This window comes from Pseudalkalibacillus hwajinpoensis (assembly GCF_015234585.1).
In the GTDB taxonomy this organism is placed as follows: Bacteria; Bacillota; Bacilli; order Bacillales; family Guptibacillaceae; genus Guptibacillus; species Guptibacillus hwajinpoensis_B.
In genome coordinates, this window is the sequence record NZ_JADFCM010000001.1 from 1038088 (window position 1) to 1095758 (window position 57671).

Consider the following 57671-nt stretch of genomic DNA (forward strand, 5'->3'; position numbering starts at 1 on the left):
TTCTTGTTCGTAAAGAGAATTTAACTCTTTCATCGCATCACTTAAACTAGCCGCTGCGGCAACCGTTATATTGGCTGTTTCTTCTTTGCTTGATTGACATCCTGCAATGGAGAACACCATAAAGGTAAGAAGTAGTAAATGCTTCATATGTAAGATCCTTTCATCTGCTAATCTTCCATCTATTATAACGAAACTTCCTCTATTTGTACGGTAAGAAGACATAGAAAAATTGGATCACTTTTTGATTTATCGCAAAGTGATCCAATTCAAATGTGGGATAGAATCGTTAGAAAAAGAGTTTTGGTTTAGGTTGTTTTGTATTACTTCGCACAAAAGGATTTTTAGTTGAAGAATCACATTTCGAATCGAATGGATACTCAATTGCCTGCTTGTATGGCGGAGGTGCTAATTTAGCGTGATGACTTTCTCGGTATGGTACATCAATTGTTTGCCCACGAACATTATCTTGACTTTCCAACTCAGCAGCGACGATGGAACCTATTTGTTTTCCGAGGCGAAGTCCTTCTTCATTATCAACTGGGAAGTGCACTCCAGCATAGAGTCGTGAGTCAGCGCACTCTTTCGCGAGTTCTCTTAATCGTTCTTGCTCTGCAGGAAAGAAATAAGAAAGGATTTCTGCTGTAGCTGCTCCTACCGTTGCATGTCCTGATGGATAGGTGGGATGTCTTGGCATACAGAGCAGCGATTTGAAATCGTGATCCAGTTGATTTGGTCTTGCAACATTCCAACGGTATTTTAAATACCAGGCAGTTGTAAAAGCATCATTCATGCCGGTTGCTACGCCTGCAAGAATTCTTGCTGCTCGAGGTGCTGTTACGTTGTACGTATCAATTAACTTATCAATAATCGGAGTCCATTGTTTACTGGCTACACCTGTCCCCCAATATTCAGCTAAAGTGGCTTGCTTCGGATTAAGGTCTTTCTGTGCATGTTTGACCTTTTTTAACTCACTGTCCCAATCGATCGATGCTGGTGGCTTGATGTCCAGTCGAAAGGGTCTTCCGCTTAATGTGGTAAAACGCCCTGGTGGTTTATTACGTATATAATAATCTGACCATGATCCAGCGTAAGGTTCTTCTGGATTATGAGGCGGCTCGTTTTCACCTGCATACGGAAGCTCTGACCATTTTTTATAATTCTCTGCCATAGCTAGTTCCTCCTTCAATCACTACTCCCTATAGTAAATGCGAGGCAGTTAAGAGGGGTGCTAAACTAAAAGGCATATTCTAGAAGATAACGTGTTAACGAACCATGCCGTTTCTTATCGCATAAACTGCAGCCTGAGTTCGATCATTGACACCGAGTTTCCCCAAAATATTACTTACATGTGTTTTCACTGTTTTTAATCCAATGTATAGTTCTTCGGCAATTTGATTATTTGTTTTTCCTTCGCCTATTAATAGCAGAACTTCTTTTTCGCGTTTCGTTAGATCATCATGCAAAGACTTCTTTTGATTTGAGCGTAATTGGTTCATCATTTTTTGAGCGACCTTCTGTTCGATTACGCTTTCATCCTGAACAGCCTTACGAATGGTCGAGATAATTTCATCAGCAGAAGCTGTTTTTAGAAGATAGCTAAAGGCACCTGCTTCAATCGCAGGAAACACCTGCTCATCATCATAGAAACTCGTGATGATAATAATCTTTGTATTTGGCCTCACGGTCATGATTTCTTTTGTTGCCTCAATGCCCGACATCTCTGGCATTATAAGGTCCATTAAGATCACATCAGGATTCATTTCATTCACTAGAGTGACAGCTTCCTTGCCATTAGAAGCTTCGCCTACGATTTGAAAATCTGGTTCTGTCAGAAGATAAGCTTTCAATCCCTTTCGCACCATATCGTGGTCATCTACAATCATCATCTTAATCTCTGCCATCGTTCAAACCCTCCAACGGCACACGTACTTCAACCAGGGTTCCTTCATCAGCGCGAGAAGAGATGCGGAACTGTCCGCCGATTTCATCGCATCGCTCCTGCATAGAACCTAGTCCGTATGCTCCTTTTTTGTTCTCATTCATTTCAAACCCTTTTCCATTATCTTTAATATGTAATATAAACTGGTTCTTCTTAAGTTTAACTGTAATTCGAATCACAGATGCTTCGGCATGCCGGAGAGCATTCCCGAGGCTTTCTTGAACGATTCGGAATAAATTCTCATCAATACCACTAGAAAGCTCCGGAAGATCATCAAGTGTGACGTGAAAGGTAACTCCAGATTTTCTTTCTAACTCATCGACAAGCTTCCTCACTCCTTCGCTTAATGAATCTTCAGATAGGTGAATCGGGCGGAGGTGGAGAAGAAGGGCTCGCATTTCAACTTGTGCTTTACTTGCGAGGTCTGCGACATCCAACATTTGTGATTTAGCCGTTTCAATATCTCGATCCATCATCTTTATGGAAGCAGAGGACATCATATTTAACGCGAAAAGCTGTTGACTGACAGCATCATGAAGGTCTCTTGCAAGTCGTTGACGTTCCTCGATAATAGCTGCTCCTCTTGCTTTCTCAGCTAAGTCAGCTTTTTGGTTAACTAAATTCTGTAGAGAGGTTACTTGCTTCTGCAGCTTGTCGGCCAGTTCGTTTAATTCACTACTAATCCGACCAATTTCATCTTTGTCTGTCATTTTCATTTTTTCAGTGAACTTGCCTCTCGAAAGAATGATGATTTGGGTGGAGATATCTTCAAGTCGATTTCTGATGGAGAGCGTATCTTTATAGCTGAAATAGCTTCCTAACAGAACCACAAGAACCATGACTAAAAGCGGTGATAATAAACTGAATAGCACAGATACGGCATTAGGCTGGAAAAACAGTGCAATTTGGATAACTAGGAAATAAAGTACCCCAGTAAATAAAGCAGTATATAGAAGTGACTTGAATAATTTCCATCTGAGCGTTGATTTATTCACAGCTATGGCACCTTTCTCTAAATCCGATCAACTCGTAAATCAAGTACGGAGAAGTCAAGATAGAATACGATTCGTTGGAGAGCGTCATCGAAATCGTCTGTTTTGTAAGTTAAGGCGTGACCCTTTCCGACGTTGTCCTGGTTATGCTGATCAATTGTAGCCGAAAGTACATGGGCTGTGCCGTCAATTTTAAATGGGATATCATCTGGGAAAATAATATTAATATCACCAACAAATCCTGACAGCGTAATGACGGTTTCTTCCTCTGGGATAAGTGTCGTTGAAAAATCGAAGTTATAATCGCACACAAAACTCCAATCATTCATCGTATGAACCTGCCAATTTGGCTTATTATAGGAATGGTCTTTCACGAGACTGAATCCCTGGCTTTTTCGATATCTCCCTAGGAATTTAAAGCCAATCATTACGAATATAAGCGGCCATAGTTTCCAAATACTCCAGAAACTAAAGTCGATTAATTCGAAACGATCAAGGATCAGAAGTAGTCCAAAGGTGAGTAGTAGCACACCGGTTGTCCATTTCTTCCTTCTCGTTGAAGGTAATAGGGCATCAAAAAAGTACTTTCCACCGAGCAGAAACAACAAGAAGGGATAAAAATAGACAATTGCCTCCGTCATTTCCATGGAAATAATGCCGATATTTATAAGAAGAAGAAAGATTCCGAGAGCAACGAAAAAAATCGCGGCGAGGAATCGTCCAGTTTGTATACGTTTCATCTAATCTCCTCAATTCATTCTGTCACCTATACATGAACATATTTGACAGTTGATAGCTTGTTTCCTGCAATAACACTGGATTGTCACTTGAAGTAACTAGGATCTGGAAGAATATATTTCCTTTTAGGGAAATAGTGTGGTGTAATGGTTTGTTTTGATACTAGTTTCCAAATTCGATCCCGGTTACAATAGTGAAATATTAATAAGTGTTATCATTTTGTCTCTATCTAGAGTGTATAGGAATATGTGAGTGAATTGGAGTTTCTTACGGTTGAACTTTTCTCAGTCTTAAGGCTGAATTTTCATGTTAAAATGGAATCGTTTAGTGGAAAGTATGAAAGAAGAGAAGGATGAAGCGTTTCGAACTCGAATAGATGTAAGAAGAGTATGGTTCATAATGAGAGAGGGAATAAGATGAAACAAAAGCGCATGTTTAAACTGGCCGTTGCTGGATGTGTTCTAGGCATTATCGCAGCAGTGCTCTCAAGGTTTAATGTGATACCTCTAATTCAAGTCAAAGATATTTCGTTTTTAACTGCTTTTATTTTTCCGGCGTTTGCTGTACTAGGTTGTTATTTTGTGAAAACAAGACCTATTGTAGGAGGGTTTAGTCTCCTCGTTTCAGCAGCAGGAGGAATTATTTTTCTATCGATTTTTTATATTATCCCAGCAGCTTTTCTCGTAACGTCAGGTTTTTTAAGTATTCTACTAAAGGAAGAACCACAATTAGTCGCAAACAAATAACCGTACTACGAGGTGCGGTTTTTGTTATTTTTGTAAGAACTGGTGAATGGCTTGTGACACTTCCACAGGCCTTTCTTCTGGGATAAGGTGTCCAGTATGAGAGAGGGTAAGAAGATCTGCGTCAGGCAGGTCTTTTTTCATGCGTTCACCTACGCGTATAGGTACAAGATGGTCGTCGGTTCCCCAAATTAAGAGGGTAGGGAAATTAATTTTATTTAATGTGCTCGTAGATAAATCCTCTTCTCGATCTCGTATGAGGCGAGAAAGCGCAAGAAAGAAACCTTTTTCATTAAAACTCGATGTGTAGCCGTCGATGACTTCTTGCGTGAGTAGCTTATGGTCATAAACGAGATGTTCAAAATTCTTTCTTAAATTAATGGCACTCATTGATAAGCTAAGGCAAAGTGGAAAAAAAGGGAGATAAGAGCATAATCGAATAGCTAATGAAGAAGATTTAATATAGCTTGAGCTACATAGGAGAATAAGCTTTTCAATTCTTTCTGGGTGCTGAATACACGCGCGAAGAGCAATTTGTCCGCCCATTGAATGTCCAATCAAGATAGCTTTTGAAATCTGCATTCGTTCAAGAAGTCGATTTGTAAGAGCAGCATACTCATGAAGCGAATAATGGATATCACAGTTCTTTTCGCTCTCGCCGAAGCCTGGTAAATCAAAGCACAATAAGTGATAGTTCTTTTTAAGAAGGGGAAGAAGCTTACGAAAACTAAAGGAAGAAGAAAGGAAGCCATGAATGAAGACAAGTGTATGGACATGAGGGTTAGTATGTTTGTAATACTCATATGCTAACGTCACGTTGTCGATTTGTATCCGTTCCTTACTCGGGATAGACATGGTTTCATCACCTCTCCTCCATTCGCTATTTAAAGTTTGGCTTACTTAGTCATACTTTATCCTACTCTTATAAAGTTGAAGGGCCGAATGAGAAGACAAAAAAAGAGACGAGGCGTTGGCCTCGTCTTCAAAAGGGGGAATATAGATAGCTTACTACTCCTGTTATTCCCACTTTAGAAAAAGAATATACATATAAATGAAATTAATATGAAAGTAAAGATGTAACGAGGACAATTGTAATGGCAGCTGGGACAAAGTAACGAATTAAACCATACCAGAGTGGGAAGACGACCCGCCCTATTTTAGAAGACATCATTACTTCGTCCGCTAATATTTCTTTCTTCATTTTCCGAGAAACGAAAATAGAGATAAGAAGAGCACCGATAGGCATTAATAAGTTACTTGCCAGAAAGTCCATCGTATCAAATATTGTTCTGCCAAATATGGAAATGTCTCCAAGGACACCAAATGACAAAGCGGAAGGAATCCCGAGTAAGAATACGCAGAATCCTGCGATCCAGGAAACTTTCTTACGATTTTCTTTACCATGCGTCACTGTAGAAACAATGATTTCCATCAAAGAAAATGCTGATGTTAACGTTGCAAAGAGCAAAAGCGCTAGAAAAACTGTGAAAAACAAACCGCCAAACGTCATTTGATTAAAAACAGCAGGAAGAACAGTGAAAATAAGTCCAGGTCCTTCTGTGGGTTCAAATCCAAATGCAAAAACAGCAGGGAAGATGGCAAGTCCAGCTAGAAATGAGATTAACACGTTCAGGCTAACGACTGATACTACTGATCCTGTTAAATCAGCTTTTCTATCAAGATAAGAGCTGTACGTAACCATTAAGGAGATCCCGACGCTGAGCGCAAAGAAAGATTGGCCAAGGGCATCAAGAACACCTTCTGCTGATAGCATAGAGAAATCAGGCTTTAAAAAGAAGGAGACCCCTTCCATTGCGCCATCAAGAGAAAGCGAACGCACAACAAGCACAAGAAAAAGAATAAAGAGAGCTGGCATCATATAACGGCTTGCTGTTTCGATCCCTTTTTGAATCCCAAACTGCACAATGGCTACTGTTATCGCTAAGAATAGAGCCTGTGTTAGGAGAGCGGTTGCAGGACTTCCAATGACTTCTCCAAACAACTCTTCGTAACGGCTATTTTGAAGTCCTGTAAGTGAACCAGAGAAGCTTCTTGTTAAGTACGTAATCACCCATCCTCCAATGACACTATAGAAGGAAAGAATAATGAAAGAGGCGATAACGCCCAGATAACCAAGCCATTTCCAGCTTGCTTTCCCGGAAATTGATTCATAAGAAGAAACGGCATTTTGTTGTGAGTGCCTCCCAACAACAAATTCCGCAAGAAGCATTGGAGCGCCGACTAAAACAGTGAAAAGAAGAAAAACAAGGAAAAATGCTGCTCCACCGTTTGTACCCGCCATATATGGAAATTTCCACAGTGCACCAAGCCCGATAGCTGATCCAGCTGAAGCCAAAATAAATCCGAATCTTGACGACCATTGATCATTTGATTTCATCTTGTCACCTCATACAATATAGTAAGTCCAATTGAATGGCATTTTATCACTATAGCGAGCGGAAAGAATTCAGTCAATATTAAATATTCATGTATTTATTTACCACACGCTATAAACCTTGTTATTACTGAAGTACCAGCCATTCCCTCTGTTTATTTTAATTTGAAAGTAAATGCTTTATAATACATTCTTGTCTTGCTATTCCTTCAATAGAAAGGTATGATTTGTAGAAAAGGCTAGTATGATGTTTTGTCTAGATTAGAAATCTATGTTATACTAGTAAAGTTGAAAAAATTTGTTAGGAGTGTTTTCATGGCAGAGCAATATAACGTCGGTGATATCGTTGAAGGGAAGGTAACTGGTATTAAGCCTTTTGGTGCTTTCGTTGCAATTGACGACCAAAAGCAAGGACTAGTTCACATTTCTGAAATCTCTCACGGGTACGTAAAAAATATCGAAGATCAACTTACTGTAGGAGACGAAGTTAAGGTGAAAATCCTTAACATTGAAGAAGGTTCCGGTAAAATCTCTCTTTCAATCCGTGCTACTCAGCCTAAACCTGAGCGTCCGGAAAGAAAGCCTCGCCCGGCAGCACCGAGCGGCGGAAACAAGAAACCACAACAAACTTCTTCTCCACAAGGCTTCAACACGCTTGAAGATAAGCTAAAAGACTGGTTGAAAGAATCTAACGACCGTCAAGCTCAATTGAACAAGCGTCTGAAGAAGTAAGAATGACGAAAGAAGGCAGCCGCGGCTGCCTTCTTTTTTTTTATGTTGTTGCGCGATCAGGGTCATGTGAAAGCTCTTCTGTCGGCTTGAAAAGTAGTGTTAGGCAATATAGTCCACTTAGCCCGACTAGGCCATAGACAATTCGAGCAAGTGCAGCATTTTGTCCACCGAATATAGCCGCGACAAGGTCAAATTGGAAAAATCCAATGAGACCCCAGTTGACTGCTCCGATGATCACTAACGCAAGAGCAAATCGTTGTAATGTGCTCATAAGAATACCTCCTTTTATTAGGAAACATAATGATTCTTTTATAAGATGATTAAAACTTCACCAAATTATACATACCGACTCCACATAATTCCTATAAGCAGATTGCTTTATTTTAATAATTGATTGAGGCATAATAAAATGGAACTTCCATCAAAGCTGTTTATTTCTGATGGTTAGTTGAACGAATCAGACCTTTTGGTGGTAATTTACTTTCACCTAAACTTCTTGCATTGCTAAAGATAAAAGGTGAGTTTTTATAGCGCCTAAAGGCGAAGTTAAACATGGTTTGAATTAAAGGAGGACATAACATTGAATAATTTCACTTTCCAAAATCCAACAAAATTGATCTTCGGTAAAGGGCAGCTAGAAGCGCTCAAAACTGAAGTGCCACAATACGGAAAAAGAGTCCTCGTTGTTTATGGCGGAGGAAGCATCAAGAAAAACGGTGTTTACGATAGCGTAATGAACACACTAAAAGAAATCGGTGCTGAAGTATTTGAACTTAGCGGCGTTGAACCAAACCCGCGCCTAACAACTGTTCATAAAGGTGTCGATATTTGTAAAGAAAACAACGTTGATTTCATCCTAGCAGTAGGTGGCGGTAGTGTTATTGACTGCACAAAAGCGATTTCTGCAGGTGCTAAATATGATGGAGACGCTTGGGACTTCGTAACGAAGAAAGCATTTCCTGAAGCAGCTCTTCCATTCGGTACAGTCCTGACGCTAGCAGCAACTGGTTCAGAAATGAACCCAGGTTCTGTTATCACAAACTGGGATACACAAGAGAAATACGGTTGGGGACATCCACTTGTACACCCGAAATTCTCTATTCTAGATCCTGAGAACACGTATACAGTGCCAAAAAACCATACAGTTTACGGCATGGTGGACATGATGTCTCACGTACTTGAACAGTATCTTCACCCTGAATCAAATACAGAGCTTCAAGAAAACATGCAGTTCTCTGTACTTGAAACAGTGATGAACACAGCTCCAAAACTTCTTGAAGATATGCAAAACTACGACCACCGTGCAACAATCATGTTGAGCGGTACAGTAGCGCTAAACCAATCTCTACAGATGGGTGTTCGCGGTGACTGGGCTTCTCATAACATTGAACACGCAGTATCAGCTGTTTATGATATTCCACACGCTGGTGGACTTGCAATTCTCTTCCCGAACTTGATGAGACATAATCTTGACGTGAACGTTGATAAGTTCAAGCGTCTTGCTGTCAAAGTTCTTGGCGTAAGCGAAGAAGGTAAATCAGATCGCGATGTTGCGCTTGAAGGTATCGACAAGCTAAGTGCGTTCTGGAGCAGCCTTGGTGCACCAAACCGTCTTGCTGATTACGACATTGACGATAGCCAGCTTGATCTTATCGCTGACCGTGCGATGGCTAATGGGGCGTTTGGTAATTTCAAATCCCTTGAGCGCGACGACGTGATGGCGATTTTGAAGGCTTCTCTATAAGGTGAAATGATAGGACCGTTCCGTTTTGGAGCGGTTCTTTTTGTTATGCTTTTTAGCTAGGGATGATTTTTGACCCATTTACGCTGTGTTCGGCAGCCCCGGTTAGAGCAAATGAATTTGCTCACCGGGGCTGCCGAACACAGCGACCTTTAAGCTCCGCTTAAAGGCGATTGAAACTCAGGTTTCAATCGAATGTGTCAAAAATCGAGCGAAGAAATTTGTCCTCTGAAGTGAATAAGGACACAAGGTCAAACGAGTTTAGAAAGAAATCTTTCCAGGTAATCGCTTACATGGATCGGTGTTCTTGATTTCAAATGGGTCTTGGGCTAAAGTAAAACGTGAGTGAAGAACAAAAAATGATAATTGGAGGCTAATTATGACTTCAAAAGTAAGTTTTGATTATTCAAAAGCATTGTCGTTTGTTGGCGAACATGAAGTAACATACATGGCGGATGCAGTGAAGGCTGCACACGATGCGCTACATAATGGAACGGGGGCTGGCAATGATTTTCTTGGCTGGTTAACGCTTCCGCATGATTATGATAAAGAAGAATTCTCACGCATTCAGAAATCTGCTGAGAAAATCAAATCAGATTCTGACGTGCTTCTTGTCGTTGGTATTGGTGGTTCTTATTTAGGTGCTCGTGCAGCAATCGAAATGCTGAACCATTCTTTCTATAACGTGCTAACAAAAGAAGAGCGCAAAACACCACAAGTTTTCTTCGTAGGTAATAACATTAGCTCAACTTACGTGCAGGATCTCTTTAGCGTACTTGAAGGCAAAGACGTGTCCGTTAACGTCATTTCAAAATCAGGTACAACGACAGAGCCCGCAATCGCGTTCCGTATTTTCCGTAAATTCCTTGAAGAAAAATATGGCGTAGAAGAAGCGCGTCGTCGCATCTATGCAACAACAGACAAGTCAAAAGGTGCGCTTAAAACACTTGCTGACGAAGAAGGATACGAAAGCTTCGTGATTCCTGATGATGTTGGTGGACGTTATTCTGTTCTTACAGCTGTTGGACTTCTTCCAATCGCAGCAAGCGGTATCTCCATTGAAGAGATGATGAAAGGTGCTCAAGACGCGCAAGATGACTTGAACACATCTGACATCGCTTCAAACGAAGCTTATCAGTATGCAGCGGTTCGAAATGCTCTTTACAACAAAGGCAAGAACATCGAGCTTCTAGTGAACTATGAGCCATCTCTACACTACTTCTCTGAGTGGTGGAAACAGCTCTTTGGCGAAAGTGAAGGTAAAGACAACAAAGGTCTTTATCCAGCATCCGTTGATTTCTCAACTGATCTTCACTCGATGGGACAATACGTTCAAGACGGCCGTCGTAGCCTGTTTGAAACAGTATTGAACGTTGGGAAAGCGCGTCATGAGATCACAATCGAAGAAGACGACAAGAACCTAGACAAGCTGAACTACCTTGCTGGTGAAACAATGGACTTTGTTAACCAGAAAGCATTCGAAGGTACAATGCTTGCTCATACAGATGGTGACGTTCCGAACTTGATCGTGAATATCCCTGAAATGACGCCTTACCACTTCGGTTACCTTGCTTATTTCTTTGAAAAAGCATGTGCCGTTTCCGGTTACCTACTTGGCGTGAATCCGTTCGATCAGCCAGGAGTAGAAGCATACAAAACAAACATGTTTGCGCTTCTTGGTAAACCAGGATTCGAAAAAGAAAAAGCTGAGCTTGAGGATCGCCTTAAGACTAACGAATAGAACGAACTAAGGAGAGCGCAGCGGCGCTCTCTTTTTTTTATCTAGCTCCAGCGTCACCCGCTCGAGGTCTTAAGTCAAGCCTCATTGTGGCAAAAAGCGCCACATTGAGGCTCGTCTTAAGCTTGTCGTGGGTGAACGAGGCGCTTGCGCTTTTTTTATCATGAAAATCCTCTGTTTGGACACGATAAGCGTAGACAATGCAAACAGGGAGGAAATACACATGATTCCAATGAATTCGGAGCTTGAAGGGAAAACGATTGAACTTAGCATTATGGAAGACAAGCTTCGTCAACTAGGCTATAGCTACGGAGGCGGATGGGAGTATGATCACGGTTATTTTGATTACAAAATCGATGACGAAGACGGCTATCTTTTTCTACGCGTACCGATCAAAGCTGTGAAAAAAGAGCTTGATGCGGATGGCGCCATTGTCAAAATCGGCCAGCCGTTCATGCTCTCTCATATGTACCAGGCAGGAGTTGATCCTGAAGGCAATATTGGGAACATCTCAGCGTCGTTTAATCAGTTCCAAGAGCCCACAAATAAAGATGCTGAAATCGATGAAGAATGGCTGAAATACGGAGAGCGATACGTGAAAGAACTAGACGCTGCGCTCTCATCTTATGTGTGAATCACGAGTAAGAGATCATCAGATGCAATAAGAAATGAAGGGGAGGGGTTCATGACGAGCTCACTCCCTCTTTTTACACCGATCATCAGGATATCTTTTTCATTTAGTTGCTGTGCTACATCACAAAAGGACTTCTCACTAAACGACTCAGCACTCATGAAATCAAGCTGATTAGGCTTTAAATGCGTTAGCATCTCAAGCAAAGTGGTCGAAATCCCGTGAGAGAAAACGCTATTCGTCATAACTGTACTGAGTAGGTGGGCACTTTCGATTACCTCATTCGCACCAGCTCGCTCAGCATTCACAATTTGCTCAGGCGAAAGAATTTCCACAATTGTATACACCGAAGGGTTGATCCCTTTTACAGTTAGAAGGGTAAGAATCGTTTGCATATCCACTTCTATTTCACTTTTATACTGATCCGCTGTGATAAGAACGGTATGCGCATCGCTAATCTTCGCCTTTCGCAATGTGCTGTCCTCACCAGGGTTTCCACGAATGAAATGAATACCTTCTTTTTGAAGTGGGTTTTCCGTAAGCGAATGATCAATGAGCACGATGGATCGTTCAGGCTGATTGGATAACAGTGCTTTGATCGTATGTCTGCTGCGCGAATTCCAACCAACCACAACTACATGATTGGCTCGCTCGTAACTTCGCTCTCCACGGCCAAGCGCCCCCTGCGTCATCACAAAGGAAGAAGCAAGCTTCGCCATATAAAACGTCATAAAGCCAGCGCCAAACATAATAAACACCATCGCAAAAGCTTTCCCTCTAACCGTCTCAGGTGATGTATCACCGTACCCAATCGTGGAAGCCGTCACGATCGCAAACCACACCCCATCGAAAACGGTCGGAAACATTTCCGGCTCCACCAGATGCATGATAAAGCCCATCGTTATAAGAATCAGCACAATCAGTGCACCTAGTTGTAATACAGGCGGATAGCGGGATATATAATAAACTAAGTCACGTAATCTCAAAGTATAACGCTCCTTTCTCCACATCCATTATGCCCATCAATCACTGGAAAAAAACGACACGTGTGTGATCAATCGCAACAGGGTAAAGAAAGGGTATGACAGTTTAAAAAAGGGTGAAGAAACATGAGAGCACTATCATCATTCCTCGTATCGCTCGTACGCCTGATCTTCGGCATCATCGAAGCGATCCTCGGAATTCGCATATTGCTGAAACTATTCAGCGCAAATCCGACAGCTCCATTCGTACAGTGGATTTATGACTTTTCAGCACCGCTGTTATATCCATTCCGAAACATCTTTCCAACTACAGAATTCGCCGGACAGTATGTCGTTGAATTCTCTGCGGTGTTCGCACTGATTGTGTATAGTATTGTGGCGTCATTGATCGTACGGTTTGTGGCAATGGGGTTAACGAGTAGGGAGAGAAGATAAGAGAGGAGAAACGCTGGGGCAGCGTTTCTTTTGCTGTTTGTAAGATGTTTATTATGTAATTGAACACAAAGAAACCCTCTTGCATCCGCAAGAGGGTTTTATTGTGAAGCAGAGCGAGATCGAACTGCTGAGCTATTTCACCTGCCCAAATTTCTAAAAGCGTAATTTTCTTGATTTAAGTCAATGAAAGTCTTCCTCAGACGAAATACAATAGATTTAACATCAAAGTCGAGGAGGTTCTTATATGGAATCAAAAGCAACAACTAATCAAAACATGCAGCAAAAAGCAGCAGTCTTTTCAGCAATTGCATTACTTATCATGACATTTGCTGCATTTTTTTCTCAAGGGTATGTGCATAGCTCATTAGTCATTGAGGGAGATGCAGCAACGACATTAAAAAATATCCAAGCATCTCAAGTCTTGTTTCGTCTTGAGGTACTTGGATGGCTCCTCATTATCATAATGGATTTAATTGCATCATGGGGCTTTTATGTGTTCTTGAAGCCGTTCCATCCTGCTTATGCATTATTCGCCGGCTGGCTTCGTTTCCTTTACACAGCCATTCTAGCCACTGCGGTTACAAATCTTGTAATAACCAATAGTGTTGTTCAAAATTCAGAGTTAGGTACGTCATCGCGCGTGGCACAGCAAGCGATGGATTCCATCACAGCTTTTGAAGCAATTTGGTCATTTGGATTAATCATTTTTGGCCTTCATCTGATCGCGGTGGGCCTGGTAGCAATGAATACAAAAAAGATACCAAAGGTGATTAGTATCCTTGTTATTATAGCAGGCTTTAGCTACTCGATTATTCATTTCATGTACAATTTTGTCCCACAAATTGAAAACGTTATTGGGCTACTAGAATTAATTCTGATGGCTCCCATGGTCATCGGTGAATTAGGTTTTGGGATCTGGTTATTGGTGAAAGGAAGAAAAGTAACGATGGACTAATCAACAATCCTGAGATTAGCTACCGACCTTTTCTTAATACGACTTAAAGATTCTGGCTTGATTCCCAGGTAGCTTGCTAGTTGGTACTGAGGAACCCGGTCAATTAAATCTGGTCTTTTTTTCAACAAGTTATGATAACGCTCTTCTGGCGTCGAAGAAATGAATGATGAGAAATCATCCCTCATCGCACCCAGGTCTTCTTCAATCATTTTGCGAGTCAGTTCTTCTAATACCGGATGCATGTCGTAAGTTTCCTGCTCAGTCGATAAATTACCAACAATAAGCGTACAGTCTTCCAAGCAGCTAAGAGAGTATGGAGAAATTTTGTCGGGAGTATGCTGATTAAAGATCGTGACACTTTGTTCTTCCGTATAGAAATTGAACGTATTCTCATTTCCATTTTTATCGACACCGTAAAGCCGTACACATCCTTTTAAAACAAAATAGCATTTGTCAGGAACTTCACCTTGATGTAAAAGGACCGTTCCTTTCTTAAACGAAGCAACAGGAACATCGATTGTTAGTTTTCTTAATTCGGATTCACTGAGATCCGAAAACCGTTTCATATATTGGATAAGGATATCTTTCATGAATTCATCTCCCTTATCAAAATTGTATATATCTTTTAGTATAGCATCACTAAACAGGTAGAGGTAAGGCGGTTTAAAACAGCTTATTCAACCAACATTGCAGGTTGAATAAAGAAAAATGAACATGATGTTTATATTTATAAGTATACTTAATGAACGAAGCTAAATATTGGAGGAGATTTGTTTGGACCTATTTTTATTTATATCCGTAATCGTTGGGATGACGTTTATCTTTTTATATTTTGTAATGAATTTTGACTTGAAAAAGAAGAAGTTAGAGGTAGAGGAAAAGAAACTGGAGTTGGAAAAAAGGAAGTTGGAATTAAAAGAAGAAGCAGGGGAAGTAGAAGAAAAGTTTTAGAATGAGTAAAAGCCCCTCAAAATATTTTGTGTACATTATACTTTATATACATTGGTATTATGTTGAGGGGCTTTTGATATAGAGGCTGCCATTTCGAAATGAGATTTATGTACTTTCGCATATTTCAAAAAATAAGTTGCCCTCACAATAAAAGCTATGATAAAATGAATCTTGTCGACAGGAAATCGCTGTCATAATACGGGGCATTAGCTCAGCTGGGAGAGCGCTACACTGGCAGTGTAGAGGTCAGCGGTTCGAGCCCGCTATGCTCCATCTTGGAAACCCTTGTGTATCAAGGGTTTTTCTCATGTGTGCGTTTTTGTATACACACCACAATTATTAGTTTGTTGACGATTTGTTGACCAAATTTTTATTTGGTGCATATTTATCAAATTGACTCGCAGTTTGCGTAGCTCTTTTCTTAGAAATATGTCCATAGATATCTGAAGTGATTTTCGAACTTGAATGACGAGCACGTTTCTGAATGGCTGGTAAATTCACGTTGTCTTCTTCCATTAAAAGAGCGACCATGCTATGGCGTAAGTCATGAAGACGAATTTTTTTCAATTTGTATTTCTCAACTATCCGACTCCATTTTGTTGTAGGCGTTGTAAAGTAGAGGGGACTTCCTAATCCTTTATGAAAAAGATACTGATGATCGCTTCCTTCCCAATATTCTGCTGCGCTTTCTTTTTCATTAAGCCACTCATCTTTATACTCTTTTAACAACTCCATGTACCATTCAGGCATGACGACTGATGCTTTAGAGGATTTCGTCTTAGGGTCTTTTATAATAGGTTGACCGTTTTCGCTACCTACAATGTTATTTATAATTTCTATTTCATTAGTATCAAATAAGATGTTAGACCACTCAAGGGCTGTTAATTCTCCTCGTCTAAATCCACCAAATAAAGCTCCTAAAAAATATACACGCCACATCAGTGATTCCTGGTTCAAAGCTTCAAATACTTCTCCAAGATCTTCACTAGTGTAATACCTCATTTCTCTTTGTTTGACTGCTGGCTTTTTAACGCCAGTCATCGGATTATCTTTAATAATACGCCACTCGTATGCTCTGTTAAATACATTACAAAGCGCATCATAAAACTTTCGAATAGAATCAGGCGAGAGTTTACCTGGTCGGCCATCTTTTCTTTCATTCTCGGCGGTTGCTTTATCATCTAAAAACCGGATGATTTGAATGGTTTTAATATCCCCAATTCTTCTAGTTCCAAATACGGGGAGGATGTGACTTCGTAGAGAACTCATATAGTTCTTAACAACAGTGGGGGATAGCTCTTTAATTGCGTAACGCTTGTACCATTCCTGAACAAAATCACTAAACAAGTTTTTGTTAGGAGCGATGTATTCACCAGCTTCGATTTCAATCTGGAATTTTGCCAACTCCTGTTGTAAGAAATTTTCTAATTTGCGTTTCGTTTTTAATAAAGGTTGATCAGTGATCCGTATTGTCTTAGTGCGTTTTTTACGCTTGCCTTTAGCATCATATCCTGCTTCTACCACCAACAGAAAAGAATTCTCTCCTCGTCTTTGATAACTTCCCATATAAAATACCTCCTACTAAAACTTTAATAGAACAGAGTAATATAATTGGTACTTTGGGTTGTATAATTTTCTTCCCTATTTGAAAACTTGTTACCTAGTTCGCAATAAAATTTGAAGCATATTTTCCAATCTTGCATGACTGCCTTAGCATTCATCATTTGTAAGTCATTTTTAATTCATTATTAACGTTGTAGCTTAAGCTACAATATGAAAATTTAATTTTCTAAAGCATTGTTGTAAGGTGACAAATTTATGGGTTTTTCCTTCTCAATATCATTATACGAACAAAAGTTCTTGGTATCAATGAATAAATACAATTTCATGGAATCTAAGATGTAAAAGGAAAAGTCAAGGGTGTTAAGTTAAAGGCATATTAGAAAATCAATTTTCACAGCCAATATTGTGACCAAGGAAGGGTTTTAAACGGTGTATATTTAATTTCTAAGTTATTCAGAATAAGGGGTTTTAATGGAGTAAGCCCAAGATTTAAAAAGGCATCACCTCAATCCTACGTGGATCAAGGTGATGCCTTTTAAATCGATGTACTATTTATTCATCATTTCCAATGCATTTCCTTATACATATTAAGACTTTGCGCTAGGTACAGATCAGATCAACTTATTTTTTCTTAAATAAAATAATTAAATTTTTTCTTTTTATGAAAAAAGACGCTTCTAGTGGATAAAAAACGCCGAAAAGTTTGTTACAAATCACAGGTTTAGCAAAAACGTTTCTTTATTTCTGCTCCCAACTGTCTTCTCAGGTGATTACTATTTCTAGTTTTTCTGTGTCTGCTTTAACGGGGAAATTCCTAAGTTTAAATGTGCCATTTTTGATAACTTCATCACTCTTCATTTGTGGAGCTAAACCATACATTATATAGCTGCCCTTCTGGTTCCTAAACACATTCAAATTCACATTGTAACCCTTGTTTTCTTTATTTGTGACTTTGAGGCTGTATAATTCGAATTTTTCTGGTTCTAATAATTCTTTTTTCCAGTGATCGGTTTCTTTTACAGTAGGTACTTCGAATTCCGCTTTTTTACTACATGTTCTTTATAAAGGGGACTTTTCTTGAGTTTGTCTTAAATATGAACCACGCACTCAGAAATAGTGATCTATAAGTTTTTTAAATTGAATTGTATTAGTGGACTCTAAAGGAAAATCGTTGAGAAATTTAGTTGGAGTAAGAAAACAACCTCTAGGAACATTTGTTCTGTTATAATGAAAAAAAGAGATTCACCTAAATATATGTTTCATTTTTGAAAAAATGTTAAAATTATCTTATCTGCCAAATTGGAGGCGGTAGTATTGAAAAGTCCGTTGTGGTATCGTCTGGCATTACTTTTATCGGCCTATTTTCCATTGTTTTTGATATTTATTATCAAATTTGTTGACCATCAGTCGTTTTACAATTCTATTAAGAACTGGGACTTCAAATGGACAAAAGCTTCAGAAGTTGTTAACCTAACGACCTCATTCATTTTCGTGCTTTCATGTATTTGTTGTTTCTATATTATTTTCGAAATTTTCAGAACGAAAAAAAGGAGTATTGGACAAATCAATCTTCTTATAAAAAATGTCCAATCAAGAGATAAAGACATTCTTGTTTATTTAACTGCCTATGTTTTACCTTTAGTGAGCTTAGGTACTAAGACGATCCAGGATGTAATTGTTTTTCTTCTTCTTATCGTACTGATACTGTGGTTATCATTGAGATCGGATTTACTTTATATAAATCCATTAATTGCTTTGCTTGGAATAAGGATTTATGAGGTGGAAACTTCCATGGGAAACTCAATTATGTTCTCGACAAGTAAACAATTCGAGAAAAATAAGGGCAAGCAAATTATTTGTTATCGCTTGGAAGGTAAGAGTGTGCTGATTGATGGAACGAGAGAGGGAGGATGAGCAAGTGCTCGAAGAATTGACAGAATTTAATAGACAGTTTCAAACTTTGCAAGACACTTCCGAAAATGGCTTTCGCCTCTTTATTGTAGGATCGCAGCTTAGAGAGGGTACAGCAACTAGATATGAGGATTGCCCACCAGAAGAAATGATTATTGATCGCTCTATTCAGAATTGGGTGTTAAGCGGTACACAAGATGTTATGAATGAAGTGTTAAATTATGAAGTGGTAAATATTCAAGAAGTGGATGAATCAGGGGAATCCATCAGACGATACATTGAATTACATGAATTGAGCTTATTAAACCAATGGAAAGATACAATTGCAAACAACGAAACAGAAACAAACGCTCGAAGGCAAATAAACAACGATCATTTTAAACCGAAAGCCTTAATCGCTAGTTTCCAATATAATGGACGAACGCTTTACTTTTTAAAGGCTATTTCTGAACGAGTATTGCTGAAAACTCAAACCATATTAGGGTTTGATGTTGGTAGAGAATGTTATGAGTTGGATGAAGGTCATAATCAAAAATTGTTTTTGGATGATCGATGGGACGCAATTATCTTCGATTCTAACGTCATCATGTATAACGAAAGTAAAATACTGTCTCTTTTTAAGTACTATGAGAAATTTAGAGAAGCTGCCGAACAAGTCCTGACGCAGATTGATGGACTTGATATACTGTCAGAAGACGCGGATTTGCAGAGTTTAATCGGTTATCAAGTCACCTGGCAGAAAAAACTAGCACGCGCAGCACAATATTCATTTGATAATATTCGGAGAGAACGAATTGAATCTTTAATAAATGATAATATGATTCCTTTATCCCTTAATGTGGAGGGTAGAATCGAGTGTACAACGAAAGAGGAAGCGAAAGTCGTGATTGATATTATTCTTGATAATTATGTTACTTCTTTAATAACAGATGAAAATTATAAAGCGCTAAACAAATCGAGGATGTAATTGTGAGGTTAATAGAGCACAAAGACTCGCAGGTTCACCTAAAGGAGGAAAAGCTTCTAAGCCTCTTAAAATACCAGATTAATGTACTTATTAAATAACTTGAAACTGACAATATTAATCACAAAAAACGCACTGTATTTAATCCAGAGCGTTTTTTGTGATTAATTGAGTTGGGTTGACTAGTGATTATATAAATGAAATTATCCATTACTCTATTAAAATATGAGCTCATGTCTGTTTCGTGTTGTATCCATTTCATTATCTAATTAAAGCGACTCCGATAGATACGCATCCGCTTATTGTATAAGAGTAATGGCGAGTGCTATGATTACGTGAATTGAGGACCTGATGTAATGTTACTAATCATATTTTGAGTTTTGAAAAATGAACCTAGGAGGAATCTCATTGGTTTTAGGGATAGGAAAATGCCATTGATCTTTTAGAGGGTTATAAAGAGACACTCCAAAGAATCTGGCTATATGAAAATCTTTTGTATTATGTGTAACGATATCTATCTGTTCATTGATAGCATCAACCGCAATTTTGGAATCAGCTAGGTCTGGAAATTTAGGCTTAAATGACACTAAAAATGACTTGTGAACTGACAGTAGTTTCAACACGTCATTTTTTTGCTTTTTTCCAAATGACTACCTTAACAATTTTTTGAGAAAAAAAAGAAGGTTGGAAATTTTATGGTAAAATCAGAATATAAGAAACAGTAGCTCTTCAATTAAAGGGCAGGTTTCTTGAAGACTCAGCTTCGAGATAAATATATACTTGCGGTTACTAAAGCTGTTTTTTTAACGCAACTAAAAAGTTTCTTATAATGACAAGCAACCATATGGTTGTGTATAATTAATATATGAATTGGGATAAAGACGCTATATTCAAAGCACTTAGTGACTCTACTCGGCGGCTAATACTAGACGAGCTATCCGAACGCAACGAGCTCACACTGTATGAACTTACTGCACGCCTCATTATGAAGCACGATCTCTCCATTTCGCGACAAGCGATTGCGAAACATCTTTCTTCTTTGGAAGCTGCTGGACTCGTAGAAACTGAAAGAAAGGGGAAGTATAAAGTAGTTAAATTCAACAGCGAACCACTTAAAAATCTCCTGAAAGGATGGGTAGAATAGTTAGATGTGAAAATTTTAACGATATTTTTGATAAGTCAACTGGATGTCAATAAAGAACACCAACTTTAAATATAAATGGAGGCAAGAATATTATGAAAATCATTGTTAATAGTATATTTGTTGAAGATCAAGAGAAAGCACTGGAATTTTATACAAATACTCTAGGGTTTGTAAAAAATCATGACGTTCCTGTAGGGGAATTTAGATGGTTAACTCTTGTATCTCCCGATGAACAAGGTGGTACCGAGCTCTTACTCGAACCCAATGACCACCCTGCAGCCAAAGAGTATCAACATAAGATATTTGCTGATGGTATACCCGCGACAATGTTTGGTGTTGCAGACATTCATAAAGAATACAAACGACTGTTAGACTATGGCGTGAAGTTTACTATGGAACCTACAGAAATGGGCGTAGTAACAATGGCTGTCTTCGACGATACATGTGGCAATCTTATTCAGATAGCCCAGCAGTAGCTTCACGATAAAATAATCTATTTCTTACTATTATAAATATAGTATTGTTTAAAGATTGGGTGGTGGAGAAGTGAATAACCAAATGAAATTGTCATTTGAAAAGTCCAAAACAGGTAATAAAGATGAGCGTTTTGAAGCTTATCAAAACATTTTAAATGAAACCGACCGAAGGGTGGAATGGGCTTATGAAGTCTGGGATCAATTAATAGAGGACCTAACTCATAAAGATAACCACCAACGCTCTCGTGCAGCACAATATTTATCAAATCTAGCTAAAAGTGATCCAGAGATGAGAATTATGAATGACTTTCCTAAGCTATGGGAGGTAACAAATGATAAAAAGTTTGTTACAGCTAGGCATAGCCTTCAATCTATTTGGAAAGTGGCGATTGCTGGTAAACCCCAAATGGATATGGTTATGGAATATATGGTTAACCGTTTTAAAAATGGAACAGATGAAAAAAATTTCACTCTAATTCGTAACGACATCCTTCAGAATATGAAAAATATTTATGACTACTATAATGATGAAGCAATAAAACACACCGCATTAGAATTAATAAATACTGTGGAAGAAAAAAAGTACAAAAAAAAATATATGGATATATGGAAGTAGTGTTATCATTTCAAGAATATGGCTGAAGACATAATCGTCTTCAGCCATTAAGTATTTTTTATGTAAATCATAATTCAAGAGCCAAGGAATCAAGCATGACCATAGGGAAATTTTAAGTACAAAATAATGTTTTCCGTTTTTTTATTAGAACATTGTTAGTTGTGAATGGGGCGATTATTCAAAAAGTATAGTCGCCATTTCTTAAGAATTGGGGAGGGTAATAAAATGAAATTCGGTAGAGTAATATTTGATTTTCATAGAACGCTAAATGAAAAGGTAGAATCTATAACTCCTGCTTTAAGAAAATTTGACGAATTTTTTAGAAGTGTTAATTTTGAGGCATTAACAGAAAATATGAATATAGCACTTGAAAGTTTTGAAAAAGGTGTTTGTAAATACAAAAGCTAATAGTGAAATTAGTATACCCCCCTGATGAAAATTTGCAGGCTATTTTAACAATAGATATTTATAATGACTATTTAGAAAATGGGGAGGACTATATAAGAGAAAAAATTGATGGTTAAATGATATCTCATTATGACGATAATGAGATAAGTAATATATTGTTAAGATGGGAAGAAAACGAACTATTAAAACCGAGACTACCAATACTTAGAGACGGCATGAAATGCCATAAACAACTAATGTACACTGCTTCAATACCCACAATTCTTCCACAGTTAGAAGGTACTGTTGCTAGTGGATTCAATCATTTAGATTATATTTTATGAAACAGCATCAATTAAAGAAGTACCTAGAGGAAGCCTTACTACGTGATGAGAAGGATCTATCTTTTGATGATGCATTACACAATTACTACACTACCATTATTTTAAAAAGTTTTGGCCACAACCAACACATTGAAGTACAACCAAGTAGACATGCAATATTGCATGGTGGGGACTATAATTACGCTACAAAAACTAACTCAATTAAAATAATACTTATGATGGATTATTTGGCTGAAGTAATGGAGAACATTTATCAAGAAAAAACAAGAAAAGTAAGTGCGGAAGATGAAGAAAGAAGGAATTAATAATGTCCCTGATTGTTTGGGGGACGGAAATTCTCTGTAAGTTATGGTTACCAGGAGCTTTCAGTTTTTATTCTCGTGCTCTTATTTAGGTTTTGGTTCAAAACTAACTTTAACAAAAGGTTTATTGAATAAAAAATCTAAAAATCATTAAAACCGCATTATTCTTAGGGGAAGACCATTAATATTTCGAATTCAAATGTTCCGTTAAAATCGGAGCTTTAATAGATCAATACTTACAAAGTCCATAAAGGAGGAATGAAGATGATTCGAGGCTTTCGGTGTGTGCCATGGTCATGGGTGAACAGATTGTCTAATCATGAGATTAACGTAAAACTTAATCATTTAAAAATTGATCTGTTTTCTACTCAACTACTATGTAAACAAAGAATGCAGCCCTATAGAATGGAGAGATAACGTGATTAAGTTAAGTAAGGTTAATGAAGTGGAATTCAAGGAGTATTTGGATTTTATGATTCCTGATCATGCTAATGAAATTACAAAAAACTTCAATTTAACAATTGAGCAAGCTTTAGAGGAATCAGAAATGATGATCAACGATATGTTTAAGGATGGCTTAGCCACTGAGGGACAATGTCTCTATAATATTATAAAAGCTAACTCAAATGAAAAAGTGGGACTTCTTTGGTACAGTGTCATTCCAGAAATTAATTCAGCCTACTTGTATCACATTTTAATTGATGAACATCATAGAGGAAAAGGATTTGGAACTAAGACTATTGAGATGCTACAAGACAAGCTTAGAGAACGTGGTGTGAATTCAATAGGATTAAGTGTGTTTGGGAAGAATGATGGAGCTTATAGATTGTACAAGAAAATGGGATATTCAAATACGAGAATATCAATGGAGAAAACTCTTTAAGACCTAATTAATTTAGAGTAAGCCATCTGTTATGAAAGTTCTTTTGTCATGAGAAAGATCTTGATTTATTCCATAAAAATTGGAGCTTTAATGGAGGAGAACCATTATGATTAGTGAGCAGACTGGCTGTCTGCTCTGGAGATTACTCTACTTCATCCCATTCTGGGTTCCATACAATCTCCCACAAGTGACCATCTGGATCTTGGAAGTGACCAGAGTAACCTCCCCAGAATGTATCGTGAGCAGGGTCAGTAATTAAAGCACCTGCATTTTTAGCTTTGTCCATAACCATATCCACTTCGGCTTTACTATTTACATTGTGGCCGAGAGTAAACTCAGTAGGACTTGGACTATGAACGTCTACCTTGGTTTCATGTGCAATATCTTTGCGATTCCAGATAGCGAGTTTTAGACCTAGTTGTAAATCAAAGAAAGCTACAGCACCATGGTCGAACTCTTCACCAACTATTCCATCAGTTGGAAACCCTAGTCCATCTCGATAAAAGTGTAACGATTCTTTTAGGTTATCTACACCAATGGTGATTACAGACACTCTGGGCTTCATAAATTCACCTCCTATTAATTATGAACTGATTCTATCACACTGATTTGAATTTATCTAAATCTTATCAAGAAGTTTAAATGTAAAATATCTTGACATTGAATCTTCAACAATCTCGGAGCTTATCTGTAATAAGATAGGCTTCTTTTTAATTAAATGGCTATGTTAAAGTTTAATGTGATACTTAACAAAAAATAGGAACTTCCATTTTTGTGGAAGTTCCTCTGTGGTATATTTTGCTTGTTAACTAAAGCAATAGGTTAATTAAGTTGGATATCATTTTCTCTCAATCACTGAAGATATCCTTCATTTCATTTTTTTCTTTTTTTAATCGTTGAAAATGCCTTTCTATCCGTCTTGCTATAAAAGGCAGAAATATAACTATTAACATAAGCCAAAGCATAAAAGTCCACCTTTATTTAAGAATTTCCCAGTCAAACTCCCCTAATCCTTCCGTTCGAGGAAAAAAGAAATGTTAGATATTGAACTTACTTAATCTAAGTGTATCATAAGTTTTTGTACGAAATTTACCATCTTCCAGTATCTCGGAGCATATCTCAAAATAGATATGTTCTTTTTTTTGTATAAGAGATGGATTTATCAGAACTATTTTGAAATAATTGGTATTGGAAGAATGAATAAATGGAGGGATATATTTTGAAAGTTGAATTTACAGGTCATGAATTAAACCCAGGACACGACATGAAGAAATTATCGATAATGACGGCACAATGCCTAGTAGAGGAAATGCAAGATGGAGTCGAGGAGCAGAGAAAGATTCAAATCACTACATCAAATTCCTTAATCATTGCAGATAAACTAAATACCGCAGAGCCAAATGAGAGCAAGATGACGTTACTTGATAAGGCGCTATTGAAATCTGAGGATACTATGTTCCCTTTAATAAATGAAGGCAGCGTGACAAACTTTAACGGGATGCTTGTTTTGAGTAATGTAAAGATTGTCCCATTTGCTAACCCTGACAATGTCATTGAGTATGATAGTTATGCTCTTTATACTGATCATATTATGGGGTTCGGTCTAACAGAGTAGTGGAAGAAGAAGTTTTGTTTTACTTCTTCCAAAAAATCGGAGCGATTACCTAATAAAAAGTAAACACTCTATGTAAATTTAGACAGAGTACTCGAAAGGGTTGTGTACTCTTCAATCATTTCTTATTATACTTTTTATTTGTGTAAAATACCTGCCAATAACTCCCTAAAGTAGTAGTCGTAAATATTAAAACTTTAAATGAAGAGCTGAAGTCCAAAAATTGATCAAACACCATAAGTAATAAGTAAACCATAATAGGCACTCCTATTATTTTTAAAACCAACATTCCATTCATAGTATCACTCCTATATACGATTCTTACCTTTTAGGTAAAAAACCCAAACTTGATGTGATTCCAAATTTGAACTTTTTATTGAATCTTAAATCTTATTTGACTGCAAAATGAATTATCTTGATTTCGAGTCTTCTACATAATTTCGGAGCTTATCTGTAATAAGATGGGCTCTTTTTTTGGGAAAAAGATGGATTTATTAGCATCGTTTTGAAATAATTGGTATAAAGTATGTTAACTAAGATTAGATGCTAAAAAAACTACTGTATTGCTTTAGGAGGACTTTTATTTGAATACCAAAAAACTAGATTTGATTATCTTATTAACCCTTACCGTTGCAGTTCCGGTGTGTACAATTCTACCGTACCTTGAAATAATTCCTAACTTTTTACTATTCTTCATCTTGCCGGTTGGAATTATCTTTTGCCTCATAGGAGTAATGGCTTCTGTTCTAAGGATACAAACCAGTGGTTGGAAACAATCATAACTAATATCAATGTCCCTTAAACTCGGAGCGATGCCGTAAGGAGGAATATAATGTTTAAGACTAAAAAAATGAACTTAATTTATGGTTTATTGTTAATAATCTTATCACTAAGATCACTAGGATATATTTTAAAAGCTGAATATGGTTTGTTAGGTTTACATATTATCGTTTTTTCTTTATGTCTACCTGGAGGTATTTATTACATCTATTTAACTTTATTAAATAAAGAACGAAATTCGTAATCTCGGAGCTTATCTGTAACAAGATAGGCTCCTTTTATTTGAAATTAAGGGTTGAGTTGTTGGCATTATTTTGAAATAATTGGTATTAAGAAGGTTGCAGGATTATGTAATTTGGATTCGGAGGTTATTATTATCAATGCAATTAGAGAGCTCTTTTCTTCTAAGTGGTTTGGTTATCCTTTGATTTTTGGATTGCTTTTTGGGGAGTATTCACAATATGGGGTGATTAAGATCGTTTTATCTACTATTCTGGTCGCATTAATAATTTCTATGTTGGCCTACAATTATAAGCACAACAGCTTATATAATTTAGTTAAGAAAAAATTCTAAGTAGATAGTTGTAATCTTAAGAAGTAATAACCGTTTTCATATTCAACAATCTCGGAGCGATTGCGGTAAAGGTTAATCGCTCTCCTCCTCTTTTTACTAATCATAATAGGGAAGTATTTAATGACGTTCAAAATTCTTCATTTCTATTTCCTGCATTTAATTAAACTCAAGGTAGGTATCGATATGAGCATAGTTGATGGTGAGTATAAAATCGCTATTAATGGTATTAACCATTGGATAAAAATTGATGGAGCAAATAATAATACAATACCATTAATTCTTGTACACGGTGGACCAGGAGGAAATCATTATTCATTCGAACGAATAGTTGGACCGTTACTCTCGAAAAGTAGAACCATTGTTTATTATGAGCAACGGGGATGTGGCAGAAGTGATGCACCAAGCTCTCTAAGTGAATATACGATCGACTATTTAGTAGAAGATTTTAAAGGTTTACTAAAATGGTTAGGAACCAGAAAAGTGGATTTGTTAGGGTATTCTTTCGGAGGAGAACTCGCTCTGGAATTTGCTTACGCATTTAAAGATGAAATTAATAAAGTTGTTTTATCAGCTCCAAGTTTATTAGAGACTGATATACAAAAAATGGTCCAAATAGCGGGTATCCTTTCTGTAGCCGATGAAACAGTTTATAGCATTTTTAAAAGTTTTCAAGATAAAGGACTTACTGTTGATGAAACATACAATAAGCTGTGGGATGTTATTGATAGTAGAACAGTCGATTTATTATTGTTTGAAAATCAGGAAATAGCTCAATTGAATCGTAATTTGTGGGAAGAAAGCAAACTAATTAATTCCGGTTTGATGTTAGAAGCTTTAACTACAAACCCGTCGCCGTCTCCATTAATACATCGTTTGAAAGAAATACCAAACCAAACTTTACTCATTACAGGGATTTTTGATCGTAATACTGGTCTGAGTATATCTAAGATCATACATAGTAAGTTAAAGTGCAGTCAGTGGGAGTTATTTAATAAAAGTGCACATTTTCCTGATTTAGAAGAAACCAATAAATTCGTGAACTCTGTCATAAACTTTTTAGATACTTAGATATTCAATCTTCCACAATCTCGGAGCTTATCTGTAATAGGTAGGCTCTTTTCTGTAGAAAAAGGATGGATTTATTAGAATTATTTTGAAATAATTGGTATATTGAGCGGTGAATTTGAAAAAACGTCCTATATTGGAAGGGGTGAGTTGATAAGTGGACATAAGAAAACCAAGTGAGGTAGAAATTGAAAAGATAATAGCACTTTCTCCACAGGCTATATTTGAGGGAACTTTAGGTGAATCTGAACCAACGATTGAAAAAGCAAAACAACTAGTAGAATCTCTTTTGAAAAAGGGAAGTTATTATTTAATATCAACTGAAAATGATGTAATAACGGGTTGGATTCTTTTAGGAGGAAGTAAAGACCAGTTTTCAGATATAAAACTAGGATTTATTTATGAATTATTTGTGATAGAGGAATGCAGAGGTAAAGGTATTTCAAAACAATTGATTAGAACTGGTGTTGAACAATTGAAACAAGAAGGATACTCCGAAATTCGTTTAAGCGCTTTTGATGGAAATCAAGCAATTAAGATATATGAAAATCTAGGCTTTAAAAACAGAACAATTTCTATGAGTATTTCATTATAGATAATACTCTTCCATTATCTCGGAGCGCTGGTTCAATATTATGATACATAATTTTAGGAATATAAATATAAGAAGGAGATCTTCTAATGAATAAACGAATTAAAGAGGGTATTATCTCTGCACTCGTTTTTGCAGTCGTTGCTATTCTCTTTGGATATTTCATATACGGAGAAATAAAATGGACAGTCGTAATAGGACTAATGATAGGCGGTTTTATTTCTTGGTACTTTATTATTCCTAAGATAAGTAAGCAAGGGGATGGAGAAAAATAGTGTATATATCTTGTTTTCGAGTCTTCCGCAAACTCGGAGCAATTCTGTAATATCATACATAACACCGCAAACGTTGAAGAACCATCTTCATTGAACGGGCGTAATTCCGCACTCAGGAATTACGTCTTTTCTTTCAAGATAACGTTGAGTAAGTGGTTGAGTTTTGAAATAATTGGATTTATCCAATAGGTCATATTAGTTAAAGACTCAGTTGCGAGATAGTTTGAATTGTGAAACGAATTTTTCATTCAAACGTATTTAAAAGGTGAAGGTAATAAGTTACTAAATTAGAATTTATCGAGAGGATGGATACTTATTATTGGCGATAAGTTTACTTGCAAAAATTGTGGAAGAGAAGTTGAAAAAGATGAGAAGATGGCAATTATTGTTACACCAAAAAATGCAAATGGATGGGCTCTTTTAAAAGCCTGGGGTCCTGAACAAATTATATATTGTTCAAGATGCTTTAGTGAATTGGAATAAATATAGGTAACTGTTTCTGCGAGAGTCTTGAAAACAAGAGTTAAACGAAACGGGTGTTTGTGCAATAAAAAGCAAGCGTCCAATGTAGGATTGTGAAGTTATGCTTATTGAAAGGATTAGTTTATGAAAAGTAAGGATTACAGCAAACGAAATATCATTCAGTGGATTGCATTTGGGATTGTAATGTTTTCTATGGTTTTAAGAGTAGTTTTATTTCTATCAGGAATAGCCCGGGAATTAGAATACAGTACAATTAATGCCATAACTTGGACAGGGCTTACGATTGGTATTATTTTATTATTGGTTTCTTACTTGTTTCCAAAAGAGACCTAAACTATCACTACGTTTTTCAACTAAATCGGAGCAAGAATTGAATATTGAGAAGGTAGGCCATAATTCAATTTAAGGAGCATAAATGGTCATTAGATTTATAAGAGTTATAAGTATTTTTTTCGTTCTTTACTTCGTATCAGCTTGGGCTTTACATAGAAAAGACATCAATTCATTTAAGAGAGTATAATGATATGTATTAAAATAAGGAGTTAAAAATGGATATATTCAAATTATTTGAAATTTGGGTTAATCATCCAAAAGAAGGAAGTGGTAGAAGTAACTTAGACTATACAGATGAATGTTGGAAAGAGTTATTACAAGATATTCGTAATTGGAAGAACAGTGAAATTAGATATGAAAATGAGGTTGCAAAATACCTACTATATACAGGGGAAATAAGAAGAATTCATTTAGGCCATGATGAAGTGAATTATAATAATCATTATGTTTCATGGACATCAGCTGAAAAATTAGAAGATATATATTGGTTCAATACAAGAAGTGCTCATACAATAATTACAGCAGAAGCAACAAAAGATAATCCAGGAATTAGTGTTAAAGGATTTATAGATGTTGTGAAACTTGAAATTAAGAATTTCGAATTAAACTCACCGGCTATCAGAGCGGAACAAGAAGTGATTTTCCCTTTACAAGAAAAATCAATATTAAGCATTGAAAAAATAAAAAAAGAGATGGGAAATGACATTAAACCCCTATGAACAGAAGGATTTTTTGACGTTTTTAATTTTTTAATCATATGTAAATGAGTAAGAGAAAAAACCACTATTTATCTATTGGATAGTACAACGATAAAGTTCAATTGGCATGTGATTAAAGTGCTTGACCCTGAGGGGCAGGCACTTTTCTCTTAGAAAGAGAAACATTTATTTCTAAAGCTAAAAATAATTCTTTAAAAGACAACGATCTAATTTAAAATGACACTTCATTCATTGAAGGAACCGTTGGCGAATGGTTCATTTAATTGAGTTCTCCTTTCTAATAACAACCAAAAGAAGAAAAATTAGTGAAAATAATAGTGAAAGTTCCGTCCGCAAGGTATTGGAAAAGTAGTCAACAAACCCAATCTAAAAGTGTTGGCTCAAGCATTAATGGATTTTATCATGAAAAATGACACTAGAACATTCCACAAAACTTGGAGTGCCTTTTTATTGTAAAATAGTAGCCTAATTTGTTTCTTTTTGTAATAATTGGAATAATGACATTGGTAGAGATTGGAGTATTGATAATTGATAAGCAAACGGACAATCCACACTTTTTACGACTTATTAACCGGCTATGGAACACTCGCAACCATTCAAAAGCTCTTTGAATGTGAATATATTTTTGAAACTGAAAATCATGTCTCCACTTTAAATGGGCAAAGACGTTCACTTGCTGACTCTTATGTTGCTTCACTTGATTTAAAAAATCCTAGTGACTTACGGAAATTGTTAAACGTAATAGAAATGTTTTATCTCGAAAATGAAGAAAGTGAACACTTCCAAAATGATACAACTTGGAAGCAATTTGTAAAGTTGTTGGAACGTGACGGTTATGCTTTTGTAAATGGCAAGGTTCAATATGAAAACACTACATATATCCCACAAGAGCTTGAGAATTTCACTGTGGAATATAATATTGAACATGTTGAAAATGATTGGAATAGAGCTTTAAGTCAAGCAAAGACTGATCCAGAAGACGCAATCACTGCAACCAGAGCAATGGTTGAAAGTACATTGAAATGGATACTTGACGACATTGGTGAAGAATATAAAGAAACGGACAATTTGAGCCAATTATACAAGAAGGTTGCTCAATTGCTAAACTTGTCTCCAGACCAACATGGAGCAGAGATTTTCAAGCAAATACTAGGTTCAATAAATGGAGTTGTAACTGGACTGGGAGCTTTGAGAAATGCTTATGGAGACTCACACGGCAAAGGAAAAGTATATTATAAACCAAGCGAACGACACGCAAAATTTGCAATTAATTTAAGTGGAACACTTTGCATTTATCTTTTGGAAACATACATGGTTAGTAGAAAGGCTCCTTCGATTTAAATGAGCAAAATAAGGTGGGGAATTTATGCCAGCAAAAGACGAGCATTTAGCTCTTAGTTCTGGAATTGGACACTAGTAGGATTGGCTGTTTCAAATTTTGGAGATTATAGTTCACAAGCATTTTCTTATTTCTGCAATCTAAATGTACTGATCATGTCTTTATGTTCCTACAATTTCTTTCGTTATTATTCTATTCAAACTAACCTGCTTCTTTAGTTATAACATCCAAAATAATTACTGGTAAGAATACTGAGGGTTACCTAAAAAATCAGATTGCTTAAATAAGAAGTCAAGCAGATCTTAAATATCAAGCAGGGATGTTGTCACTTCAAGAAGAATATTCTAATTTGAGCTTTTAATAAGGGGGAGAAATCTAATTGGCCAATGAAAAAAATTTAATGAAGATTAATAAGGTTTTGGATAAACTTGGTGTAGAAGACGCTAAAGAAATAGTTGATATCGAAAAGTTCGAAGGATTAATAGAGAATTTATCTAAGCTACCTGCGGAAGCTTTAGAAAGTTTGGTTAGTAAAATTCCAAACTTTACGGAGCTATCTAAGATGTATCTCGATAATTTAAATCATTCATATGATAAATTAATGGAGGATCTAATAGAGGAAAAAAAGAATCTTTATACGATGTTACAAAAAGAAGATTTGTCGGATAGTGACAAGGCTTGGATGATGAGTGAAATTAAGGACATAAGAAGGACTATGCTTATAAAGGATACATTATATAATATTCAAAATAATAAAGTATTTAAAGTAGGTGCAACAGCTCTTTCTATTGCAGTGGTAGCAGTTGCAGGTAATAAGATGAAGAAATAAATATCCAAAAACGCTCAATAGAGTGTTTTTTTATTTTGGAGAAAACAGGAATGTTAAATACATTAAAGAGATTACTAATTAAAATTTATTAGCTTCAATATCAACATTAGCTTTAACATAGCCAAAAATAAGAACTACTGTAAAACGAAAAGGGAGAAATACATTAATGAATTTGTGATAAAATGGAAAATAACGATTGGAAGGAGAGGAAATGAATGAGTGTATGGTTGTTCCGTGCCGGGAGGCATGGAGAGTACGAAAATAAGTTTTTGCAGGATAAGCGAGTGTATTTAACCTGGGATGATTTAAATACAGATTTATCGACGATCAACGAAAAGGAAGAACTTTATCAGACACTCATAACGCTATATAACCTTGAAAAAGAAAAAACGGCGGTTAACTGGGCTTCACAAATCTGGCCAATTGCTCACCGTATGAAAATTGGAGACTGGGTTGTTCTCCCCTCAAAGATGAACAGAACGATACATATTGGAGAGATTACTAGTGAGTATAAATACGAAGAGTCAAATGGAAGCCCTTATTACCACTATCGTGATGTGAAGTGGTTTGCGACGGATATTCCGCGGGATTCCTTTGAACAAGACTTGCTGTATTCATTTGGTGCCTTTATGACAGTTTGTAAAATCAGACGAAACGATGCAGAGAAAAGAATACGTGAGATGTATCGAAACAACTGGAGTGTCAAAAAAGATAAAACGATTGCAGATCTGGTTGACGAAAATGAAGAACAGGTTACTTTTGATTTAGATGAGTATATTTATGACCAGATATCTAAGCGTATAATTCAGCGATTTAAAGGTCACAACATGGAGACGTTAATAGAAGAATTGCTTAAGGCTAAGGGATTTACCACTTATCGAAGCCCGGAAGGTGCAGACCATGGTGTTGATATCTTAGCAGCCTCTGATACGCTCGGGTTCGGCCATCCAAGAATTTGTGTACAGGTGAAAACATCAGATACACCACTTGACCGACCTACATTAGACCAGTTAATTGGTACGATGAGTAACTTTAGTGCAGATTTTGGTTTACTGGTTTCATGGAGTGGCTTTAAAAATTCTGTGATGAGAGAAGTCCCAAAGCAATTCTTTAAAGTACGCTTATGGGATTCGAAAACAGTAATTAATGAGATTTTCAAAAATTATCAGCATTTAAGTGACGAAATTAAAAAGGAGATTCCCATCAAGAGAGTCTGGATGTTAGATGAGGACGATGGTTAAAAATAAAATAGATTTGAAGTTTAATTGTGAATATTAAACCTTTGAAAAAGTATACCATCATTTGGGTTAAGGCGGTAATATATGCAAAGTAAATTCTCCGTATAAGAATAGTAATCAGGTTATCGATAACAAGGTCATCCAAGCAGTATGCTTAATTCATATTATATATGTGGAACATAAGCTATTATTCCCTAAATTTATGAGCGATTCTTGTATTTATTCCATAAAAGTCGGACAATATCGCTGAATAAAGCAGAAGTTTTTAGTCAATTTTCAGATATATAATTTATTTGAGAGTCTAGATTGGAGAGGAAAGAATAGAAGTATGAAATCTACTGGTATAGTAAGAAAAGTTGATGAGTTAGGACGAATTGTCGTACCGATTGAACTAAGAAGAATGTTAGATGTGAAAGAAAAAGATCCACTTGAAATTTTCGTTAATGAGGATCAAATTATACTGCAAAAATACAGTTCTAAATTGGCATGTGTCATCACTGGAGAAATTAGTGAAAATAATAAAACGTATGGAAATGGATCAGTTGTTTTAAGTACTGAAGGAGCAAAAATACTGTTAAATGAGATTCAATCCTCTTTAAGTGAGGAGTAAAAGAAAGGTGAACCTGTCTCTATTTTTAGAGGAGGAGAATTTTGAATCACTTTAAAATATTTTTCAAAAACTTAGGCTTCATAGTGCTGTTTTTCACACTAATATTTCTTTTATTTCTATTGGATAGTCTATTGAAACTGGGAGTGACTAGCCAAGGCTTTGATATCTATCTAGTTTTGATTATATTCTTAATGCTCTTGATTGGTTTCCCATCATTAAGAAAGGATTTTTTTTATCACTTCTCCTCTGTAAAAAATTATGGTCTTTCTTACATCTATATTTCAATTTGTATTAGTGCTGTCTTAGCCATGGTTATGAATGTAATAAGATATATTCCTTTTTGGATTACGGGAGAAGACCTTATAGGAGTAGGGTCAAAACAACTCACTTCATTTGAAGGTTTTTCAATTGTTGGGAGATATATCTTAACAGTCATAGTTGGCCCTTTTAATGAGGAGTTTTTGTTTAGATATTTATCATACGGAGGTCTCTTTTTGTTGATAAAGCAGCTTCCTGATCACCCATGGTTAAGGTGGATTCATAACATATCAGATCATCTTTTTGTTAAGAAGACTAAAATATATATAATTTTTTGGGTATTGTTAACGAGCACGTGGTTCTCACTGGTTCACGGTCCGAACTTATTGAATTTTTTCTTTTATTTCTTTTCAGGCGTGGTATATGGAGTCTTGTTTTTGAAATATGGTTTATTATCATCATGGACAGCACACGGCTCATTTAATTTGTTTTCAAATATTATGGGATGGTTGTTAAGATTGATAAGTAGATAGAAGTTAACTACGTGCTAGAATACTCAATATTAAAGTTATATATTTTGAAAGAGAGTCTCCTGTGATACAATTCAACAATAATATTTAGGAGTTGAATTGAATGCACAGTGAAACAGTAATTAAAAATGTAATTAATTCATTATCGAATTATTATAAAAAACAAGAATCTTTCAAAAGAGTATTCTCTAATGAGCCAATAATGGAGAAAGTAAGCGAAACATTTGAAACAGAAATTTTCGATTTAATAGATTCAGTATTGGATATGTTAGATCTTCCAGAAAATCATGAAATTGATAGGGAATATAAATATCCTAATCATGTAAGTAAAGATAAAATAAATCTAGTTTTAGAAGCTCAAAAGAGTGACAACGGTGAGAGTTCTAATTGGTCAAGAAAGGTTTGCACCAATTTGATTATAGAGGCTGCAAAAAATAAAAAATATTTAGAAGCAGCTGTAGAATTAATTTCAAAACGGGAGCGTTTAAGTGATTACACCAAAAATGTTGAAAACCAAATCTTTTTTAATTACGTAGATTTTCTAGATTAAAGCTATTACTGAAAAAGACATTCCCTTTTTGTTACATAAACCATTAAAGATAGTAAATAGACCCTTTCAGTATTATTTTAAATACTGAAAGGGTCTATTTTATTTGAAAAGAAAATAGCTTTAATATTACTTCATTAATCGTTTTCTTTAGCTTGTTGAACTAAATAATTAAAATAATTTATTAATTCTCGAATTTGTTCAGGTTTTAATGTTTCCCACTTTTTGATATCAAAGAAGCTCATACCATTCACATTATGTTTGTTCAATAGATCTAAGATTTCATTTACAGGGCTTTCTTGGTTAGTACCATACTGTGGTTTTATTTCTCCTAAATATAAATCCGCTTTATTTCCAAGCAGGTCATCTATAGTTGTATTAAAATAATTAGCCATCTTTATTAGGAGTTGAATATCCGGTTCAACATGATCATTTTCATAGTGAGAATATCTTGCCCTGGATATTCCTAGAGCATAAGCAACTTCATTTTGAGTCTTTGATCCTCTCAATAATTTTAAACGTTTACTTAACAAGGTTTTCACACCCCTTCTATCGTTAGTATAGATAAAAAAGTTATCATTATCTATTTTTGATAAAAAAATTATCGAAAATCATTGACGATAAGTTTTTTATCATGTAAGGTTTAGTTAAGTTAGATAAATTATTTATCAGTGGGGAGGGATTTGATAGAAACAACAGGATTATTTATTGAGAACGTATGAACAAGGTTGCTTTAACCAGAGACAAGAGCATATTCTCTAGTGATTACTATTATAATAACTCACTACCAATCCTGATCGAGAATTTATTTATGGCACAAATTTAGTTGATGCTAATGGAATAAGTCTACTGATGGGATTTTTTTATCTCAAAAATGATAAGAAATTTATCAAAAATGAAATAGGAGAGGATTTTAATGGAAAGAAGAACCTTAACGGTAAATGAAGCAGCTGATTATTTAGGTGTATGCAATGACACCATTTACACAATGGTTAGAACGGAAGAAATTCCGCATTTTCGAATTAGAAGAAGAATTTTTTTCTCCAAGGAGACGATAGATATTTGGGTTCGAGAACAAGAGATGAATCATCAGGTGATTTGACTTTAATTTAACATCAAGAAGTTTGAAAGGATGTAAAAGATGCAGGGCTGGATAAAACTTCATCGTAAAATCCTTCATAGTGAACTATTTCAGAATGAAAAGTTATTAAAGATTTTTATTTATTGTTTAACGAAATCAACTCATAAAAGAACTGAGTGTAGATTAGGTAGGCAAAAAGTTCAGTTGGAACCTGGGGAGTTTGTTTTCGGAAGGAAAAAAGCTTCTTCTGAGTTAAATATGAAAGAATCAACAGTTCGAGATTATCTAAAAGTACTGCAGGAAGATAATGTAATTACTATTAAATCCACCAACAAATTTAGTGTTATAACAGTTAATAATTGGGCAGTTTATCAATCTCATGTTGAAGTAACCGACAACAAAACACCAGCAATCGAACAACAAAACGACAGCACTTCACCTTCAGAAAATCAACAAAAAGCCACATACAATAATGATCTAGAACTTAAAGAACTAAAGAATGATAAAGAATCGATAGATACAACAACCTCTGAGCATTCAAATAGTGAAGTCATTCGTTTTTATGAAAAGAATTTTGGGCAAATACCACCTCACATTCATAAGGAAATAGTATTTTATATAACTGATAGTGGGGATGAAATGGTTATAGAAGCGATGAAGAGGTCTTTGTATCGGAATAAAGCTAGCTGGGGTTATGTGAAAAGTATTCTCCAATCATGGAAAAACAAAGGGGTTGGCACATTGGAGGAGGCAAAGGTCGAAGAATCTCAGCATAGTCATAACCAATTTAGAGGTCCATCTTCTAGAAGGCGTTTAAAAAGTTCTTCGCCAGAATGGTTAAAACAAAAAGAATCTCAGTCCACGCAGTCAGTGAATAAACCACTTAGGCTTGAAGATGTTGCCACTATGATCAAGTTAAGGATCAAGTACAAAAAAGAGCCAGATGAAATCATCCAGGCAAATTGTTTCGGATATAACTTATCTAAAGACGATATTAGGGACATCCGAGAGGACCTAAAGACTGCTGAGGAAATTCTACGATCAAAGACCAAATTAAAAGTAGTTGGTGATTCTTGAGTTTAGAATTCAATTCCAAAAAAGGGGCTTGTGCTATGAGGAAATCTAATCGAAATCATCTTGCTTTTTATGATATCTCGTCTCGGGCAGCTTATGTTAAAACTTTTGAAGGAAAAAAGTACAACGTACGCGGTTTATGGGTGATTGATCAGGAGGGAGCAGCTGAAAAACTGTCAGCGATTTATTATCGTATTCGAACTGTAAAAGACATTGGATTTAAGACGATTGCGAAACGTAAAAACCCTAATTGTGAACTAAAATCTGTTAATTAGCACTCTATAATAACCAATTGTACTTTGACAATTTTATATCTATGCAAGGAAAGGAATGGTCACCGCACTTCCCTTGCAGTTGACCACCGTTCGGTGCGTGTGACGTAAAACGCATCTAGTGACCGGATAAGCGTTGTATTGATGATGTTGTACTTCTTGAGGGTGAGGCAAGAACCTATGAAGCTTTCAATTAGTATTGCTAGATACATAAAGTTCTTCGTTTAAGCTAAAAACGATGTGCATTGCAGAGCATTGTTGCAGTCTGCATAGGGTTGATTGTTTCTAGCCAAAAACAATCGTTACTATTGAATGATTAGTAGCTTAATCTATTGGGTAATTATGGTTCTTTGTATGGGTAGGTGTTAAAATTGCTTTATATCCTACTCTGGAAGGGAATGATCTGATGAAGAGACGTTGGATAGGCAGCTTCGTTTTTGCGATGATCGCCATCATTCTTGTTAGTTGTGGTGAGCAAGGAGCCACGGGTCAAGTTGAGTCTTTACCACCAGATGAAATAAAAGAGACAATCGCTAATAATGACGATGTCTATGTTCTAGTTACCGATTCATCAGAGGAAGAAGAAAGGCAAGAATATATTGATCTAGTTGAAGAGAATATTGAGAACGACACTGTTTATGAAATTAATGCTCAAAATTCTGAGATACTTGAAAACGAAATGCAACTAAGCGAAATTGGTCTTGAAGGTGCACAGCTATTTCAATCCCTAAGTTACTATAAAAAAGGTGAATTACAAAAACGTATTTCTCTACGAATTCAAAAGTATGAATCGCTTGATGATAGAAAGAAAGCCATATCTCAATTCATTAATGAATCGTCCTAATTGGAGTGATCTTTTATAGATCGCTTCTTTTTTTATGCTTACAACTCGTAACAGGAGGTGATGAATATGGGTGCTACAAATCGTGAGCTTAAACAATCGAAAGAGCTTGTTCAAACGCTTCTTACGATACAGGACCTATCCTATAGCGATTGGTTACATGATAAACATCAGGAGTACATTCAAGAAAATCAACAGGTTGTTATGAAATCTCTTATCCATTACAAAAAACTAAATGATTAAAGGAGTGTTAGTTATGAATATGTTTACAGACTTGGTTCTATTAGATGCAATAAGTAATTTGAAAACCACGGGTGCAGCTATTCTTACTGCCATGCAACTACTCGGTATTGTATCTGCAGCTATCGCTTTTGGTATTGGCGCCTATCATTTGATATGGGGAGGCGTTCGAGGGCGACAAAGTTCAATCGTGTGGTTTATCGGTGGTGCAGCTGGATTAGTTGTTTTAATGGGAGCTACTGCCATTGCTCAATACATTGATAGCCAGGTGGTTTTTTAAAGGGAGTGAAAAAAATGAAAGTGTTTTTTACCTCGAAAATAGAAGGAGAGATTTCTAGTTTTCATTCTTACTCATTTCAAGAGGCTGTAGAGAAAACAGCTGTGTTAGATAAGAAATGGCAAAAGAAAAATGCTGAACCGATTCCTCTTGATTTTATGATTTCAAATGACAAAGGTGAGAAGTTGTATTCCGGCACTTATGTTTTGGGATCTGATGATACAACGAATATTTATAACCATATCTGTTTGAAGCTCATGCAGCTAACGATGGAGAATGAACAACAAGAAACTGAGCGTGATATTTTACTTCAAAATTTAAATGCCAATACCCCTGCTTCTTATAAAATGGATCTAACTGAGTTAGCAAAACAGAATACAGTAAAAACGAACGGCTGGAAGCAATTAAGTAAACGCGTGAAGATTTTCACTTGTACTCTCGCAAGTCTGTTAGTTGTAGCTATTTTGTCATCAATAGTGCTAGCTACTATTGCAACCAGTAAAAATAACGCACTTGAAGAAGCAAATGTAGAAGTTGCTGAAGTGAAAGCAATAAAAACTATCTATGAAAAGGGTATCACTGGAGATGTGAATGAGGCCATTACTAAGTTGCAGGCGAATGAAAAGCATAGTGACTCTGAACAAGAAGTTCTGATTCATTTTCTTTTGTCGGTCAAAAACTATAAAGAAGCCGTCAATGAGACAGGAAAAGAAAACGTGTCAATACTAGCTAGTCAGATTATGCAACTCCATGGAATCGAGGAGCTGAAAAGCTTTCAAGAATCTTATCCGAGTTCAGCAGGAGAATTTGAGATAGCTTATCATTCGGAAGACTACCAAAAGGCCGTTGCGGTAAAAGATGTTCTTATGACATCAGAACGGTATAAAGAAAAAGGATTGGCATATTTGAATCTAGATCAATTAGATGAAGCTAAGAAAATGGCCAGTAAAGCAAAAAGTGATGATTTAAATAAGAAAATCACAACTTATAAAGATCTCGATCAGCATCTAAGGCAGCTTAATAGCCAATTAGAGGAAGAGGAAAAATTAAAGGATAAAGACGAGGAGAAAATTAAATCAATAAAGGAGCAAAGAAACGCGGTTATGGAGGAGCAAAAAAATATCTAAGGAGCGATGAATTTGAAAGCGATCCTTGCTAGAAAACGGGTGCTTATACCATTAAGCATCTGTTTTTTTATTATGATGATGTTGATCGGTACCTTTATTTTGAATTTAGGATATGCCATGTTGGATACGATTCAAACGTTTCCTGAATTTAGCCAACCGTTAGTCATTCACCTTTCGTATTTTACGGAGTTTCAGATAAAAAAATTTCCATTAGCCTATGGCATACTAGCTTTTATAAGTTTACTAGGTATCGCTCAGATGGTTTATAAACTGCAAAGTAATTTTAAAGCGATTGGAACCGATGAAAAGGGCTCCCAGCGTTTTGCCACACGAAAGGAAATTCAAAATCAATACAAGATTATTCCAGACAGGAAGCACGCTTATCAAGGAAAAGGTGGTCCAGTATTAGCCAGAAGAGGTCGAAAAGCTTACATTGACCCTTCTCCAGTGAACAATTTAATTATCGGTACGACAAGAAGTGGGAAGGGACAAACGTATGTAATCCCTACAATTGATGCTTATTCACGTGCGGAAATGCAACCTTCACTGGTGATCAATGATCCTAAAGGAGAGCTTTTTGCGTCAAGTCGGGAAACTCTTGTGAAACGTGGATATGAAGTTGAAGTTCTTAATTTAATGAATCCAATGCAAAGCATGAGTTTCAATTTACTTGAACTTGTCAAACAGGCTTATTTAGATGGGGACTATTCCACTGCTCAAACGCTTTGTGAAACCATTACCCATATGCTTTACCATAACCCTCAAGCTAAGGAACCGATGTGGGATGACTCAGCAAAGTCCCTCGTCAATGCCATGATTCTTGCCATAACTGAAAAATGTATTACGGAAGGAACAAAGGAAAAAATCACGATGTATACTGTTGCAAATATGTTATCTGAGTTGGGGACCAAAAATGAGATGGATGAAAATGGTCAAGAATACAATGCACTAGATCAGTTTTTTCAACAGTTGCCACAATCACACATTGCCAAAGAACAGTATGCCACTAGTAACTTTTCCAAAGGAAATACGAGATCTAGTATCTTTACTACAGCAATGAATGGTCTTACTAAATTTACGATGAGTGAGACAGCTAAAATGACAGCTAGAAATTCATTAGATTTGAAGAAAGTAGGTTTTGGTCAATTTATTAAAGGGAGGGGAAGTGCTTTCTCAAAAGTGTATGTGACCTTTCCTGATGGCACAAAGGAAACCAATCAATCGGGAGAAGGCGGCACCTGGACTATTAACTTTTCGTCACGACTAGCTACGGGAGATATCATCACGATTGTTCAAGATGAAGTGCCTTTGTCTGAGAAACAAAAAAGAAAACAGTCCAATGAGCAAAAAGTCAACTATGAAAAAGGAGAAAAGAAGCAGCTATCGATTCAGATAAATGAAATCGATGAACAAAAAGGGGAAGTCACCTTCTCCTATACTTCGAATTGCATAAACGACTTTACAGTGGAACGGATTTGTTACTTTACGAAGCCAATTGCCCTATTCATGGTTACGCCAGATTATGATACCTCGACCCATGCCATCCCATCAATTTTTGTAAGTCAGTTGTATTATATCCTTTCTAAAAACGCAGCTATTGCTAAAGGACAGAAATGTATGCGTGAAGTTGTTTTTCTATTAGATGAATTTGGCAATATGCCGGCTATTGCTGACATGGATAATAAAATCACTGTTTGTTTAGGAAGAAACATTCGCTTTCACCTTGTGATCCAATCCTATGCTCAATTAAAAGATTTATATGGAGAAGATGGCCAGGCAACAATCCGGGGGAACTGTGGAAATGAAATCTATATATTAAGTGCTGATTACGACTCTGCATCCTCCTTTTCTTCCAAGTTAGGTAAAAGGACACTAAACACACAAACGCGATCAGGCACTACCTTTTCCTTAGATAAATCTATAACAGAGAGTACGGAAGGAAGAGATCTACTAACTGCCAATGAGCTACAGGAGTTGGAGGAAGGAGATACTGTTGTTCGTCGCGTGTTAATGAGACGAGACAAAAAGGGGAGAAAGATACGCGCATTTCCAATTTACAACACCGGGAAGCATAGCATGAAATATGCTCATACGTATTTGAGTGTTGACTTTAACACAGAGCGATCCATTACTGAGGAGGAAATTGATACACCTCATCGCTACATTAACCCTAAAGATTTGGTTATCGATTTTTATGGTGTTTCTCATCGAGAAAAGGAAAAGGAAGAGAAGGTAAGTCAAAAAACTGCAAGGTTAGAAGTAACGGACATTAATAGAGATCAATGGATCCGAAAGAATGTAGGACAATTTTTTGATAAGAGCACGCTCCATATGATAGTAAAGCATATTGCGCCTCTTCTAGAACACAGTGAACAAGAGATGAAAGAGGAGCCTATGGAGGCATTTCAATTCCATTTACAACTCTTAGGTGAAGGTCACGAAATTAGTCGTCAAGTATTTAGCCATATTCAAAAGCAGATTGATAAGTTGAAAACTGAGACGGAAAAGGAGGAAGAAAAGAATTATGTGTAATTCAGTCCGGTAAGGAGGAGAAAAAACATGTCAGATGAAGAGCTCCTAGAAAAACTGCTTCAGTTTTCTGATGTCTTGACCACCAATAATATATTTACATCAGGTTTACGAATTATGGGATGGGGCATTCTATTATTCTTGAAAATAATCGTTGATGGTTTAGAAGGTATGGTAAACAACGTATTAACGCTGACTGATTTTTTTATGAGTGAACCAGTACAAGATTTTCTGGATACGATCCAGCCTGGACTTTACATCTTGTTAGCTTTTTCACTAGCGATGATTGGTTTCCGATTAATTTTTAATAAAGAAAAGAACCGGGCAGATATACCAATGAATATATTCATTTCTATCATGACGATCACTCTTTTAGCTTTTGGAATGGGAAAAGTCAATGAATTTACCCATGATGCTGTTGAGGTAGCTCAGGTTAATACTGATTCATTTACCACTTCTGACCAAGTAATGGAGGATCATATTACGGATATAGCTGTCTATGACGAAACAGGTTGGGAAAACCCAGATGTAGAAGAGCAGCATCATGTTAAGCCAAATAGTCTAGATATGATCTCAATTAATGAAACCATTGATGATAGTTTTGAGAAAGAGAATGGTCATAGTTTATCTGATCAAGGACAAAAGCTAGTGATGAATAGAATAGGTTTAGAATCAAATGGAGAGGAAGGAATAGTAGAGTTAGGTAAGAGTGGTTTATTTGATTTTCTACCGGAAAATTATTATCGATGGCATGTAGATTGGCTAACTGCCATGGTTACGCTTGGTGTAATGGCTTTTACCATGGTCTTGATTTCTATTAAGGTAGCGAAACTATGCTTTGAACTTGGGTTCAATCATGTAGTGGCTCTTATTATGGCCTACGCTGATATTTCAACTGGGCAACGGCTGAAAGCAATCATTAAGAATATCGGTAGTATATTTGCTTCGATTATCATGATTTTCCTCAGTCTACGAGTGTATATGTATTACACCGTATTTATAGGCGAAAATTTAGAGGGGATAGGATATTTAATAGCTCTCGTTGCAGGAAGTTTAGCCGTTATCGATGGACCGAACATTGTCCAGAAACTATTCGGTATTGATGCAGGATTAAAAAATGCCTGGCATGTAGCGATGGGAGGATACCTTGCTACTAAAACGCTTGGGCCAGTTACGAAAAAAACAGTTGGCGCTATTGCTAGTGGAGGAACAAGTGCCGTGATGAATTCAAGTGCTGGAGCTGCAGGTGCCTTGGCTGGAATAGCTGGAGGGCAAGGCAAAGGAAAGTCCAATGGATCACAACAAAACAAGCAAACACCTAGTCCTACGAAAAGCACGTCCACTCAGGGAAATAAACTTAAAGATAGGCAAGAGCCAAGCCCTATGCAGTCTTTAAGCAGATACAATCAGCAATCAAATCCTTCCTCTTCTGTTAATGGAGGACAACAGCGAACAAGGCAACAACCTATTGAAAATCGCACGGTTGGACAATATTTGAAAGATAATGTAGAGAAGCGAATGAAACAGAATGAAAAGATTATAGGAGCAAAACGCACCTATGATTTATCACGAAATACAACTGAAAAATGGAAAAATAAATTCAAGAAGCGTGAATAAAGGATAGACTTTATTCACGCTTTTCTAATGGAGGAATGATTGTTTTGCAATATAAAATCCCTTTAGAAATCGGAAGTGAGCTTAAGCTCAACCGTCTTTTTTACCTTAAGGACTTACTGGTGGTATTAATTCTTGGAGGACTTGGTTTTACCTTCCGTTATGTGGTACATCCTTCCCTAGTATGGTACTACACGTTCTTTTGGATCATTTTGACACTGTCCTGTTTGATAAGACCTAAAACTAACCCAGGGTTGCGCATGGGTAAAGCCCTGTTTTTGGCTGTAATTCGGAACCGGGTTACTTACTGCTCAATGGATACTCAGGCAAATGAGAAAGGAGAATCTTAAGTGGCTTTAGAAGAAAATCGTCCAGTAATATTTCATGAAGACAGGCTAGAGCAACCAGCCCTTTTTGATGAAAATATCACTTTGAAAAAACATAAACGGAAGAAGAGGCGTAAGACAAAACGGGCAAGAGTTAAAGCTTCCGTTGCTGACATTCTTTCAATTTGCGATATGACTTCAGATGGGGCGTTTGCACTGCAAGAAAATAAGGGCTATATGGACATCATGCAGCTCCAAAGTAAAGACATTTACTCCCCTTCTACTCATGAGACGGAATACGACATCATGATGATGGCTAAATTCTTTCAGTCTTTTTCATATGACATTAAAATCGTTTCAATGAATTTCCCAGTTGATATACAGAAACAATTGCGTGCAATCGACCATAAAATCGAGAAGAACTCAGCTCCTTTATATGAAAGATTCTTATTGAAAAAACGTCAGGAACTTCAATTTTTAGAAACGCACCGGACGAATAGAGAGTTTTATTTATTTATCTACGCGGCTAGCCTCAAGCAACTATCGGAATATCGGAATAACTGTAGACGTTACTTAGGAAGAGTTGCTCCATTGATTGAATTAACGGAAGAGAAAAAACTTGATTTGATTTATAAGCTCTATAATCAGAATTCCAAACTATAAAGGAAGGTGAGTGACAATTGTTCAAATTTGCGAGCAAGAGTAGTGAACACCTTAAAACGAAGTCAATCGGTTACAATCCTTATCTCCTTGCGCGTATACAACCTCAAGGTGGGATGAGGTTTCAAGAGTCATTTATAAGAAAAGGAGATGGGTATGAAGTTTGCGTTCATGTCTATTCGTTTCCAAAAAGCGTCTCGGACTTTTGGTTAGAACCGATTTTTAATATGGAACATGTGATCACGACGATGGATGTTATATCGGATGATCGGTTAAAGGTACGTGATGGTTTAAACAAAGGAATGGCAGAACAGAGTTCTAGAATCATGAACGAAAGGGATAACGCCGGGATCATTGAAGCCCAAAACAACTATGACGACTTGAAGGAACTATACAATCAGGTTTCAGAGGAAGGTGAAGTCGTGAAACGCATCCATCTGAGGCTTTATGTAAGTGCCCCAACAAAAGCAGAATTAGAAGATAAAGTGAAAGTTGTTTTATCAACCTTACAAGATGAAAACTTTAGAGGTTCCATTTTTTTAAATGAGCAAGAATATGAATGGAAAGCTTTACTCTCCAATTACAGTGCTCAGTTTCACTACCTAAACAAGCGTGAAGGCCAACCGATTCCAACAATCGGATTAGCAGGAGGATTTCCATTTCATTTCACTAGTTTAAATGATCCCTATGGCACGTTTTACGGCACGACCATGACGGGCGGAAACGTCCTTTTTGATTTGTTTCACAGAGACCATCAACGAAAAAGTTTTAATGGTGTTATGGTCGGCGCAATGGGCGCTGGGAAATCGACCTTTCTAAAGAAAATCATGCTGGACAATGCAATCAAAGGATATAAAGTACGAACGTTCGACGTTACGGGTGAATTTGCAGAATTAACGGAGGCCCTGGGAGGTAAGCAAATTGCATTAGATGGTTCGGATGGCGTTATTAATCCATTGCAAGTCTATCGGACAGCAGAGGACGAGTACACGTCATTTACGCAGCACTTGTCTAAGTTGACGACCTTTTATAAGTTCCTAGCTCCAGAAGCTAAGGATAGTGAATTGAAAGAGTACGAGAATCTCTTAAGAAAGCTTTATGGAAAACTTGGTCTTTGGAAAGAGGAGGAAGAATCAAACATTACAAAGCAGTCTGTTCAGGAATATCCTATTTTCTCGGACTTCCTTACGTTTGTAGAAGAGCAACTCTATGAAAATACTAACGAAGGAAAGCAAAGGGAGAATGTCAGTCTCGAACGAAGAAGACGGTTGGAAAATATCGAGTTGAACATCCGAAATATCGTTGAAACATACGCTCATCTCTTCAATGGGGTCTCCACGATGGAACACTTTGATTCACAACAAGTCGTCACATTCACGTTACGTGGCTTGTCTCAAATGAGAGCTGAAGTCTTTCAAGCTCAGTTATTTAACGTGCTGAATTTGTTATGGGATTCGATGTTAACAAATGGCGCTCCTCAATTTGAAGCTTATGATCGAGGGGAGCTAGCATTTGAAGACGCTGTACGTTATTTGATCTTGATGGATGAAGCTCATCACATCATAAATACGAAAAAGAAAAGCGAAAGTGCGCTTGATTTTCTCACGAAGTTCAGCCGAGAAGCACGGAAGTATTTTGGTGGTTTACTCTACGCAAGTCATACGATCCGAGACTTTGTGCCAGAGGGATCGGATCAAAGCATGGTAGAAGAGATTAAGAAATTGTTTGAGTTAACGCAATACAAAATCATTATGCAACAGGATAGTAATAATCTTGAGATGATGCAGCAGATTTTCACTGGGCAGTTAAGTCAGAGTGAGTTACAGGACATTCCGTATCTCCAAACAGGTGAAACGATGCTAAGTATCAGGGCTGTTGAAAATATTCGTTTTAAAGTGGAGGTATCGGATGAAGAATTAGCTTTATTTGGCGGAGGTGCATAAGAATGCCTTGGTCACTATTATTACAACTTGTACCTAGAAAAGTATGGCTATGGCTGATAGGAATCGCCATGGCTCTTTTTCTTTTACAAATGGTTCTGTTTGCTTCAGCGATTACCACATTAATCGGGTTTCAAAAAAATCATTCCAACGACCAAGTGCAGTCAGTCGATGTGGTGAATGGAACTGCTCAAGTGTCAGCAGCCGTGGAGAAATACCGGCCACTGTTTGAGGAATATGCGGCTAAATATGGCGTTTCCGACTATGTGGAGCTTTTGATGGCAAAGACGATGCAAGAATCAGGTGGATTACTTGATGATGTCATGCAATCGAGCGAGTCACTCGGCTTGCCTCCCAACAGTATTGAGGATCCTGAACGGAGCATTAATGTTGGTGTTCGCTATTTTTCAAACATGTTAGAAAAAGCCAGAGGTGATGTGAAACTCACCCTTCAAGCCTACAACTTTGGTGGAGGGTTTATTGATTATGCCAATGCTCATAACAATGGTGAATACAGCAAGGAATTAGCCATTGAATTTTCTAGAATGAAGTACCAGGAGTTGAAGCATACCGGGCTATATTCTTGCATCCGACCTGAATCAGCAGCTACCGGTGCTTGTTACGGAGATATTGGGTATGTAGAAGCCGTCTTAAGTTATCTGAAAGGTGGTGTGGTCGAAAGAGGAATTGAACCAACAGGCGATTGGGTGATGCCCATCTCAGGGTCATTCATCCAAACTTCTGACTATGGTATGCGCATTGATCCGTTTGATGGAACAAAGACCATGCATCGTGGAATGGATTTTGCCTGTACGAACGCCGTGACGCCGATAAGGGCTGTTGATAACGGCCAAGTTGTCAGTGTTAGAAAAGGCAATACAGGCTACGGAAATAGTGTGATTATCAAGCATGAGACTGGCTTATATAGTCACTATGCTCATCTCTATTCATTGCATGTAACCGAAGGGGAAGTCGTTCAACAGAAGGAAGTTGTTGGAAAGTGTGGGACCACTGGAAATTCAACTGGTCCTCATTTGCATTTTGAAGTATTGACGAAAAATCAGTACCGTTCGGATATCGATCCAGCCCCTTATCTTGGCTTATAAAGGACGTTGATAGGATGAATAAAAAAATCATTTTTGTGTTGTTTCTAGTCGTTCTATTGGTCATCACCTCGTTTAACATCTATGACTTTCAGGTGTCTTCAAATGAAGACTTCCAGGCTGAAGTTCAAAAATTACAACATGAAAACAAGACTATCTTAGAAGAAAAAACCAAGCTAAATCGGCTTCTTGAACGACAAGAACCAGTAGAAGTTCAATCACAGTATAATCCATTGTTAAAACAAATATCGACCTTTGTAAAAGTCGCTTTTGTTCAAAACAAAGAGACGTACCCAGAACGAAAGAAGCAAGCTGAAAAGATCATGAGTCATGAACTACGGAATATTTTCTTCCCCACAGATACCTACAAGGGGGATACCAGAACAGGTGTCAATGATGTCCAAGTATTCATCGAAGCAAGTAACCTCACAAATGATTATGCGACGGTGTTAGTGAGGTTCAAACACACTCTTTATTCATTGGAAAATGAACAAAAACAAGTTTCCCCAGTGTTTATAGAAATACACGCCCAACATCAAAATGAACAATGGATCGTAACGGATTTTACTGAAATATAAAGAGGTGGAGATGAATGAAAAGACAAGCAGATTCAATTACAGAAAACACTTCTACCAAGTATCTTTTCGCCTTGAGTGCGATTGTTGTGTTACTTCTATTCTTTTTGTTTTCAGGGCTCGTATTCGGAAAAAACGATCCTGCAAAAGTACAACAAACCCCTTTGAAAGAGTCGTTAACGATTAGTGGATATGGAGAGTTGATTGTTGAAGATTGGATCTATAATCCGGATAGGAATTTTATGATCGTGACATTGAACCTTGAGAAATCACCTACCATTTATGAGGGGAATTTGATCTTTATAGCCCAGGAAAAAGAACATCCAAATCGAGATCTTCCAACTTCAGTAGAGTATCAAGATGGAAACCGATATGTCGTTAGTATCCAGCAGGTGAGTCCTTCATTTGAAGTCATGGCTTTAGATATTAATAAGGATGAAATCAGCAATGGATCACTCATACAAGGAGAACCATCTCCTCCTAAAGGAGGTGAGAAGAGCAATGAGTTAGCTCGTATCTATACAGACGAACGTAAAGTGAAAGTAGACACGCAATTGAGTGTTCAAACGGAAAAGGAGTATGAAGTTGCTGCAATATCACAAAAGATCAACCAAGCGAAAAAAACGATTGAAGAGAAGCAGGAAATGATTCAAACGATCGAAGAGCGATTAAAAGAAATTGATCAAAAAGTGGTTGAATTAGAGTCAGAACAATTCTATGAAACGGAGGAAGAGAAGGAACAAACCAATGCGCAAATCAATCAATTGGAAAATAAGAAAGAACAGTTAAATCGTGAAGCTTCGGACGGTGAACTAGCCATACAAACGACAAGAGAAAAGCTCACGATGTTAAAAGAAAAACGAGATATGGTTGAGGATTAATGTCCCTTTTATGTGCTTCATTTATGAACACGTTAGCGACACATCGCCTGTGTTATGGCCACACAGTTCATTTGAAAGTGAATGTAGGGTGCTGTTTTAGCAACACATTGAAGACACATCTGGCGGTTTTCTTGTTCCCATCGTGTTGCCCGGCTCTGCCGGGATTCCCACACCAAGTGGGAACAAAAACCCCTTATGCTCTTTTCTATCTAAGCACTGGTTTACAGACTACATCAATTGGAGGGTGTTCAATGGAAATTCGAATTCGGTATATGGATCCTAGAACGGTTCAAAGAATTGATGAACTTGCCAATGAAAAAGGATTGAGTCGCCAAGAGTTTTTACACGCTCAGTTGCATCAATTAGCCGTCTTTCGTGAAGAGAATGAACGAGAAAAACGGTTAAACCAATTGGTTGATCGAAACATTCAAACGATGACACATTGTTACACAGCGATACGAGAAATGTATGACATTTTGCATTTTGAAGAATCAGGTGAAAAACCATGAGTGAAACGGTCACACCTGGTGTGGTTTTAAAAACAAAATTTGTGACTGGGAATCAAAAGGGATTCCAAGATTACGTTCAGTATGTGGATCGCGAAGAAGCAAAAGGAAAAGGAGAAGTACACCTGTCTGTTTTCAATTTATATAACGATTATATGGATGACCCAGACAAAACCTCAGCCTTGTTCACCCAACAAACAGATCATCTATCAATGGAAGGAAAAAGTGGAATTAAATCGTTATTTAGACAAGCTCAAGAAAATAATAGCGTCATGTGGCAGGACGTCATTACGTTTGATAATGAGTGGCTTCAACAACAAGGAGTATACGATCAGCAATCGCATACTCTTGATGAGAATCGATTGAAGCAAGTTACCAGGAAATCGATGCAGACCATGTTGAAAAAAGAAGGACTATTGGAAAGCGCAATCTGGTCTGCGGCTATTCATTATAACACCGATAACATTCATATTCATGTTGCAACGGTAGAACCAAATCCAACGCGTGAGCGAGGCAAACGCAAGCCGAAAACGTTAGATGCGATGAAGAGTGAAGTGGTCAACGGATTGCTCGATCGAGATCAAGAACGGAATCAAATAAATTCTTTAATTCGAGACCATATGGTTCATTCCAAAAAAGAAATGAGCAGCTTGGAGTGGCAAAATCGTGAGCTTAAACCGTTATTCTTGGAAGTCTATCATCAGTTACCCAATGATAGAAGGAAGTGGCAATATGGCTATCAAACACTCAATCCAATTCGTGGGAAGATTGACGAACTCACTACCAGTTATTTAAACAAGAATCATAAAGAAGATATGAAGCATTTGCATCAGAAACTTGATCAAGAAGTCGAGGTGTTACAACGTGCATATGGAGATGGGGAGAAAGACAAAAAGCGTTATCAGCATTATAAACAGAACAAGCTTGAGGATCTCTATAAAAGGATGGGGAATGCTTTTCTTCAAGAAATAAAAAGTTATGACCGGCAACAGAATTCAAAGCAAGAATCACACTCTACTTCTGCATCCCATCCTTCCATTCGCTCTATGCCTCCTGGTTTTCAATTACAGAGATCGTTGAAAAGAATTCAACGCTCAATGGATCAGACCTATGACCAATTTATCAACGATCTGGATCATCAGAAATTGGAACGTGATATTGAACGAGAAAGGTAGGTTGGAAATGATGCGGAAACGCCAAAACGTTACATTACATGAAGAAACGATTGATTTAATAAACGAGTACCAGGAGCAACATCATATTCGATATCCTGGGGAAGCTTTGGACCGTATTGTTGCGGAATGGGAAGAACAACAGTCGAGGGATCATTCAATGGAATATGTAATGAGTTTGATGGCCACTCGTTTTCAAGAGGTCTATTCTGAAGAGATGAAACGGTTACGCTTAGCAGCAAACAGCACCAACAAAAATACGCAAGTGCTTCTCGAATTGATGAATGGATTTGCGATGGATCAAAACTTGGAGAGCTGTGTCACCACACAGCTTTTTGAGAGCCAGGCAATGAAAGATGCGAGGGAAGCTGTTGAAGAACGGATCAGTAATCAACGGCAAAAAAGAATTAGTGCCGAATAGGCAAGGGTTATCAACTTATCTTATTTTGTTTTTCATTACCTTCAAATATGGAGAGGAGTTGGATTTATGTTGTTGTTTAATCAAAACTATGAGATGGGTGTATTTAAAGGTTTTGGTGATCGAAATGAACTAGTTATCGTAGTAGGATCTCAGGAATATGTGCTTGAGTTAAACCAACAAGAGATAGGTGACGTCGCATATCATTTAATGCATCATGAGAACTTACTCATTCCTTTTAATAAAGAAACGCAGCAGTTGGTTTTAAATTCTGATCAGCACTATGATGAAGAAGAAATGGAAGAGCTCATGAATATCAGTGAGGGAGCTGATGACCATGGCGAAGAGTAAACGACCTTATCAAAAAAAGTCACCTGAACAAATCAAAGAGGAAATCGAAAAACTCACGGCTGGAATGGAAGAACGTATTTCAAATTACTTTCATTCGCCGGACCAGTTAAAAGAGTACTTGGACTTTATGGGTAAGTTTTATCGCTATTCTCCTCGAAATACAGTACTCATCGAATCCCAGTTCCAAGGAGCTGAAGCTGTTGGATCATATGCTTTTTGGAAGGAAAAAGGCTTTCCAGTGAATAAAGGAGAAAAAAGCATTAAAATACTTGTTCCCAATCGATTAGGAGAGCAATTTCAGAATAGAGAGGGGGAATGGATCCCTCTTAAAAAAGCAACCAAACAAGAGAAGCAACAAGTCAAAGACGGCCAACTCGATAAACGAGATGGTCGTCTTGTTTTTTCTACAGGAAGTGTATTCGATATTTCTCAAACGAGCGCCACGCAAAAGGACTTACCTCACATCTTTCCGAACAAGTGGATCGATGGAGAAGTTGATAACTACCGTCAGTTAAGGGAGGGTATGGAGGCGATTGCAGAAAAGAATCACATTCGAATTGTAGAACCTTATGAAGAGCTTGGGACGGCCAAAGGAGTTAGTTATACAGAAAGGGGCGAGGTGGCTCTTAATCCCCGGAATTCTGAACGTCAGGATGCCAAGACTTTACTCCATGAACTTACACACGCCAAACTCCATACTAAGGACAATTTCAACGCCTCCTCAAAACCTGAGAAAGAATTTCAGGCGGAAATGACAGCTTATACTGTTGCTTCCTATTTCAATATTGATACCAGTGACTACTCTTTAGGTTATCTGCATAACTGGACGAAGGGGCATGAATTTAAAGACCATGAAAGTTTGCTACAAGAAGTTCAGTTAACAGCTAAAGAATTTATTACGACCATTGAAGAATCCATAGACCAAGAAAAGGAAGGAGAAAAAACTATGAGTTTTAGTGAATCAAAACATGATATGGAAGAGGATAAACAAGAAAGAGAGGGAGTATCTACAGAAAAGCTTTCGGAAATATACCGAATCCAGGTGAGCAAGGCTGAGAAGGATAGCGTGCCTTTTAATAAGGAAGAAAAACTTGATAAGCATTATTCTCATCAAGACTTCAAAGATGCTTATAAAAGAGAGGTCACGAACTTTTTTGAACCAATGGTCGGAAAAGGGTTAGATAAAGAAGAAAACAATGACTGGCAAGAACGTTTAAGAAAGATACGTGCTTTTCAAGATACTCATAGTAAAGATGAGGTGTATCATCTTAAAAAGGAATCTCTTCAAGAGTTGAAAGAATTGCTATTTACTGATCGTGGAGAGCGTCGCCTGTATCAAATTGAAAGTAAGTTGGATAGAGAGTTCTATAAAGAGAAGGAAAAAGAAACTCCCACTTCGGAAGTTAATAATGGAAAGCGGAGTAAGGAGGATTTTCAGTATATGGAAATGAAAATAGAAAAGGAAGAGGTAGAGCGTTAGGCAGGGAGATTCCTCCCTGTCTGTTTTTTTATCTAATTTTAGGTGAATTGCTATATGGCCAAACATGTAAGCGCGGATTAAGTGGAGATTGCTCGTAATGTGGAGCTCATAGACTATCTTGAGCGAAAAGGTACTATCGACATCAAGAGCATGACAGCTTGGTAATCAAAGATCAAATGTATGCCTGGAATTCTCGATACGAAAAAGAAAAACCGGTTCTAGTTACTTAATTATGGATGATTAATATCTTTAAAGGTTGAATGGTCTCTTCTAGCTATCCACAATGTGTGCTCTCGAGATATTGCCTTTTCTGCATCACCAATAAAATTAGGTAAATCACTTTCTTTAATACGAATTCCTCTATCATATATAAACTCTAATTCCATTGCCGTTACACTGTATGCCTCAATTAACTCTTGATATCTCTTTACTTGTATCCAGGATATTAGCGAGGTACTTATGGTAACAAACAATCCTACAAAGTTTACTGCCAGGTCAGAATTTAAAAATAATATAATCACAGCCACTATAGCTAATAATTGAAATGAAAAAGCTGTATAAAACCATATGTTTTTATCTCGACTGTTTTCTTGTGCTTTATTCGTATACCAATTAATTTGATTTTGAATACGCTGAGCCAAATATACTTCCTTCCTTTTTTCTTCAGGTAAAGCTTTAAACGATTGCATTTCATCTGTAATTATAGTATTACCCTCTGTGATACTTAAGGTTAATAGTTTGGACACACCCCCGTGTTTTTTTAGAATGTCCTTAATATCCTTTATATAAATATTCTCGGATTCTTTTTGATCATATGGATGCACAGAATTTATAAACTTCCAACTCATAGTCTTGATAGATTCCGCAATAGCTCTTCCGTCATACCACTTCTTTTGTAAATTGGAGTTATGAACAATCCATGTAAATAACGCGCTTAATAAGATTAAAAATACGATTGCAGTACTGTAAACTCTTAGAAATGAACTTGATTTAATAAGAGGAAGACAACAGCTTAATGATAATGCTGAGATTAATAATATTAAACTCCATTTGAACAAACCTATATATCGATTTTGAGATTTTATAGATAGTTTGCTTGCTTCATGATAATAATAGGGGAATTTTTCTTCTATTTTTTCAGCCATAATAACCTCCAATTATTGTATTAGTTATTTTTTACCATTATTATAGGTGTATGTATTATTTTAACTCAGTTTAGGAGGATGTACTATGACAAATAAAAATGTTTTTGTTAGTTTTCATTATGGATTGGACAAGCATTATAAGAATCTACTTAATGCATGGGATGCTAATACGGCTTTTAATTTTAAATTTACAGATAGATCAGTAAAAGTACCAATTAATAGTAATAATGCAAGTGTGATAAGAGCTGGAATTACCAAAAAAATGAAGACGGCTAGATATTGTCTAGTTATAGTTGGACAGGAAACACATAAGAGTCAATGGGTAGACTGGGAAATAAGAAAAGCAAAGGAACTTGGTTTAAAGTTAATAGGTGTAAAAATATCGAATTCCAATCCCTCCCCTTCTGCTTTATTGGGCTCCAATGCTACATGGGCACGAAGCTTTTCTCAAGAAGGAATTATTAAGGCTCTAAACCAAATGTTATAAAGGAGGAAAGTTATGAGGAAAAAAGGAAAAAATTTAGCTAACCCATATTTGCAGAAGAGTTATCTATTTGAAGATAAAGAATATAATAGTTATAACGCATGTATTTTTCTTTCGCATATAAGTGAAGATAAGGAAAAAGTTAAAAGGATTGGGGAGTATATTCAAAACGCTGGTTTTGACATTTATCTTGATATTTATGACTCAGAACTTCAAGTAGCTGCTGACAATGGTGATCATGAAGCCATTACAAAATGTATAGAAAATGGAATAAAAGCTAGCACACATATTATGTGTGTTATATCAGAAGAAACTAAAAAAAAGGGTTCGTGGTGGGTGCCTTATGAAATTGGGTTTGGAAAGAGTAGTAGTGTCCATGTTTCATCCTTACTACTCAAAGAATTTGACACATCAAAAATACCTTCGTATTTATTTATATCTGATATTATATATGGTGCTAAAAGTTTAAACGAATTCTTGCTGAAAGTTTATAAAGAATCTAGCTCACTATTAGAGAAAAGTTACGCAAAACATTACCCCAATATTGTTAAACATAACGCAATGCCCCATCCCCTAGACAATTACTTAGATTGGCAAGCATGATCCCCAACCTTATCAAGGTGATAATTGTAAGCAGAACAATATATAATTATAGTTGTTGACGGATTGTTGACCGAATACGTCAACAACTACTTTTTAGAATCATAATTAATCATACACCTATTTAGTGAAACTCAGTTATACCGGCTTTCTTTATGATTTATCGATATTATTAAGAAATCTATACTGAAAATAAAATGAAAACTTTGTATCAGGAAAGATACAAAGTTTATTTATTTGATTTTTTTAACATCGTCTATAATGTTAGTTTCAGCTTCAGAAAGTTTTTCATATTTTTCATGAAATATAGTTCTGGCTTCTTCCTCAGAATTAGCTTGAATTATCTGTTTATTGCCTACAGGAGTACTAAGTCCAGTTTGTCCAATTTCCCCCTCAGTGTTATTTGTATGATAAGTAATCTCGTATTCTGACATTTTCTAGCCCCCTCATATTTTGTTTAGTGATATTTTACATATATATATCCATTTATTATCATTTTATTTTGAACTGAAGAGAAAATATAATACAGTTTTTTTATGATTGAACCAGTCAATGTATATTTTTGGTATAATATATACATTAGATTTGGAGGACGGTGATGAGAATGGATAGTAACTTTTCATTTTTGCGTGGAAAATGGGATGTGCTAGCAAACTTAGGAGAAACAGCTGAGAACAATGTGTTTCAAGACCCACATACAACATTAATGAAGCTACGTTTGTTTGGTGAAACATTATCCAAATTTATTTTAGCTTTGGAAAACATCCCTGAACCGTATCGAAATAAACAATTAGACCGTATTAATACACTAAGAAAAGAAGGACTTGTGGAACTAGAATTAATTGATATATTTCAAACACTTCGTCTTAAAGGCAATAAAGCATCTCACGAAGGAAATTATGGTGATGTAGAAGAAGCAAAAACCCTTTTACATCTTACATTCCGTTTATCATCTTGGTTTATGGAAGTGTATGGTGATTATAATTTTGAAGAACCTGAATACATAACACCTGAAAATTTGGATTCTATAAATCTAGATTTACTCCAACAGGAACATGATGAAAAAGTCCAGGAACTTGAAAACGAATTGGAAGTTTTAAGACAAAAGGCAAAAACAGAGCATGAAGATGAGAAAAATGAACGGAAGAAAGCATCTCGTAGATTTATGAAACGTCAGCAATTAACAGAAGCGGAAACTCGTTCAATTATTGATGAGAAGCTTCGAACAGCTGGTTGGGAAGTAGATTCAAATTTATTAAATCATTACACCAAAGGTACAACTCCAGAGAAGAATAAAAACATGGCAATTGCAGAATGGAAAGTTAAAGGTGGCAGAGTTGATTACGCTTTGTTCATCGGTCTACGTCTAGTAGGTCTCATTGAAGCTAAGGCCAAAAAGAAAAACATTCCTGGTGTTCTGGAAAGTCAAACTAAAGTTTATGCTCAAAATATAATACAAGTTGATGAAGAAATAATTGGTGATAGCTACGGTAAATATAAAGTGCCATTCTTATATGCTACGAACGGAAGAGCATATTTACAGCAACTTAAAGATGAATCGGGAATATGGTTTTGGGATTCACGTAAGCCATTAGAACATGCCCGTCCATTGGAAGGGTGGCATTCAC

At 36.7% G+C, this 57671-nt stretch carries 67 protein-coding genes and 1 tRNA gene (2 of these 68 only partly in view); 52 read left to right on the forward strand and 16 right to left on the reverse strand.

Going from position 1 to position 57671, the window contains the following annotated elements; all coding sequences use genetic code 11:
* The 5 genes from modA to IQ283_RS05045 all read right to left on the reverse strand — a co-directional run.
* Nucleotides 1–147, reverse strand: partial view of a molybdate ABC transporter substrate-binding protein gene (modA, locus tag IQ283_RS05025; protein ID WP_194219031.1) — the 5' end (the start) only. It extends 612 nt beyond the left edge of the window; 147 of the gene's 759 nt are visible here — the first part of the coding sequence; its start codon is at nt 145–147; the stop codon falls past the left edge of the window.
* A gap of 139 nt (nt 148–286) precedes the next feature.
* Nucleotides 287–1168, reverse strand: a complete 882-nt coding sequence (locus IQ283_RS05030) for a vanadium-dependent haloperoxidase (RefSeq protein ID WP_194219032.1) — start codon at nt 1166–1168, stop codon at nt 287–289.
* 94 nt (nt 1169–1262) lie between these two features.
* Nucleotides 1263–1901, reverse strand: a complete 639-nt coding sequence (locus IQ283_RS05035) for a response regulator (RefSeq protein ID WP_194219033.1) — start codon at nt 1899–1901, stop codon at nt 1263–1265.
* Nucleotides 1888–2934, reverse strand: a complete 1047-nt coding sequence (locus IQ283_RS05040; RefSeq protein ID WP_194219034.1) for a HAMP domain-containing sensor histidine kinase — start codon at nt 2932–2934, stop codon at nt 1888–1890. Before IQ283_RS05040 ends, IQ283_RS05035 begins: the two co-directional genes overlap by 14 nt.
* 17 nt (nt 2935–2951) lie before the next feature.
* Entirely contained in the window at nt 2952–3671 is a 720-nt protein-coding gene (locus IQ283_RS05045) for a cell wall-active antibiotics response protein (protein ID WP_194219035.1), read from the reverse strand.
* A 414-nt stretch (nt 3672–4085) separates the two neighbouring features.
* On the opposite strand from IQ283_RS05045, the gene IQ283_RS05050 reads away from it, so the two are divergent.
* Nucleotides 4086–4415 (forward strand): hypothetical protein, encoded by a 330-nt coding sequence (locus IQ283_RS05050; protein WP_194219036.1) that lies wholly within the window; start codon nt 4086–4088, stop codon nt 4413–4415.
* Nucleotides 4416–4439: 24 nt separating this feature from the next.
* On the opposite strand, the gene IQ283_RS05055 is transcribed toward IQ283_RS05050, so the two are convergent.
* Both IQ283_RS05055 and IQ283_RS05060 read right to left on the reverse strand, forming a co-directional pair.
* A complete protein-coding gene (locus IQ283_RS05055) occupies nt 4440–5267 on the reverse strand; it encodes an alpha/beta fold hydrolase (RefSeq protein WP_194219037.1) in 828 nt (275 codons plus the stop codon).
* Nucleotides 5268–5469: 202 nt separating this feature from the next.
* Complete coding sequence (locus IQ283_RS05060; RefSeq protein WP_194219038.1) at nt 5470–6810, reverse strand: sodium-dependent transporter; 1341 nt, start codon at nt 6808–6810, stop codon at nt 5470–5472.
* A gap of 312 nt (nt 6811–7122) precedes the next feature.
* Here IQ283_RS05060 and yugI point away from each other — a divergent pair, with 312 nt between their 5' ends.
* Entirely contained in the window at nt 7123–7539 is a 417-nt protein-coding gene (gene yugI, locus IQ283_RS05065; RefSeq protein ID WP_098444801.1) for a S1 domain-containing post-transcriptional regulator GSP13, read from the forward strand.
* A 40-nt stretch (nt 7540–7579) separates the two neighbouring features.
* Here the strand turns inward: yugI and IQ283_RS05070 are convergent, their stop codons facing one another.
* Nucleotides 7580–7810, reverse strand: coding sequence for a DUF378 domain-containing protein (locus IQ283_RS05070; protein WP_194219039.1), 231 nt, complete (start codon nt 7808–7810; stop codon nt 7580–7582).
* 309 nt (nt 7811–8119) lie between these two features.
* Here IQ283_RS05070 and IQ283_RS05075 point away from each other — a divergent pair, with 309 nt between their 5' ends.
* From IQ283_RS05075 to IQ283_RS05085, 3 genes are all read left to right on the forward strand, one after another.
* A complete protein-coding gene (locus IQ283_RS05075; RefSeq protein ID WP_194219040.1) occupies nt 8120–9283 on the forward strand; it encodes an iron-containing alcohol dehydrogenase in 1164 nt (387 codons plus the stop codon).
* A gap of 376 nt (nt 9284–9659) precedes the next feature.
* A complete protein-coding gene (locus IQ283_RS05080) occupies nt 9660–11021 on the forward strand; it encodes a glucose-6-phosphate isomerase (RefSeq protein ID WP_194219041.1) in 1362 nt (453 codons plus the stop codon).
* A 220-nt stretch (nt 11022–11241) separates the two neighbouring features.
* Nucleotides 11242–11652 carry a YugN-like family protein gene (locus tag IQ283_RS05085; protein WP_194219042.1) on the forward strand — a complete coding sequence of 137 codons (411 nt, stop codon included), beginning with the start codon at nt 11242–11244 and terminating at the stop codon, nt 11650–11652.
* On the opposite strand, the gene IQ283_RS05090 is transcribed toward IQ283_RS05085, so the two are convergent.
* Nucleotides 11643–12635, reverse strand: a complete 993-nt coding sequence (locus IQ283_RS05090) for a potassium channel family protein (protein WP_194219043.1) — start codon at nt 12633–12635, stop codon at nt 11643–11645. The genes IQ283_RS05085 and IQ283_RS05090 overlap by 10 nt on opposite strands.
* A gap of 123 nt (nt 12636–12758) precedes the next feature.
* On the opposite strand from IQ283_RS05090, the gene IQ283_RS05095 reads away from it, so the two are divergent.
* Both IQ283_RS05095 and IQ283_RS05100 read left to right on the forward strand, forming a co-directional pair.
* Nucleotides 12759–13067, forward strand: coding sequence for a YggT family protein (locus tag IQ283_RS05095; RefSeq protein ID WP_098444795.1), 309 nt, complete (start codon nt 12759–12761; stop codon nt 13065–13067).
* A gap of 244 nt (nt 13068–13311) precedes the next feature.
* Nucleotides 13312–14022 carry a DUF4386 domain-containing protein gene (locus IQ283_RS05100; RefSeq protein ID WP_226615036.1) on the forward strand — a complete coding sequence of 237 codons (711 nt, stop codon included), beginning with the start codon at nt 13312–13314 and terminating at the stop codon, nt 14020–14022.
* Here IQ283_RS05100 and IQ283_RS05105 read toward each other — a convergent pair.
* The gene (locus tag IQ283_RS05105; protein ID WP_194219044.1) at nt 14019–14612 is read right to left on the reverse strand and encodes a Crp/Fnr family transcriptional regulator; all 594 of its coding nucleotides are present in this window, start codon (nt 14610–14612) and stop codon (nt 14019–14021) included. The genes IQ283_RS05100 and IQ283_RS05105 overlap by 4 nt on opposite strands.
* Nucleotides 14613–14796: 184 nt before the next feature.
* On the opposite strand from IQ283_RS05105, the gene IQ283_RS05110 reads away from it, so the two are divergent.
* A complete protein-coding gene (locus IQ283_RS05110; protein WP_194219045.1) occupies nt 14797–14973 on the forward strand; it encodes a hypothetical protein in 177 nt (58 codons plus the stop codon).
* A gap of 200 nt (nt 14974–15173) precedes the next feature.
* A tRNA-Ala gene (locus IQ283_RS05115) sits at nt 15174–15246 on the forward strand.
* 66 nt (nt 15247–15312) lie between these two features.
* Here IQ283_RS05115 and IQ283_RS05120 read toward each other — a convergent pair.
* The gene (locus tag IQ283_RS05120; protein WP_194219046.1) at nt 15313–16539 is read right to left on the reverse strand and encodes a tyrosine-type recombinase/integrase; all 1227 of its coding nucleotides are present in this window, start codon (nt 16537–16539) and stop codon (nt 15313–15315) included.
* A 1311-nt stretch (nt 16540–17850) separates the two neighbouring features.
* Between IQ283_RS05120 and IQ283_RS05125 the strand changes: the two genes are divergently transcribed.
* The 8 genes from IQ283_RS05125 (at nt 17851) to IQ283_RS05160 (ending at nt 23563) form a co-directional block, all read left to right on the forward strand.
* On the forward strand, nt 17851–18450 hold the full coding sequence (locus tag IQ283_RS05125) for a hypothetical protein (RefSeq protein WP_194219047.1): 600 nt from the start codon (nt 17851–17853) through the stop codon (nt 18448–18450).
* A gap of 4 nt (nt 18451–18454) precedes the next feature.
* Nucleotides 18455–19414: a Kiwa anti-phage protein KwaB-like domain-containing protein gene (locus IQ283_RS05130; protein ID WP_242057245.1), complete on the forward strand. Its 960-nt coding sequence runs from the start codon at nt 18455–18457 to the stop codon at nt 19412–19414.
* Between the two features lie 862 nt (nt 19415–20276).
* Complete coding sequence (locus IQ283_RS05135; RefSeq protein WP_194219049.1) at nt 20277–20555, forward strand: ArsR/SmtB family transcription factor; 279 nt, start codon at nt 20277–20279, stop codon at nt 20553–20555.
* A gap of 92 nt (nt 20556–20647) precedes the next feature.
* Nucleotides 20648–21031, forward strand: coding sequence for a VOC family protein (locus tag IQ283_RS05140; protein ID WP_194219050.1), 384 nt, complete (start codon nt 20648–20650; stop codon nt 21029–21031).
* A 70-nt stretch (nt 21032–21101) separates the two neighbouring features.
* Nucleotides 21102–21647 (forward strand): hypothetical protein, encoded by a 546-nt coding sequence (locus IQ283_RS05145; RefSeq protein ID WP_242057246.1) that lies wholly within the window; start codon nt 21102–21104, stop codon nt 21645–21647.
* 225 nt (nt 21648–21872) lie between these two features.
* On the forward strand, nt 21873–22055 hold the full coding sequence (locus IQ283_RS05150; RefSeq protein WP_194219051.1) for a hypothetical protein: 183 nt from the start codon (nt 21873–21875) through the stop codon (nt 22053–22055).
* 319 nt (nt 22056–22374) lie between these two features.
* On the forward strand, nt 22375–22683 hold the full coding sequence (locus tag IQ283_RS05155; RefSeq protein WP_194219052.1) for a hypothetical protein: 309 nt from the start codon (nt 22375–22377) through the stop codon (nt 22681–22683).
* Between the two features lie 415 nt (nt 22684–23098).
* Entirely contained in the window at nt 23099–23563 is a 465-nt protein-coding gene (locus tag IQ283_RS05160; RefSeq protein WP_194219053.1) for a GNAT family N-acetyltransferase, read from the forward strand.
* A gap of 142 nt (nt 23564–23705) precedes the next feature.
* On the opposite strand, the gene IQ283_RS05165 is transcribed toward IQ283_RS05160, so the two are convergent.
* Nucleotides 23706–24128, reverse strand: a complete 423-nt coding sequence (locus tag IQ283_RS05165; RefSeq protein ID WP_194219054.1) for a VOC family protein — start codon at nt 24126–24128, stop codon at nt 23706–23708.
* A gap of 654 nt (nt 24129–24782) precedes the next feature.
* On the opposite strand from IQ283_RS05165, the gene IQ283_RS05170 reads away from it, so the two are divergent.
* A complete protein-coding gene (locus IQ283_RS05170; RefSeq protein WP_194219055.1) occupies nt 24783–25178 on the forward strand; it encodes a hypothetical protein in 396 nt (131 codons plus the stop codon).
* A gap of 115 nt (nt 25179–25293) precedes the next feature.
* On the opposite strand, the gene IQ283_RS24030 is transcribed toward IQ283_RS05170, so the two are convergent.
* On the reverse strand, nt 25294–25473 hold the full coding sequence (locus IQ283_RS24030) for a hypothetical protein (protein ID WP_206759430.1): 180 nt from the start codon (nt 25471–25473) through the stop codon (nt 25294–25296).
* Between the two features lie 1176 nt (nt 25474–26649).
* Between IQ283_RS24030 and IQ283_RS05175 the strand changes: the two genes are divergently transcribed.
* The 11 genes from IQ283_RS05175 to IQ283_RS05225 all read left to right on the forward strand — a co-directional run bounded on the left by IQ283_RS05175 (nt 26650) and on the right by IQ283_RS05225 (nt 35350).
* Nucleotides 26650–27597 carry an alpha/beta fold hydrolase gene (locus IQ283_RS05175; RefSeq protein ID WP_194219056.1) on the forward strand — a complete coding sequence of 316 codons (948 nt, stop codon included), beginning with the start codon at nt 26650–26652 and terminating at the stop codon, nt 27595–27597.
* A gap of 154 nt (nt 27598–27751) precedes the next feature.
* A complete protein-coding gene (locus IQ283_RS05180) occupies nt 27752–28189 on the forward strand; it encodes a GNAT family N-acetyltransferase (protein WP_194219057.1) in 438 nt (145 codons plus the stop codon).
* Nucleotides 28190–28275: 86 nt separating this feature from the next.
* On the forward strand, nt 28276–28461 hold the full coding sequence (locus IQ283_RS05185; RefSeq protein ID WP_194219058.1) for a hypothetical protein: 186 nt from the start codon (nt 28276–28278) through the stop codon (nt 28459–28461).
* A 606-nt stretch (nt 28462–29067) separates the two neighbouring features.
* Entirely contained in the window at nt 29068–29277 is a 210-nt protein-coding gene (locus IQ283_RS05190; protein WP_194219059.1) for a hypothetical protein, read from the forward strand.
* A gap of 215 nt (nt 29278–29492) precedes the next feature.
* Nucleotides 29493–29996 (forward strand): hypothetical protein, encoded by a 504-nt coding sequence (locus tag IQ283_RS05195; protein WP_194219060.1) that lies wholly within the window; start codon nt 29493–29495, stop codon nt 29994–29996.
* A 528-nt stretch (nt 29997–30524) separates the two neighbouring features.
* The gene (locus tag IQ283_RS24080; protein WP_194219061.1) at nt 30525–31337 is read left to right on the forward strand and encodes an abortive infection family protein; all 813 of its coding nucleotides are present in this window, start codon (nt 30525–30527) and stop codon (nt 31335–31337) included.
* Between the two features lie 377 nt (nt 31338–31714).
* Nucleotides 31715–32164, forward strand: coding sequence for a hypothetical protein (locus IQ283_RS05205; protein ID WP_194219062.1), 450 nt, complete (start codon nt 31715–31717; stop codon nt 32162–32164).
* Nucleotides 32165–32379: 215 nt separating this feature from the next.
* Nucleotides 32380–33405 (forward strand): restriction endonuclease, encoded by a 1026-nt coding sequence (locus IQ283_RS05210; RefSeq protein ID WP_194219063.1) that lies wholly within the window; start codon nt 32380–32382, stop codon nt 33403–33405.
* Nucleotides 33406–33730: 325 nt separating this feature from the next.
* A complete protein-coding gene (locus tag IQ283_RS05215) occupies nt 33731–34012 on the forward strand; it encodes an AbrB/MazE/SpoVT family DNA-binding domain-containing protein (RefSeq protein WP_194219064.1) in 282 nt (93 codons plus the stop codon).
* Nucleotides 34013–34053: 41 nt separating this feature from the next.
* Complete coding sequence (locus tag IQ283_RS05220; protein WP_194219065.1) at nt 34054–34803, forward strand: CPBP family glutamic-type intramembrane protease; 750 nt, start codon at nt 34054–34056, stop codon at nt 34801–34803.
* A 100-nt stretch (nt 34804–34903) separates the two neighbouring features.
* Nucleotides 34904–35350, forward strand: a complete 447-nt coding sequence (locus IQ283_RS05225; RefSeq protein ID WP_194219066.1) for a hypothetical protein — start codon at nt 34904–34906, stop codon at nt 35348–35350.
* Nucleotides 35351–35484: 134 nt separating this feature from the next.
* On the opposite strand, the gene IQ283_RS05230 is transcribed toward IQ283_RS05225, so the two are convergent.
* Nucleotides 35485–35880, reverse strand: coding sequence for a helix-turn-helix domain-containing protein (locus IQ283_RS05230; protein ID WP_194219067.1), 396 nt, complete (start codon nt 35878–35880; stop codon nt 35485–35487).
* Between the two features lie 383 nt (nt 35881–36263).
* Between IQ283_RS05230 and IQ283_RS05235 the strand changes: the two genes are divergently transcribed.
* The 20 genes from IQ283_RS05235 to IQ283_RS05330 all read left to right on the forward strand — a co-directional run bounded on the left by IQ283_RS05235 (nt 36264) and on the right by IQ283_RS05330 (nt 53814).
* Entirely contained in the window at nt 36264–36449 is a 186-nt protein-coding gene (locus IQ283_RS05235) for a helix-turn-helix domain-containing protein (RefSeq protein WP_098444748.1), read from the forward strand.
* A gap of 39 nt (nt 36450–36488) precedes the next feature.
* Nucleotides 36489–37505 carry a DnaD domain-containing protein gene (locus IQ283_RS05240; protein WP_194219068.1) on the forward strand — a complete coding sequence of 339 codons (1017 nt, stop codon included), beginning with the start codon at nt 36489–36491 and terminating at the stop codon, nt 37503–37505.
* 35 nt (nt 37506–37540) lie between these two features.
* Nucleotides 37541–37777, forward strand: coding sequence for a hypothetical protein (locus tag IQ283_RS05245; protein WP_098444746.1), 237 nt, complete (start codon nt 37541–37543; stop codon nt 37775–37777).
* 403 nt (nt 37778–38180) lie between these two features.
* Nucleotides 38181–38618 (forward strand): hypothetical protein, encoded by a 438-nt coding sequence (locus IQ283_RS05250; RefSeq protein ID WP_194219069.1) that lies wholly within the window; start codon nt 38181–38183, stop codon nt 38616–38618.
* A 66-nt stretch (nt 38619–38684) separates the two neighbouring features.
* Complete coding sequence (locus IQ283_RS05255; RefSeq protein ID WP_194219070.1) at nt 38685–38858, forward strand: hypothetical protein; 174 nt, start codon at nt 38685–38687, stop codon at nt 38856–38858.
* A 13-nt stretch (nt 38859–38871) separates the two neighbouring features.
* Nucleotides 38872–39135, forward strand: coding sequence for a hypothetical protein (locus tag IQ283_RS05260; protein WP_194219071.1), 264 nt, complete (start codon nt 38872–38874; stop codon nt 39133–39135).
* Nucleotides 39136–39149: 14 nt separating this feature from the next.
* Nucleotides 39150–40259, forward strand: a complete 1110-nt coding sequence (locus IQ283_RS05265; RefSeq protein ID WP_194219072.1) for a hypothetical protein — start codon at nt 39150–39152, stop codon at nt 40257–40259.
* 12 nt (nt 40260–40271) lie between these two features.
* Nucleotides 40272–42791: a VirD4-like conjugal transfer protein, CD1115 family gene (locus tag IQ283_RS05270; protein WP_194219073.1), complete on the forward strand. Its 2520-nt coding sequence runs from the start codon at nt 40272–40274 to the stop codon at nt 42789–42791.
* Nucleotides 42792–42818: 27 nt separating this feature from the next.
* Nucleotides 42819–44405, forward strand: coding sequence for a pLS20_p028 family conjugation system transmembrane protein (locus IQ283_RS05275; RefSeq protein WP_194219074.1), 1587 nt, complete (start codon nt 42819–42821; stop codon nt 44403–44405).
* A gap of 35 nt (nt 44406–44440) precedes the next feature.
* Nucleotides 44441–44752: a DUF5592 family protein gene (locus IQ283_RS05280; protein WP_242057247.1), complete on the forward strand. Its 312-nt coding sequence runs from the start codon at nt 44441–44443 to the stop codon at nt 44750–44752.
* Nucleotides 44753–45391, forward strand: coding sequence for a hypothetical protein (locus IQ283_RS05285; RefSeq protein ID WP_194219075.1), 639 nt, complete (start codon nt 44753–44755; stop codon nt 45389–45391).
* A 17-nt stretch (nt 45392–45408) separates the two neighbouring features.
* Complete coding sequence (locus tag IQ283_RS05290) at nt 45409–47331, forward strand: VirB4 family type IV secretion system protein (protein ID WP_194219076.1); 1923 nt, start codon at nt 45409–45411, stop codon at nt 47329–47331.
* 2 nt (nt 47332–47333) lie between these two features.
* Nucleotides 47334–48434, forward strand: coding sequence for a lysozyme family protein (locus tag IQ283_RS05295; protein WP_194219077.1), 1101 nt, complete (start codon nt 47334–47336; stop codon nt 48432–48434).
* A 14-nt stretch (nt 48435–48448) separates the two neighbouring features.
* A complete protein-coding gene (locus IQ283_RS05300; RefSeq protein ID WP_194219078.1) occupies nt 48449–49009 on the forward strand; it encodes a hypothetical protein in 561 nt (186 codons plus the stop codon).
* A gap of 14 nt (nt 49010–49023) precedes the next feature.
* Nucleotides 49024–49887 (forward strand): hypothetical protein, encoded by an 864-nt coding sequence (locus tag IQ283_RS05305; protein WP_194219079.1) that lies wholly within the window; start codon nt 49024–49026, stop codon nt 49885–49887.
* A gap of 251 nt (nt 49888–50138) precedes the next feature.
* On the forward strand, nt 50139–50396 hold the full coding sequence (locus IQ283_RS05310) for a hypothetical protein (RefSeq protein ID WP_194219080.1): 258 nt from the start codon (nt 50139–50141) through the stop codon (nt 50394–50396).
* Nucleotides 50393–51568, forward strand: coding sequence for a MobP2 family relaxase (mobP2, locus tag IQ283_RS05315; RefSeq protein ID WP_194219081.1), 1176 nt, complete (start codon nt 50393–50395; stop codon nt 51566–51568). Before IQ283_RS05310 ends, mobP2 begins: the two co-directional genes overlap by 4 nt.
* A gap of 10 nt (nt 51569–51578) precedes the next feature.
* A complete protein-coding gene (locus IQ283_RS05320) occupies nt 51579–51986 on the forward strand; it encodes a hypothetical protein (protein ID WP_194219082.1) in 408 nt (135 codons plus the stop codon).
* A 66-nt stretch (nt 51987–52052) separates the two neighbouring features.
* Complete coding sequence (locus IQ283_RS05325) at nt 52053–52334, forward strand: hypothetical protein (RefSeq protein ID WP_194219083.1); 282 nt, start codon at nt 52053–52055, stop codon at nt 52332–52334.
* Nucleotides 52321–53814, forward strand: a complete 1494-nt coding sequence (locus IQ283_RS05330) for an ImmA/IrrE family metallo-endopeptidase (RefSeq protein WP_194219613.1) — start codon at nt 52321–52323, stop codon at nt 53812–53814. The genes IQ283_RS05325 and IQ283_RS05330 overlap by 14 nt, the downstream gene beginning before the upstream one ends.
* A 230-nt stretch (nt 53815–54044) precedes the next feature.
* On the opposite strand, the gene IQ283_RS05335 is transcribed toward IQ283_RS05330, so the two are convergent.
* The gene (locus IQ283_RS05335) at nt 54045–54959 is read right to left on the reverse strand and encodes a DUF4231 domain-containing protein (protein ID WP_194219084.1); all 915 of its coding nucleotides are present in this window, start codon (nt 54957–54959) and stop codon (nt 54045–54047) included.
* Between the two features lie 85 nt (nt 54960–55044).
* Here IQ283_RS05335 and IQ283_RS05340 point away from each other — a divergent pair, with 85 nt between their 5' ends.
* Together IQ283_RS05340 and IQ283_RS05345 are read left to right on the forward strand one after the other, a co-directional pair.
* Entirely contained in the window at nt 55045–55446 is a 402-nt protein-coding gene (locus IQ283_RS05340) for a TIR domain-containing protein (RefSeq protein ID WP_194219085.1), read from the forward strand.
* A 12-nt stretch (nt 55447–55458) separates the two neighbouring features.
* Nucleotides 55459–56046, forward strand: coding sequence for a toll/interleukin-1 receptor domain-containing protein (locus tag IQ283_RS05345; protein WP_194219086.1), 588 nt, complete (start codon nt 55459–55461; stop codon nt 56044–56046).
* A gap of 230 nt (nt 56047–56276) precedes the next feature.
* Here the strand turns inward: IQ283_RS05345 and IQ283_RS05350 are convergent, their stop codons facing one another.
* On the reverse strand, nt 56277–56477 hold the full coding sequence (locus IQ283_RS05350) for a hypothetical protein (protein WP_194219087.1): 201 nt from the start codon (nt 56475–56477) through the stop codon (nt 56277–56279).
* A 170-nt stretch (nt 56478–56647) separates the two neighbouring features.
* Here IQ283_RS05350 and hsdR point away from each other — a divergent pair, with 170 nt between their 5' ends.
* Nucleotides 56648–57671: the 5' portion of a type I restriction-modification system endonuclease gene (hsdR, locus tag IQ283_RS05355; RefSeq protein ID WP_194219614.1), read on the forward strand. Its footprint extends 2183 nt past the window's final position; the window shows 1024 of its 3207 coding nt (coding positions 1–1024); its start codon is at nt 56648–56650; its stop codon lies beyond the right edge, outside the window.

What these genes read in the sequence shown, in the direction of transcription:
- IQ283_RS05030 (WP_194219032.1), bottom strand. Translation starts at nt 1,168, where the DNA reads ATGGCAGAGAATTATAAAAAATGGTCAGAGCTTCCGTATGCAGGTGAA.
- IQ283_RS05035 (WP_194219033.1), bottom strand. Translation starts at nt 1,901, where the DNA reads ATGGCAGAGATTAAGATGATGATTGTAGATGACCACGATATGGTGCGA.
- IQ283_RS05045 (WP_194219035.1), bottom strand. Translation starts at nt 3,671, where the DNA reads ATGAAACGTATACAAACTGGACGATTCCTCGCCGCGATTTTTTTCGTT.
- IQ283_RS05050 (WP_194219036.1), top strand. Translation starts at nt 4,086, where the DNA reads ATGAAACAAAAGCGCATGTTTAAACTGGCCGTTGCTGGATGTGTTCTA.
- IQ283_RS05055 (WP_194219037.1), bottom strand. Translation starts at nt 5,267, where the DNA reads ATGTCTATCCCGAGTAAGGAACGGATACAAATCGACAACGTGACGTTA.
- IQ283_RS05060 (WP_194219038.1), bottom strand. Translation starts at nt 6,810, where the DNA reads ATGAAATCAAATGATCAATGGTCGTCAAGATTCGGATTTATTTTGGCT.
- yugI (WP_098444801.1), top strand. Translation starts at nt 7,123, where the DNA reads ATGGCAGAGCAATATAACGTCGGTGATATCGTTGAAGGGAAGGTAACT.
- IQ283_RS05070 (WP_194219039.1), bottom strand. Translation starts at nt 7,810, where the DNA reads ATGAGCACATTACAACGATTTGCTCTTGCGTTAGTGATCATCGGAGCA.
- IQ283_RS05080 (WP_194219041.1), top strand. Translation starts at nt 9,660, where the DNA reads ATGACTTCAAAAGTAAGTTTTGATTATTCAAAAGCATTGTCGTTTGTT.
- IQ283_RS05085 (WP_194219042.1), top strand. Translation starts at nt 11,242, where the DNA reads ATGATTCCAATGAATTCGGAGCTTGAAGGGAAAACGATTGAACTTAGC.
- IQ283_RS05095 (WP_098444795.1), top strand. Translation starts at nt 12,759, where the DNA reads ATGAGAGCACTATCATCATTCCTCGTATCGCTCGTACGCCTGATCTTC.
- IQ283_RS05100 (WP_226615036.1), top strand. Translation starts at nt 13,312, where the DNA reads ATGGAATCAAAAGCAACAACTAATCAAAACATGCAGCAAAAAGCAGCA.
- IQ283_RS05105 (WP_194219044.1), bottom strand. Translation starts at nt 14,612, where the DNA reads ATGAAAGATATCCTTATCCAATATATGAAACGGTTTTCGGATCTCAGT.
- IQ283_RS05120 (WP_194219046.1), bottom strand. Translation starts at nt 16,539, where the DNA reads ATGGGAAGTTATCAAAGACGAGGAGAGAATTCTTTTCTGTTGGTGGTA.
- IQ283_RS05135 (WP_194219049.1), top strand. Translation starts at nt 20,277, where the DNA reads ATGAATTGGGATAAAGACGCTATATTCAAAGCACTTAGTGACTCTACT.
- IQ283_RS05140 (WP_194219050.1), top strand. Translation starts at nt 20,648, where the DNA reads ATGAAAATCATTGTTAATAGTATATTTGTTGAAGATCAAGAGAAAGCA.
- IQ283_RS05150 (WP_194219051.1), top strand. Translation starts at nt 21,873, where the DNA reads ATGAAATTCGGTAGAGTAATATTTGATTTTCATAGAACGCTAAATGAA.
- IQ283_RS05155 (WP_194219052.1), top strand. Translation starts at nt 22,375, where the DNA reads ATGAAACAGCATCAATTAAAGAAGTACCTAGAGGAAGCCTTACTACGT.
- IQ283_RS05165 (WP_194219054.1), bottom strand. Translation starts at nt 24,128, where the DNA reads ATGAAGCCCAGAGTGTCTGTAATCACCATTGGTGTAGATAACCTAAAA.
- IQ283_RS24030 (WP_206759430.1), bottom strand. Translation starts at nt 25,473, where the DNA reads ATGAATGGAATGTTGGTTTTAAAAATAATAGGAGTGCCTATTATGGTT.
- IQ283_RS05175 (WP_194219056.1), top strand. Translation starts at nt 26,650, where the DNA reads ATGACGTTCAAAATTCTTCATTTCTATTTCCTGCATTTAATTAAACTC.
- IQ283_RS05185 (WP_194219058.1), top strand. Translation starts at nt 28,276, where the DNA reads ATGAATAAACGAATTAAAGAGGGTATTATCTCTGCACTCGTTTTTGCA.
- IQ283_RS05190 (WP_194219059.1), top strand. Translation starts at nt 29,068, where the DNA reads ATGAAAAGTAAGGATTACAGCAAACGAAATATCATTCAGTGGATTGCA.
- IQ283_RS05195 (WP_194219060.1), top strand. Translation starts at nt 29,493, where the DNA reads ATGGATATATTCAAATTATTTGAAATTTGGGTTAATCATCCAAAAGAA.
- IQ283_RS05210 (WP_194219063.1), top strand. Translation starts at nt 32,380, where the DNA reads ATGAGTGTATGGTTGTTCCGTGCCGGGAGGCATGGAGAGTACGAAAAT.
- IQ283_RS05215 (WP_194219064.1), top strand. Translation starts at nt 33,731, where the DNA reads ATGAAATCTACTGGTATAGTAAGAAAAGTTGATGAGTTAGGACGAATT.
- IQ283_RS05225 (WP_194219066.1), top strand. Translation starts at nt 34,904, where the DNA reads ATGCACAGTGAAACAGTAATTAAAAATGTAATTAATTCATTATCGAAT.
- IQ283_RS05235 (WP_098444748.1), top strand. Translation starts at nt 36,264, where the DNA reads ATGGAAAGAAGAACCTTAACGGTAAATGAAGCAGCTGATTATTTAGGT.
- IQ283_RS05240 (WP_194219068.1), top strand. Translation starts at nt 36,489, where the DNA reads ATGCAGGGCTGGATAAAACTTCATCGTAAAATCCTTCATAGTGAACTA.
- IQ283_RS05245 (WP_098444746.1), top strand. Translation starts at nt 37,541, where the DNA reads ATGAGGAAATCTAATCGAAATCATCTTGCTTTTTATGATATCTCGTCT.
- IQ283_RS05250 (WP_194219069.1), top strand. Translation starts at nt 38,181, where the DNA reads ATGAAGAGACGTTGGATAGGCAGCTTCGTTTTTGCGATGATCGCCATC.
- IQ283_RS05255 (WP_194219070.1), top strand. Translation starts at nt 38,685, where the DNA reads ATGGGTGCTACAAATCGTGAGCTTAAACAATCGAAAGAGCTTGTTCAA.
- IQ283_RS05260 (WP_194219071.1), top strand. Translation starts at nt 38,872, where the DNA reads ATGAATATGTTTACAGACTTGGTTCTATTAGATGCAATAAGTAATTTG.
- IQ283_RS05265 (WP_194219072.1), top strand. Translation starts at nt 39,150, where the DNA reads ATGAAAGTGTTTTTTACCTCGAAAATAGAAGGAGAGATTTCTAGTTTT.
- IQ283_RS05275 (WP_194219074.1), top strand. Translation starts at nt 42,819, where the DNA reads ATGTCAGATGAAGAGCTCCTAGAAAAACTGCTTCAGTTTTCTGATGTC.
- IQ283_RS05280 (WP_242057247.1), top strand. Translation starts at nt 44,441, where the DNA reads ATGATTGTTTTGCAATATAAAATCCCTTTAGAAATCGGAAGTGAGCTT.
- IQ283_RS05295 (WP_194219077.1), top strand. Translation starts at nt 47,334, where the DNA reads ATGCCTTGGTCACTATTATTACAACTTGTACCTAGAAAAGTATGGCTA.
- IQ283_RS05300 (WP_194219078.1), top strand. Translation starts at nt 48,449, where the DNA reads ATGAATAAAAAAATCATTTTTGTGTTGTTTCTAGTCGTTCTATTGGTC.
- IQ283_RS05305 (WP_194219079.1), top strand. Translation starts at nt 49,024, where the DNA reads ATGAAAAGACAAGCAGATTCAATTACAGAAAACACTTCTACCAAGTAT.
- IQ283_RS05310 (WP_194219080.1), top strand. Translation starts at nt 50,139, where the DNA reads ATGGAAATTCGAATTCGGTATATGGATCCTAGAACGGTTCAAAGAATT.
- mobP2 (WP_194219081.1), top strand. Translation starts at nt 50,393, where the DNA reads ATGAGTGAAACGGTCACACCTGGTGTGGTTTTAAAAACAAAATTTGTG.
- IQ283_RS05320 (WP_194219082.1), top strand. Translation starts at nt 51,579, where the DNA reads ATGCGGAAACGCCAAAACGTTACATTACATGAAGAAACGATTGATTTA.
- IQ283_RS05325 (WP_194219083.1), top strand. Translation starts at nt 52,053, where the DNA reads ATGTTGTTGTTTAATCAAAACTATGAGATGGGTGTATTTAAAGGTTTT.
- IQ283_RS05330 (WP_194219613.1), top strand. Translation starts at nt 52,321, where the DNA reads ATGGCGAAGAGTAAACGACCTTATCAAAAAAAGTCACCTGAACAAATC.
- IQ283_RS05335 (WP_194219084.1), bottom strand. Translation starts at nt 54,959, where the DNA reads ATGGCTGAAAAAATAGAAGAAAAATTCCCCTATTATTATCATGAAGCA.
- IQ283_RS05340 (WP_194219085.1), top strand. Translation starts at nt 55,045, where the DNA reads ATGACAAATAAAAATGTTTTTGTTAGTTTTCATTATGGATTGGACAAG.
- IQ283_RS05345 (WP_194219086.1), top strand. Translation starts at nt 55,459, where the DNA reads ATGAGGAAAAAAGGAAAAAATTTAGCTAACCCATATTTGCAGAAGAGT.
- IQ283_RS05350 (WP_194219087.1), bottom strand. Translation starts at nt 56,477, where the DNA reads ATGTCAGAATACGAGATTACTTATCATACAAATAACACTGAGGGGGAA.